Origin of the sequence: Pseudotabrizicola alkalilacus (genome assembly GCF_003443995.1) — a bacterium.
In the GTDB taxonomy this organism is placed as follows: Bacteria; Pseudomonadota; Alphaproteobacteria; order Rhodobacterales; family Rhodobacteraceae; genus Pseudotabrizicola; species Pseudotabrizicola alkalilacus.
In genome coordinates this window covers 1-54,964 of record NZ_QWEY01000004.1, presented here as the reverse complement: position 1 = coordinate 54,964, position 54,964 = coordinate 1, and the positions used below count along the sequence as shown (strand labels likewise).

General features: G+C 63.5%; 59 protein-coding genes, 1 tRNA gene and 1 riboswitch (1 of these 61 cut by a window edge). Of the genes, 28 read left to right on the top strand and 32 right to left on the bottom strand.

All coding sequences use genetic code 11. The features are described from left to right. Positions 1 to 3,779, top strand: the 3' portion of a protein-coding gene (gltB, locus tag D1012_RS09035; RefSeq protein WP_118151326.1) for a glutamate synthase large subunit. Its footprint begins 760 nt before the window's first position; only the last 3,779 of its 4,539 coding nucleotides appear in the window; its start codon lies off the left edge, out of view; the stop codon is at positions 3,777 to 3,779. A gap of 529 nt (positions 3,780 to 4,308) precedes the next feature. Then, a complete protein-coding gene (gene mtgA, locus D1012_RS09025) occupies positions 4,309 to 5,043 on the top strand; it encodes a monofunctional biosynthetic peptidoglycan transglycosylase (protein WP_118151322.1) in 735 nt (244 codons plus the stop codon). A 94-nt stretch (positions 5,044 to 5,137) separates the two neighbouring features. On the opposite strand, the gene D1012_RS09020 is transcribed toward mtgA, so the two are convergent. Next, positions 5,138 to 5,968, bottom strand: coding sequence for a 3-oxoadipate:acetyl-CoA acetyltransferase (locus tag D1012_RS09020; protein WP_118151800.1), 831 nt, complete (start codon positions 5,966 to 5,968; stop codon positions 5,138 to 5,140). 226 nt (positions 5,969 to 6,194) lie between these two features. Here D1012_RS09020 and rpe point away from each other — a divergent pair, with 226 nt between their 5' ends. The 3 genes from rpe to fzlA all read left to right on the top strand — a co-directional run bounded on the left by rpe (position 6,195) and on the right by fzlA (position 8,291). After that, complete coding sequence (gene rpe / locus D1012_RS09015; protein WP_118151320.1) at positions 6,195 to 6,884, top strand: ribulose-phosphate 3-epimerase; 690 nt, start codon at positions 6,195 to 6,197, stop codon at positions 6,882 to 6,884. Continuing rightward, entirely contained in the window at positions 6,881 to 7,540 is a 660-nt protein-coding gene (gene gph, locus D1012_RS09010; RefSeq protein ID WP_118151318.1) for a phosphoglycolate phosphatase, read from the top strand. The genes rpe and gph overlap by 4 nt, the downstream gene beginning before the upstream one ends. An 85-nt stretch (positions 7,541 to 7,625) precedes the next feature. After that, positions 7,626 to 8,291 carry an FtsZ-binding protein FzlA gene (gene fzlA, locus D1012_RS09005; protein WP_118151316.1) on the top strand — a complete coding sequence of 222 codons (666 nt, stop codon included), beginning with the start codon at positions 7,626 to 7,628 and terminating at the stop codon, positions 8,289 to 8,291. 92 nt (positions 8,292 to 8,383) lie between these two features. On the opposite strand, the gene dxs is transcribed toward fzlA, so the two are convergent. From dxs to D1012_RS08975, 6 genes are read right to left on the bottom strand one after another with little or no spacing between them, the layout of a single operon-like run. Next, the gene (gene dxs / locus D1012_RS09000; RefSeq protein WP_118151314.1) at positions 8,384 to 10,297 is read right to left on the bottom strand and encodes a 1-deoxy-D-xylulose-5-phosphate synthase; all 1,914 of its coding nucleotides are present in this window, start codon (positions 10,295 to 10,297) and stop codon (positions 8,384 to 8,386) included. 15 nt (positions 10,298 to 10,312) lie between these two features. After that, a complete protein-coding gene (locus tag D1012_RS08995; protein WP_435530911.1) occupies positions 10,313 to 11,182 on the bottom strand; it encodes a polyprenyl synthetase family protein in 870 nt (289 codons plus the stop codon). Next, complete coding sequence (locus D1012_RS08990) at positions 11,179 to 11,430, bottom strand: exodeoxyribonuclease VII small subunit (protein ID WP_118151312.1); 252 nt, start codon at positions 11,428 to 11,430, stop codon at positions 11,179 to 11,181. Before D1012_RS08990 ends, D1012_RS08995 begins: the two co-directional genes overlap by 4 nt. Continuing rightward, positions 11,427 to 12,344 carry a histone deacetylase family protein gene (locus D1012_RS08985; protein WP_118151310.1) on the bottom strand — a complete coding sequence of 306 codons (918 nt, stop codon included), beginning with the start codon at positions 12,342 to 12,344 and terminating at the stop codon, positions 11,427 to 11,429. Before D1012_RS08985 ends, D1012_RS08990 begins: the two co-directional genes overlap by 4 nt. Before the next feature lie 27 nt (positions 12,345 to 12,371). Continuing rightward, positions 12,372 to 12,641, bottom strand: a complete 270-nt coding sequence (locus tag D1012_RS08980; RefSeq protein ID WP_199489474.1) for a hypothetical protein — start codon at positions 12,639 to 12,641, stop codon at positions 12,372 to 12,374. Further along, positions 12,638 to 13,519 (bottom strand): SPFH domain-containing protein, encoded by an 882-nt coding sequence (locus D1012_RS08975; protein WP_118151306.1) that lies wholly within the window; start codon positions 13,517 to 13,519, stop codon positions 12,638 to 12,640. Before D1012_RS08975 ends, D1012_RS08980 begins: the two co-directional genes overlap by 4 nt. Before the next feature lie 226 nt (positions 13,520 to 13,745). Here D1012_RS08975 and D1012_RS08970 point away from each other — a divergent pair, with 226 nt between their 5' ends. Together D1012_RS08970 and D1012_RS08965 are read left to right on the top strand one after the other, a co-directional pair. Continuing rightward, positions 13,746 to 15,089, top strand: a complete 1,344-nt coding sequence (locus tag D1012_RS08970; protein WP_354002032.1) for a D-amino acid dehydrogenase — start codon at positions 13,746 to 13,748, stop codon at positions 15,087 to 15,089. A gap of 118 nt (positions 15,090 to 15,207) precedes the next feature. Then, on the top strand, positions 15,208 to 16,470 hold the full coding sequence (locus D1012_RS08965; RefSeq protein ID WP_118151304.1) for a DNA polymerase IV: 1,263 nt from the start codon (positions 15,208 to 15,210) through the stop codon (positions 16,468 to 16,470). Between the two features lie 4 nt (positions 16,471 to 16,474). On the opposite strand, the gene D1012_RS08960 is transcribed toward D1012_RS08965, so the two are convergent. Beyond that, positions 16,475 to 17,335, bottom strand: coding sequence for an N-formylglutamate amidohydrolase (locus D1012_RS08960; protein WP_118151793.1), 861 nt, complete (start codon positions 17,333 to 17,335; stop codon positions 16,475 to 16,477). 187 nt (positions 17,336 to 17,522) lie between these two features. Between D1012_RS08960 and D1012_RS08955 the strand changes: the two genes are divergently transcribed. From D1012_RS08955 to D1012_RS08945, 3 genes are all read left to right on the top strand, one after another. Then, positions 17,523 to 17,597, top strand: a tRNA-Val gene (locus D1012_RS08955). Between the two features lie 74 nt (positions 17,598 to 17,671). Continuing rightward, positions 17,672 to 17,797 carry a type B 50S ribosomal protein L36 gene (ykgO, locus tag D1012_RS08950; protein WP_023666132.1) on the top strand — a complete coding sequence of 42 codons (126 nt, stop codon included), beginning with the start codon at positions 17,672 to 17,674 and terminating at the stop codon, positions 17,795 to 17,797. A gap of 111 nt (positions 17,798 to 17,908) precedes the next feature. After that, entirely contained in the window at positions 17,909 to 18,331 is a 423-nt protein-coding gene (locus tag D1012_RS08945) for a hypothetical protein (RefSeq protein WP_118151302.1), read from the top strand. Here D1012_RS08945 and D1012_RS08940 read toward each other — a convergent pair. The 6 genes from D1012_RS08940 to D1012_RS08920 are packed head-to-tail and all read right to left on the bottom strand — an operon-like array spanning position 18,311 to position 21,978. Continuing rightward, on the bottom strand, positions 18,311 to 19,036 hold the full coding sequence (locus tag D1012_RS08940) for a caspase family protein (RefSeq protein ID WP_147335652.1): 726 nt from the start codon (positions 19,034 to 19,036) through the stop codon (positions 18,311 to 18,313). The two genes, D1012_RS08945 and D1012_RS08940, sit on opposite strands and share 21 nt — an antisense overlap. Then, positions 18,993 to 19,433: a caspase family protein gene (locus D1012_RS23160; RefSeq protein ID WP_118151298.1), complete on the bottom strand. Its 441-nt coding sequence runs from the start codon at positions 19,431 to 19,433 to the stop codon at positions 18,993 to 18,995. Before D1012_RS23160 ends, D1012_RS08940 begins: the two co-directional genes overlap by 44 nt. 32 nt (positions 19,434 to 19,465) lie before the next feature. Continuing rightward, a complete protein-coding gene (locus D1012_RS22645; RefSeq protein ID WP_158569282.1) occupies positions 19,466 to 19,636 on the bottom strand; it encodes a hypothetical protein in 171 nt (56 codons plus the stop codon). Continuing rightward, entirely contained in the window at positions 19,633 to 20,703 is a 1,071-nt protein-coding gene (locus D1012_RS08930; protein WP_158569279.1) for an LpqB family beta-propeller domain-containing protein, read from the bottom strand. Before D1012_RS08930 ends, D1012_RS22645 begins: the two co-directional genes overlap by 4 nt. Positions 20,704 to 20,748: 45 nt before the next feature. After that, on the bottom strand, positions 20,749 to 21,168 hold the full coding sequence (locus D1012_RS08925; RefSeq protein WP_118151294.1) for a WG repeat-containing protein: 420 nt from the start codon (positions 21,166 to 21,168) through the stop codon (positions 20,749 to 20,751). A 6-nt stretch (positions 21,169 to 21,174) separates the two neighbouring features. Next, positions 21,175 to 21,978 carry a WG repeat-containing protein gene (locus tag D1012_RS08920; RefSeq protein ID WP_118151292.1) on the bottom strand — a complete coding sequence of 268 codons (804 nt, stop codon included), beginning with the start codon at positions 21,976 to 21,978 and terminating at the stop codon, positions 21,175 to 21,177. A 91-nt stretch (positions 21,979 to 22,069) separates the two neighbouring features. On the opposite strand from D1012_RS08920, the gene D1012_RS08915 reads away from it, so the two are divergent. The 6 genes from D1012_RS08915 (at position 22,070) to D1012_RS08890 (ending at position 26,948) form a co-directional block, all read left to right on the top strand. Continuing rightward, a complete protein-coding gene (locus D1012_RS08915) occupies positions 22,070 to 22,711 on the top strand; it encodes an FMN-binding negative transcriptional regulator (RefSeq protein WP_118151290.1) in 642 nt (213 codons plus the stop codon). Positions 22,712 to 22,803: 92 nt separating this feature from the next. Then, positions 22,804 to 23,100, top strand: a complete 297-nt coding sequence (locus tag D1012_RS08910) for a hypothetical protein (RefSeq protein ID WP_118151288.1) — start codon at positions 22,804 to 22,806, stop codon at positions 23,098 to 23,100. After that, positions 23,097 to 23,702, top strand: a complete 606-nt coding sequence (locus tag D1012_RS08905) for a glutathione S-transferase (RefSeq protein ID WP_118151286.1) — start codon at positions 23,097 to 23,099, stop codon at positions 23,700 to 23,702. Before D1012_RS08910 ends, D1012_RS08905 begins: the two co-directional genes overlap by 4 nt. A gap of 467 nt (positions 23,703 to 24,169) precedes the next feature. Then, positions 24,170 to 24,733 (top strand): ubiquinol-cytochrome c reductase iron-sulfur subunit, encoded by a 564-nt coding sequence (gene petA, locus D1012_RS08900; protein ID WP_118151284.1) that lies wholly within the window; start codon positions 24,170 to 24,172, stop codon positions 24,731 to 24,733. 11 nt (positions 24,734 to 24,744) lie between these two features. Beyond that, positions 24,745 to 26,082 carry a cytochrome b gene (petB, locus tag D1012_RS08895; protein WP_118151282.1) on the top strand — a complete coding sequence of 446 codons (1,338 nt, stop codon included), beginning with the start codon at positions 24,745 to 24,747 and terminating at the stop codon, positions 26,080 to 26,082. 17 nt (positions 26,083 to 26,099) lie between these two features. After that, the gene (locus tag D1012_RS08890) at positions 26,100 to 26,948 is read left to right on the top strand and encodes a cytochrome c1 (RefSeq protein ID WP_118151280.1); all 849 of its coding nucleotides are present in this window, start codon (positions 26,100 to 26,102) and stop codon (positions 26,946 to 26,948) included. 207 nt (positions 26,949 to 27,155) lie between these two features. Here the strand turns inward: D1012_RS08890 and D1012_RS08885 are convergent, their stop codons facing one another. The 7 genes from D1012_RS08885 to D1012_RS08855 all read right to left on the bottom strand — a co-directional run bounded on the left by D1012_RS08885 (position 27,156) and on the right by D1012_RS08855 (position 33,329). After that, positions 27,156 to 27,848, bottom strand: coding sequence for a thiamine ABC transporter ATP-binding protein (locus tag D1012_RS08885; protein ID WP_118151278.1), 693 nt, complete (start codon positions 27,846 to 27,848; stop codon positions 27,156 to 27,158). Beyond that, positions 27,835 to 29,382, bottom strand: coding sequence for an ABC transporter permease subunit (locus D1012_RS08880; protein ID WP_118151276.1), 1,548 nt, complete (start codon positions 29,380 to 29,382; stop codon positions 27,835 to 27,837). The genes D1012_RS08885 and D1012_RS08880 overlap by 14 nt, the downstream gene beginning before the upstream one ends. Next, on the bottom strand, positions 29,358 to 30,338 hold the full coding sequence (thiB, locus tag D1012_RS08875) for a thiamine ABC transporter substrate binding subunit (RefSeq protein WP_118151274.1): 981 nt from the start codon (positions 30,336 to 30,338) through the stop codon (positions 29,358 to 29,360). The genes D1012_RS08880 and thiB overlap by 25 nt, the downstream gene beginning before the upstream one ends. A 38-nt stretch (positions 30,339 to 30,376) precedes the next feature. Continuing rightward, positions 30,377 to 30,486: riboswitch (TPP riboswitch) on the bottom strand. A gap of 178 nt (positions 30,487 to 30,664) precedes the next feature. Beyond that, positions 30,665 to 31,498, bottom strand: coding sequence for an SDR family oxidoreductase (locus D1012_RS08870; RefSeq protein ID WP_118151791.1), 834 nt, complete (start codon positions 31,496 to 31,498; stop codon positions 30,665 to 30,667). Positions 31,499 to 31,561: 63 nt separating this feature from the next. Further along, on the bottom strand, positions 31,562 to 32,059 hold the full coding sequence (locus D1012_RS08865; RefSeq protein ID WP_199489463.1) for a hypothetical protein: 498 nt from the start codon (positions 32,057 to 32,059) through the stop codon (positions 31,562 to 31,564). Positions 32,060 to 32,136: 77 nt separating this feature from the next. After that, positions 32,137 to 32,832 (bottom strand): response regulator, encoded by a 696-nt coding sequence (locus tag D1012_RS08860; RefSeq protein ID WP_118151272.1) that lies wholly within the window; start codon positions 32,830 to 32,832, stop codon positions 32,137 to 32,139. Continuing rightward, positions 32,829 to 33,329 (bottom strand): MarR family winged helix-turn-helix transcriptional regulator, encoded by a 501-nt coding sequence (locus D1012_RS08855; RefSeq protein ID WP_118151270.1) that lies wholly within the window; start codon positions 33,327 to 33,329, stop codon positions 32,829 to 32,831. The genes D1012_RS08860 and D1012_RS08855 overlap by 4 nt, the downstream gene beginning before the upstream one ends. Before the next feature lie 143 nt (positions 33,330 to 33,472). Between D1012_RS08855 and D1012_RS08850 the strand changes: the two genes are divergently transcribed. After that, positions 33,473 to 34,339, top strand: coding sequence for a branched-chain amino acid aminotransferase (locus tag D1012_RS08850; protein WP_118151789.1), 867 nt, complete (start codon positions 33,473 to 33,475; stop codon positions 34,337 to 34,339). Positions 34,340 to 34,423: 84 nt separating this feature from the next. On the opposite strand, the gene D1012_RS08845 is transcribed toward D1012_RS08850, so the two are convergent. After that, on the bottom strand, positions 34,424 to 34,606 hold the full coding sequence (locus D1012_RS08845) for a hypothetical protein (RefSeq protein WP_118151787.1): 183 nt from the start codon (positions 34,604 to 34,606) through the stop codon (positions 34,424 to 34,426). A 101-nt stretch (positions 34,607 to 34,707) separates the two neighbouring features. Further along, positions 34,708 to 35,136, bottom strand: a complete 429-nt coding sequence (locus tag D1012_RS08840; protein ID WP_118151267.1) for an organic hydroperoxide resistance protein — start codon at positions 35,134 to 35,136, stop codon at positions 34,708 to 34,710. Positions 35,137 to 35,242: 106 nt separating this feature from the next. Between D1012_RS08840 and D1012_RS08835 the strand changes: the two genes are divergently transcribed. Next, positions 35,243 to 35,668 (top strand): MarR family winged helix-turn-helix transcriptional regulator, encoded by a 426-nt coding sequence (locus tag D1012_RS08835; RefSeq protein ID WP_118151265.1) that lies wholly within the window; start codon positions 35,243 to 35,245, stop codon positions 35,666 to 35,668. On the opposite strand, the gene queG is transcribed toward D1012_RS08835, so the two are convergent. Further along, entirely contained in the window at positions 35,665 to 36,687 is a 1,023-nt protein-coding gene (gene queG / locus D1012_RS08830) for a tRNA epoxyqueuosine(34) reductase QueG (protein ID WP_118151785.1), read from the bottom strand. The genes D1012_RS08835 and queG overlap by 4 nt on opposite strands. Before the next feature lie 111 nt (positions 36,688 to 36,798). Here queG and D1012_RS08825 point away from each other — a divergent pair, with 111 nt between their 5' ends. Together D1012_RS08825 and aroC are read left to right on the top strand one after the other, a co-directional pair. After that, a complete protein-coding gene (locus D1012_RS08825) occupies positions 36,799 to 37,365 on the top strand; it encodes a L,D-transpeptidase family protein (protein ID WP_233517067.1) in 567 nt (188 codons plus the stop codon). Between the two features lie 237 nt (positions 37,366 to 37,602). Then, the gene (gene aroC, locus D1012_RS08820) at positions 37,603 to 38,703 is read left to right on the top strand and encodes a chorismate synthase (RefSeq protein ID WP_118151263.1); all 1,101 of its coding nucleotides are present in this window, start codon (positions 37,603 to 37,605) and stop codon (positions 38,701 to 38,703) included. A 179-nt stretch (positions 38,704 to 38,882) separates the two neighbouring features. Here the strand turns inward: aroC and D1012_RS08815 are convergent, their stop codons facing one another. The 4 genes from D1012_RS08815 to pyrF form a co-directional block, all read right to left on the bottom strand. Beyond that, complete coding sequence (locus D1012_RS08815; protein ID WP_158569277.1) at positions 38,883 to 39,767, bottom strand: class I SAM-dependent methyltransferase; 885 nt, start codon at positions 39,765 to 39,767, stop codon at positions 38,883 to 38,885. A gap of 220 nt (positions 39,768 to 39,987) precedes the next feature. Continuing rightward, positions 39,988 to 40,278 carry an HU family DNA-binding protein gene (locus tag D1012_RS08810; protein WP_118151259.1) on the bottom strand — a complete coding sequence of 97 codons (291 nt, stop codon included), beginning with the start codon at positions 40,276 to 40,278 and terminating at the stop codon, positions 39,988 to 39,990. Positions 40,279 to 40,418: 140 nt separating this feature from the next. After that, on the bottom strand, positions 40,419 to 41,894 hold the full coding sequence (locus D1012_RS08805; protein ID WP_118151257.1) for an AMP nucleosidase: 1,476 nt from the start codon (positions 41,892 to 41,894) through the stop codon (positions 40,419 to 40,421). A 200-nt stretch (positions 41,895 to 42,094) separates the two neighbouring features. Next, positions 42,095 to 42,790, bottom strand: a complete 696-nt coding sequence (gene pyrF, locus D1012_RS08800; RefSeq protein WP_118151255.1) for an orotidine-5'-phosphate decarboxylase — start codon at positions 42,788 to 42,790, stop codon at positions 42,095 to 42,097. A gap of 88 nt (positions 42,791 to 42,878) precedes the next feature. On the opposite strand from pyrF, the gene D1012_RS08795 reads away from it, so the two are divergent. The 4 genes from D1012_RS08795 (at position 42,879) to D1012_RS08780 (ending at position 46,168) form a co-directional block, all read left to right on the top strand. After that, positions 42,879 to 43,757, top strand: a complete 879-nt coding sequence (locus D1012_RS08795; protein WP_118151253.1) for an ROK family protein — start codon at positions 42,879 to 42,881, stop codon at positions 43,755 to 43,757. Continuing rightward, a complete protein-coding gene (locus tag D1012_RS08790; RefSeq protein ID WP_118151251.1) occupies positions 43,754 to 44,479 on the top strand; it encodes a copper homeostasis protein CutC in 726 nt (241 codons plus the stop codon). The genes D1012_RS08795 and D1012_RS08790 overlap by 4 nt, the downstream gene beginning before the upstream one ends. Before the next feature lie 88 nt (positions 44,480 to 44,567). Then, positions 44,568 to 45,341, top strand: a complete 774-nt coding sequence (locus D1012_RS08785) for a hypothetical protein (protein WP_118151781.1) — start codon at positions 44,568 to 44,570, stop codon at positions 45,339 to 45,341. Continuing rightward, positions 45,338 to 46,168: a TolB family protein gene (locus D1012_RS08780; protein ID WP_118151249.1), complete on the top strand. Its 831-nt coding sequence runs from the start codon at positions 45,338 to 45,340 to the stop codon at positions 46,166 to 46,168. Before D1012_RS08785 ends, D1012_RS08780 begins: the two co-directional genes overlap by 4 nt. A gap of 3 nt (positions 46,169 to 46,171) precedes the next feature. Here the strand turns inward: D1012_RS08780 and D1012_RS08775 are convergent, their stop codons facing one another. After that, entirely contained in the window at positions 46,172 to 46,591 is a 420-nt protein-coding gene (locus tag D1012_RS08775) for a hypothetical protein (RefSeq protein WP_118151247.1), read from the bottom strand. Positions 46,592 to 46,960: 369 nt separating this feature from the next. On the opposite strand from D1012_RS08775, the gene clpB reads away from it, so the two are divergent. Beyond that, positions 46,961 to 49,573 carry an ATP-dependent chaperone ClpB gene (clpB, locus tag D1012_RS08770; protein WP_118151245.1) on the top strand — a complete coding sequence of 871 codons (2,613 nt, stop codon included), beginning with the start codon at positions 46,961 to 46,963 and terminating at the stop codon, positions 49,571 to 49,573. Positions 49,574 to 49,837: 264 nt separating this feature from the next. Further along, positions 49,838 to 50,449: a hypothetical protein gene (locus D1012_RS22390; RefSeq protein WP_158569275.1), complete on the top strand. Its 612-nt coding sequence runs from the start codon at positions 49,838 to 49,840 to the stop codon at positions 50,447 to 50,449. Here the strand turns inward: D1012_RS22390 and D1012_RS08765 are convergent. The 3 genes from D1012_RS08765 to D1012_RS08755 all read right to left on the bottom strand — a co-directional run bounded on the left by D1012_RS08765 (position 50,422) and on the right by D1012_RS08755 (position 52,683). Beyond that, entirely contained in the window at positions 50,422 to 51,144 is a 723-nt protein-coding gene (locus tag D1012_RS08765; RefSeq protein WP_147335650.1) for a biosynthetic peptidoglycan transglycosylase, read from the bottom strand. The genes D1012_RS22390 and D1012_RS08765 overlap by 28 nt on opposite strands. A 122-nt stretch (positions 51,145 to 51,266) precedes the next feature. Then, positions 51,267 to 52,109, bottom strand: a complete 843-nt coding sequence (locus tag D1012_RS08760; protein ID WP_158569273.1) for a ParB/RepB/Spo0J family partition protein — start codon at positions 52,107 to 52,109, stop codon at positions 51,267 to 51,269. A gap of 91 nt (positions 52,110 to 52,200) precedes the next feature. Continuing rightward, positions 52,201 to 52,683 carry a fasciclin domain-containing protein gene (locus D1012_RS08755; RefSeq protein ID WP_118151237.1) on the bottom strand — a complete coding sequence of 161 codons (483 nt, stop codon included), beginning with the start codon at positions 52,681 to 52,683 and terminating at the stop codon, positions 52,201 to 52,203. Between the two features lie 279 nt (positions 52,684 to 52,962). Here D1012_RS08755 and msrP point away from each other — a divergent pair, with 279 nt between their 5' ends. Beyond that, positions 52,963 to 53,865 (top strand): protein-methionine-sulfoxide reductase catalytic subunit MsrP, encoded by a 903-nt coding sequence (msrP, locus tag D1012_RS08750; RefSeq protein WP_118151779.1) that lies wholly within the window; start codon positions 52,963 to 52,965, stop codon positions 53,863 to 53,865. Positions 53,866 to 53,878: 13 nt separating this feature from the next. Further along, on the top strand, positions 53,879 to 54,487 hold the full coding sequence (msrQ, locus tag D1012_RS08745) for a protein-methionine-sulfoxide reductase heme-binding subunit MsrQ (protein WP_118151235.1): 609 nt from the start codon (positions 53,879 to 53,881) through the stop codon (positions 54,485 to 54,487). Positions 54,488 to 54,964 lie beyond the last annotated feature (477 nt).

Genomic DNA, 54,964 nt, shown 5'->3' with positions numbered 1-54,964 from the left:
GGCTGGCCCAGCCCTTCCGCATGCTGGCCCATAACGGCGAGATCAACACGCTGAAGGGCAACGTCAACTGGATGAAGTCGCACGAAATCCGGATGGCCTCGAACAACTTTGGCGACGCCGCCGAAGACATCAAGCCGATCATCCCGTCGGGCACGTCCGACTCGGGCGCGCTGGATGCGGTGTTCGAGGTGATGGTGCGGTCGGGTCGCTCGGCCCCGATGGCAAAGACCATGCTGGTGCCGGAGGCGTGGAGCAAGACCACCACCGACATGCCCAAGGCATGGGCCGATATGTACGCCTATTGCAACGCCGTGATGGAGCCGTGGGACGGCCCGGCGGCGCTTGCCATGACCGATGGCCGTTGGGTCTGTGGCGGGCTGGACCGCAACGGCCTGCGCCCGATGCGTTATGTGGTGACGGGCGACGGGTTGCTGATCGCCGGGTCCGAGGCCGGGATGGTGCCGGTGGACGAGACCACTGTGCGCGAAAAGGGCGCGTTGGGGCCGGGTCAGATGATTGCCGTCGATATGAAGGACGGCAAGCTCTACCACGACGCGGCGATGAAGGACAAACTGGCCGCCTCGAACCCCTATGGCGACTGGATTGAAAAGGTCGTTGATCTGAACAGCCTGTTGCGCGATGTGCCGGAACGGGCCCAGTTCGACGGCGCCGATCTGCGCAAACGCCAGATCGCGGCTGGCTTTACCGTGGAAGAGCTGGAGCAGGTTCTGGCCCCGATGGCCGAAGACGGCAAGGAAATGATCGCCTCGATGGGCGATGATACCCCGGCTGCGGTGCTGTCATCGGTATATCGCCCGCTGTCGCATTTCTTCCGCCAGAATTTTTCTCAGGTCACCAACCCGCCCATCGACAGCTTGCGCGAAAGCCGGGTGATGAGCCTGAAAACCCGGTTCGGCAATCTAAAGAACGTGCTGGACGAAAGCTCCACTCAGACCGAGATTCTGGTGCTGGAAAGCCCGTTCATTGCCAATTCCGAATTCGACGTGATGTGCAGGCATTTCGGCGAACATGTCGCCTATATCGACTGCACCTTTCCGGTCACGCCGGGCCTTGATGATCTGCGGCAGGGGCTGGAGCGCATCCGGGCCGAGGCCGAAGATGCCGTGCGGTCGGGGGCCAGCCATCTGGTGCTGACCGATGAGCATCAGGGGCCGGACAAGGTGCCGATGCCGATGATCCTTGCGACCAGCGCGGTTCACAGCTGGCTGACGCGCAAGGGGCTGCGGACGTTCTGTTCGGTCAACGTGCGGTCGGCAGAGTGTATCGACCCGCATTACTTTGCCGTGCTGATCGGCTGCGGGGCCACCACGGTCAACGCTTATCTGGCACAGGACTCCATCGCCGACCGCATCAATCGGGGCCTGATCGAAGGCAGCCTGACCGACGCCATGCGCCGCTACCGCGACGCCATCAACGGCGGGCTTTTGAAGATCATGTCGAAGATGGGGATTTCGGTGATCTCCAGCTATCGCGGGGGGTTGAACTTCGAGGCGGTGGGTCTGTCGCGCGCCATGGTGGCCGAGTATTTCCCCGGCATGCACAGCCGCATTTCCGGCATCGGCCTGACTGGGATCGAGCAAAAGCTGGAAGAGGTTCATGCCAAGGGCTGGCTGGGCGGCGCCGATGTGCTGCCTATCGGCGGATTCTACAAGGCACGGCGCTCGGGTGAGAAACACGCCTGGGAAGCGCAGACGATGCACATGCTGCAAGCGGCCTGCGACCGCGCCAGCTATGACATCTGGAAGCAATACACCGCCGCGATGCGGGCCAACCCGCCGATCCACATTCGCGATTTGCTGGACATCAAGCCCTTGGGCAAGCCGGTGCCGATTGAAGAGGTCGAATCGATCACTAGCATCCGCAAGCGGTTCGTGACGCCGGGGATGAGCCTTGGGGCCTTGGGGCCAGAGGCGCACAAGACGCTGAACGTCGCGATGAACCGGATTGGCGCGAAGTCTGACAGCGGTGAAGGCGGCGAAGACCCGGCGCATTTCCTGCCCGAAGCCAATGGCGACAACCCCTCGGCCAAGATCAAGCAAGTTGCCTCCGGTCGCTTTGGCGTGACGGCGGAATACCTCAACGCCTGCGAAGAGCTGGAAATCAAGGTCGCCCAAGGGGCGAAACCGGGCGAGGGCGGGCAACTGCCGGGCATGAAAGTCACCGAGCTGATTGCACGTCTGCGCCACAGCACCAAAGGCGTGACGCTGATTTCACCGCCGCCGCATCATGACATTTACTCCATCGAAGACCTGGCGCAGCTGATCTATGACCTGAAACAGATCAACCCGCGCGCCAAGGTGACGGTGAAGCTGGTGTCGTCCAGCGGGGTGGGCACGATTGCGGCGGGCGTGGCCAAGGCCAAGGCCGATATCATCCTGATCTCGGGCCATAACGGCGGCACCGGGGCTTCCCCCGGCACCTCGATCAAATATGCGGGCCTGCCCTGGGAAATGGGCCTGACCGAGGCGCATCAGGTGCTGAGCATGAACAACCTGCGCGACCGGGTGACGCTGCGCACGGATGGCGGATTGCGGACGGGCCGCGATGTGGTGATGGCGGCGATGATGGGGGCCGAGGAATTCGGCATCGGCACCGCCGCGCTGATCGCCATGGGCTGCATCATGGTGCGTCAGTGCCAGTCCAACACCTGCCCGGTGGGCGTGTGTACCCAGAACGAAGAACTGCGCAAAAAGTTCACCGGCACGGCGGACAAGGTGGTGAACCTGATCACCTTCTACGCGCAAGAGGTGCGGGAACTTCTGGCTGGTATCGGTGCGCGGTCATTGGATGAGATCATCGGCCGTGCCGATCTGCTGACGCAGGTCAGCCGTGGTGCGGCACATCTGGATGATCTCGACCTCAACCCGCTGCTGATCACCGTCGATGGCGCGAACCGGATCACCTATGACCGCTCCAAACCGCGCAACGCGGTGCCGGATACGCTGGACGCGGAGATTATCCGTGATGGGGCGCGCTTCTTTGAGGAAGGCGAAAAGATGCAGCTGTCGTATGCGGTGCGCAACACACACCGCACCATCGGCACGCGGGCATCGAGCCATATCGTGCGCAAGTTCGGCATGCGCAACAGCCTGCAATCCGACCATCTGACGGTCAAGCTGAGCGGCAATGCCGGTCAGTCGCTCGGCGCCTTTGCTGCGCGTGGGCTGAAGCTGGAGGTGATGGGCGATGCCAACGACTATGTCGGCAAGGGCCTGTCGGGCGGTACCATCGTGGTGCGCCCGATGATGTCTTCGCCGCTGGATGCGTCGGAAAATACCATCATCGGCAACACCGTGCTGTACGGCGCAACCGATGGCTATCTCTATGCGTCAGGTCGCGCCGGAGAGCGGTTTGCCGTGCGTAACTCGGGTGCGAAAGTGGTGGTCGAAGGCTGCGGCTCGAACGGGTGTGAATACATGACCGGCGGTGTTGCCGTGATCCTGGGCCGGATCGGTGCCAACTTCGGGGCCGGGATGACCGGGGGCATGGCGTATCTCTATGACCCCGATGGTCTGGCCGAAGACTTCATGAACCTCGAATCGCTGGTGACCTGCGCTGTCAACCATCCGCATTGGGAGGCGCAGCTGCGCAGCCTGATCGAAGCCCATGCACGCGAAACCGGCAGCCGCAAGGCCGCGTCCATCCTGGCGAACTGGGAGGCAGAGCGCGCCAATTTCCTGCAGGTCTGCCCGCAGGAAATGCTGATCCACCTGCCCTATCCGCTGAGTGACGAGGCGGTAAAGGTTCCGGCGGAGTAAGGTTCAAACAAAGTTTAAGGCCCCGGAAAACTCCAGGGCCTTAAATTTAACGAGTGCTTATCTGGCACGCATTCTTGTGAGTCTTGCCAGTCAAAACATCTGCAACTCGACCCGGATTCACACCGAGTTTTGCGGCAATGATGTGTTGCTTGTCGCCTCGCTGGCGTAGACGCCACACGAGGATAGCTTCTTCGTGGGTCAAGCTTGTTCGATGAACCTTGATTGTGTTAAGCTCTACGTTGCCGCTATGGCTATTCATTCTGGCCTCCTATGCCTGAGTGTGGGAGCGGGATGGGTGCAACCATCCCGCTCCAATCAAAATACAGCTTGCATTGAACCGTGTGGAGTCAATTGAATCGTTAAGATTCAAGAGGTTCCCAGAGGGGAACACTTCGTAAAATGGTGACGACACAGTTTGTAGCGAGTCTTCTCAATAACTCGGCTATATATTGTACACCTCTTTGAGTGGTCTTTTGCTTCATATTGATATGCCCTTGACCGCGTGGTGCGGGTTTGGCCTAAGGGCGGCATGGCCACGACACCAAAGAAACCCCGCAAGGGCAAAGAACCAGCCCCGCTGCTGGCCCCCGTACGCTCTTTGCGGCGGCAAATCTTGCGCTGGACGGCCCGTGCTGTTCTGGCGATTGCCGGGGTGTTTGCTGCGCTGGTGTTGTTGTTTTCCTTTCTTAACCCGCCGGTCAATATCTACCAGCTGCAGGAATCCGCCCGGCTTGGCGCGGTGCAGCGGGAATGGGTCGCGTGGGAGGATATTGCGCCGGTGATGGGCCGCTCTGCCGTCGCCGCCGAGGATGCGAATTTCTGCCTGCACTGGGGATTCGACATGAACGCCATCCGCGCGGCGGTGGCGCAGGGCGGCAATCGTGGGGCCTCGACCATCAGCCAGCAGGTGGTGAAAAACGTCTTCCTCTGGCACGGCCGGTCATGGCTGCGCAAAGCGATGGAGGGGGTGCTGACCCCGGCTGTGGAGCTGATCTGGTCCAAGCAGCGGATTCTGGAGGTCTATCTCAACGTCGCTGAATTTGACGAAGGCGTGTTCGGGGTGCAGGCGGCCGCGCGGCACTACTTTAACGTCAACGCCCGCGACCTGAGCCCGCTGCAGGCCGCCCGGCTGGCGGCGATCCTGCCCGATCCAAAGGCGCGGTCCGCGTCAAACCCGTCGGATTTCGTGCGCAACCGGACGCGGTCGATCATCTCGGGGGCCGAAACCATCGGCGCCGATGGCCGCGACAGCTGTTTCCGCTAGTTGATCAGCCGGTCAGGCCGGCACGGGTATCCGGCGCTGCGACCTTATAGGGGCGAGCTTCCAAGGCTGTTTACGCCAAAGCAAAACCAAAGGCTCAGGCAGAAAGCCCGAGGATCTGGCGGGCCTGTTGCCAAGTGGCGACGGGGCGTTCGTATTTCTCGCACAGCTCTGCCGCCCGGCGGACGAGAGCTGCGTTCGACGGTGCAAGCGTGGATTTGTCCAGCCGCACGTTGTCTTCCAGCCCGGTGCGGGCGTGGCCACCAGAGGAAATCGCCCATTCATTCAGAACAATCTGGTTTGGCCCGATCCCCGCCGCGCACCACGGCGCATCGGGACCGAACAGGCGTTTCACAGTATGGATGTAGTAGTCGAACACATCGCGGTCGGCGGGCATCGCATTCTTGACGCCCATCACGAACTGTACATAGGGCGTGCCGGAAATCTGGCCGCGCTTTGCCATATCGGCGGCTTTCAGGATGTGGGACAGATCAAACGCCTCGACCTCGGGCTTGACGCCATAGGTCAGCATCTCGGCGGCCAGCCAGTCGACCAGATCCGGCGGATTTTCATAGACGCGGGTGGGAAAATTGTTCGACCCCACCGACAGGCTGGCCATATCCGGGCGCAACGGCAGCATGCCGCCACGGGTCAGGCCCGCCCCGGAACGCCCGCCGGTCGACAGCTGGATGATCATGCCGGGGCAATGCGCCTTGATCCCCTCCATCAGCCGGGCAAAACGGTCGGGGTCGGATGTTGGCTTGCCCTCATCATCGCGCACATGGGCATGAACGATCGTGGCCCCCGCCTCAAAGGCTGCGTGGGTCGACTCCACCTGTTCGGCAATGCTGACGGGAACCGCGGGATTGTCGGCCTTGGTCGGAAGCGATCCGGTGATGGCAACGCACAGAATGCAGGGTGTGGTCATGGGCAGCGATCCAGAAAATTCGGTTTCACCATTGTCTTGCCGCTGGATACCGCAAAGCCAATGGCCGGGAAAGCTCTGGCGCACCGAGCGGACGTTCAACGGGCCCAACAGGCGTATTTTGGCCCGGATGAACCGGACGGACCATTGACGCGGACGGGCTTTTCACGATTGAAGAGGGCGGGGCCAAAGCACAAAAGCGGCAGGCCGGGGCACAAAGGGGAAAGCCATGACCTTTAACCGCAGCATCAAGATCGCGCCGTCGATCCTGTCGGCAGATTTCGCCAATTTCGGGCTGGAATGCGAGGCGATCGAGGCGCAGGGCTGTGACTGGGTGCATGTCGATGTGATGGACGGGCATTTCGTGCCCAACATCACCTTTGGCCCCGCCACCTGTGCTGCCATCCGCCCGCATATCAAGGGGGTGATGGATGTTCACCTGATGATCGCCCCGGTCGATCCCTATATCGAGGCCTTTGCCCAGGCCGGGGCCGATGTGATCACCGCGCATCTGGAGGCAGGGCCGCATATTCACCGTACCTTGCAGGCCATTCGTGGGGCAGGGGCCAAGGCGGGGCTGGCGCTCAATCCGGGCACCGGGATCGAGGATGTGCATTATCTGCTGGATATGGTGGATCTGATCTGTGTGATGACGGTAAACCCCGGCTTTGGCGGGCAGAAGTTCATTCCGTCGCAGGTCGAAAAGGTGCGGCGCTTGCGCGCGATGATCGGCGACCGGCCGGTGCATATCGAGATTGATGGCGGGGTGACAGTAGAGACCGCGCCGCTGGTCGCCGCCGCCGGGGCCGATGTGCTGGTGGCCGGGTCGGCGGTGTTCCGCGGCGGATCGGTCAGCAACCCCGCGCCCTATGGCGAAAACATCCGCGCCATCAGGGCGGCGGCAGAGGCGGCGCTGTGAGACCCATCAATCTGGTCTTTGATCTTGACGGCACACTGGTCGATTCCGCGCCCGACATCCACGCCGCCGTGGCAGCGATGCTGGCGGGGGAGGGGCGGGATGCGCTGGACCTGGCGACGGTGATCTCTTTTATCGGGCTTGGCCTGCCCAATCTGGTGGAGCGGGTGATCCGGCATTGCGGAATGAACCTTGGCGATCATGCGCGGTTGGTGGGGGTGACGCTGGCCCAATACAATGCTGCCTCTTCGGCCCTGACACGGACCTATCCGGGGGTGGTGGCGGTGCTTTCGGCCCTGCAGCAGGCCGGGCATGCGATGGCGGTCTGCACCAACAAGCCCGAGGCCCCGGCCCGCGCCGTGCTGCGCGATCTGGGGCTGGCGCGGTTTTTTCAGGTGGTGATCGGGGGTGACACGCTGGCCGTCACCAAGCCCGACCCCGCTCCGCTGCACGCCTGCATTGCGGCGCTGGGTGGCGGGGCAACGCTGTATGTGGGCGACAGTGAGGTGGATGCGGCGACGGCACTGGCGGCAGGTGTGCCGTTTGCGCTGTTCACCGAAGGCTATCGCAAGACACCTGTGGCCGATCTGCCGCATGATGTGGCGTTTTCCACATTCGATGCCCTGCCCGCGCTGGTGGCGCAGATGCGCCCAGTCTGACCCGCCCACCGGGCCAGACGCGGTTGCGCATTGATCCCCCGCGCCATGGCCTGTATCACTCGCACAGTCCTAGCACGGGTGTTGCATGATCCGCCTCTATCATTTTCCGCTGTCTCCCTTTTGCCGCAAAGTGCGCCTGACGCTGGCGGAAAAGAAGCTGGAGGTGGAACTGGTGGAAGAGCGCTATTGGGAACCGACCCCCGATTTCCTGCGCCGCAACCCGGCCGGCAAGGTGCCGATCCTGAAGATGGACCAGAAGACGCTGAGTGAAAGTCAGGCGATCTGCGAATATCTGGATGAGACCTTTCCCACCCCGGCGCTGATGCCGCGCGACCCCGAAATGCGCTACGAGGTGCGCCGGATCTGCGCCTGGTTCGACGACAAGTTCCACGCGGATGTCACGTCAAAGCTGCTCTATGAGCGGGTGAACAAGAAGGTGATGAAGCTGGGCTACCCGGATTCAAAGAATGTGAAATTCGGGGCCGGGCGGATCAAGTTTCACCTGGATTACATGGCGTGGATTCTGGACCAGCGCCGCTGGCTGGCGGGCGATACCATGACACTGGCCGATTTCACCGCAGCGGCGCATCTGTCGTGTCTGGATTATATCAGCGATGTGGACTGGAACCGTTCGGCCACGGTGAAAGACTGGTACGCCAAGATCAAGTCACGACCCAGCTTCCGCACGCTGCTGGCCGATCAGGTGCCGGGCTTCCCGCCACCCGCGCATTATGCCGATCTGGATTTCTGAGGCACGATTTTTCTGCGAAAAATCGAGGAGCGATCTGACAGGGCAGCTTTTCGGGGCTGGCGCTGCAAGGTGAGTATTTGGAAAGCAGCAAATCAGGCGCGTTTCGAGAGCGACGCGATGTTGAGGGTTTGCAGCACCTTTGCCTCGATCTGAGCGGCGTCCATGCCGGCGGCGCGGTACATCGCCTCGGGGGAGGCGTGGTCGATGAATGTGTCGGGCAGCACCATGGAGCGGTACTTCAGGCCAGCGTCAAAGATGCCTTCGTCGGCCAGAAGTTGTGCGACGTGGGAGCCGAAGCCACCGATGGCACCCTCTTCGATGGTGATCAGCGCCTCGTGGTTGCGGGCGAGGTTGAGGATCATGTCGCGGTCGAGCGGTTTGGCAAAGCGGGCATCGACGATTGTCGGCATCAGGCCCTTTTGCGCCAGGCTTTCGGCGGCTTTCAGGGTTTCTGCCAACCTTGTGCCAAAGGACAGCAGGGCGACCCGGTTGCCGGACCGGATCAGCCGGGCGCGGCCGATCTCAATCGGGGCGCCACGGCTTGGCAGTTCGATGCCGACACCATCGCCGCGTGGAAAGCGAAAGGCGATGGGGCCATCGTCATGGGCGACGGCGGTGGCGACCATATGGGTCAGCTCCGCCTCATCACTTGCGGCCATCACCACCATGCCGGGCAGGTTGGCGAGGAAGGCCACGTCAAAGCTGCCGGCATGGGTGGCGCCATCGGCCCCGACCAGACCGGCGCGGTCGATGGCAAAGCGCACCGGCAGACGCTGGATGGCCACGTCATGCACCACCTGATCATAGCCACGCTGCAGAAAGGTGGAGTAGATGGCGCAGAACGGCTTCATGCCGCCCGCCGCCAGCCCGGCCGAGAAGGTGACGGCATGTTGCTCGGCGATGCCGACATCAAAGCAGCGGCGCGGGAAACGGTCGGCAAACAGGTTCAACCCGGTGCCGTCGGGCATGGCGGCGGTGACGGCGACAATCTTGTCGTCACGCTCGGCTTGCGCGATCAGGGATTGCGCGAACACCTTGGTGTAGCTGGGCGCGTTTGACGCCGCCTTTGCCTGTACCCCGGTCAACACATCGAATTTGCCGGTGGCATGGCCCCGGTCGCGCGCGGCCTCGGCCGGGGCGTAGCCTTTGCCCTTTTTGGTCAGCACATGCAGCAGGATCGGCCCGGTGGCTCGCGCCCGTGCCGTGCGCAGGATCGGCAGCAGCTGGTCAAGGTCGTGGCCGTCAATCGGACCGATGTAGGAAAACCCCAGTTCTTCGAACAGGGTGCCGCCCATCGCCATACCCTTGAGCATTTCCTTGGCTCGGCGCGCGCCTTCCTGAAACGGTGGCGGCAACAGGCCGAGCGCGCCTTTGGCGGCGGCCTTCAGATCCTGCAGCGGGGCTTCGGCATAAAGGCGGCTGAGATAGCTCGACAATGCGCCCACCGGCGGGGCGATGGACATCTCGTTGTCGTTGAGCACCACGAACAGCCGCTTTTTCAGATGGCCCGCGTTGTTCATCGCCTCGAACGCCATGCCGGCGCTCATGCTGCCGTCGCCGATCACCGCAACGGCATCACCGGGATCACCGCCCAGATCGGCGGCCATGGCAAAGCCGAGCGCGGCAGAGATCGAGGTTGAGGAATGTGCCGCACCGAACGGATCATAGGGGCTTTCCGACCGTTTGGTGAAGCCTGACAGCCCGCCCTCGGTCCGCAGCGTGCGGATGCGGTCGCGCCGCCCGGTCAGGATCTTGTGCGGATAGCACTGATGGCCAACATCCCAGATGATCTTGTCGCGCGGGGTGTCGAACACGGCATGCAGGGCCACGGTCAGTTCCACCACGCCCAGACCTGCGCCCAGATGGCCGCCGGTGACCGACACCGCAGAAATCGTCTCGGCGCGCAGCTCATCGGCCAGTTGCCGCAGCTCTCGGTCAGACAGCGCCTTCATATCCGAAGGCAGGGTCACGCGGTCAAGCAGCGGGGTCTTTGGTCGGTCGGTCATATCCTGCCTTTGGCCTTAGCTGTCGCGCGCAATGACGAAACGGGCGGCATCTATCAGGGTTTTCGCTGTGTCACCATAGGGGGCAAGGTGAGACTCTGCCTCTGCGACCAGATCGCACGCCCGTTGGCGCGCGCCCTCCAACCCCAGCAGCGAGACAAAGGTGGCTTTGCCCGCATCGGCATCTTTGTGCAACCGCTTGCCGGTCTGCGCCTCATCCCCGGTTTCGTCCAGAATGTCGTCGGCGATCTGAAACGCCAGACCCAGCGCGGTGGCATAGGCCCGCAGCGGGGCCGCGTCAGCCCCGGCGATCACCGCGCCCGCTTCGGCCGACCAGCGGATCAGCGCGCCGGTCTTGCCGGCCTGCAGCCGGGTGATCTGGTCGAGGGTCAGCGGCGCGCTGGCGGACTCAGCCGCAATATCAAGCGCCTGACCTAGCACCATGCCCTCGGCGCCTGACGCCACCGCCAGCCCGCGGACCAAAGCGATGCGCGTCTCGGCAGAGCCCAGATCCGGGTCACACAGCAGCTCGAACGCCAGTGTTTGCAGCGCGTCACCGGCCAGAACCGCCGTCGCCTCATCCCATTTCACATGCACCGTGGGCTGGCCCCGGCGCAGATCGTCGTCATCCATGCAAGGCAGGTCGTCATGCACAAGGCTGTAGGCGTGCAGACATTCCACCGCTGCTGCCGCGCTGATCGCCCGCTCGGGCGGCAGGCCGAACAGGGCCGCCGTTTCCAGCACCAGAAAGCCGCGCAGCCGTTTGCCACCTCCGACCGCATAGCGCATGGCGTGGATTACCGGCTCGTCGGCGTGACCGGCCAGCGCCAGATCCAGCCGCGTCCCGATCAGCCCGCCCGCGCGCGCCAGAGCGGCGGGAAAGCTCACATCCCCTCCACCGGCGTCGTGCCGATGGCACGGCCTTCGGCGGCGCGGATCAGCTCCACCTTTTCTTCGGCATCCTTCAGCTTGGCCTCGCAATGCGCCTTGAGTGCTGCACCACGTTCATAGAGCGCGATCGAGGCTTCAAGGGCCACGTCGCCGCGTTCCAGCTGGCCGACCACCTGTTCCAATGCGGCCATGGCCTCTTCAAAGCTCATCCCGGCCACAGGCTTTTCGACGGGTTTTTCGGTCATGCGGCTTGCCTTCCCAGTTCTGTCACATGCGCGGCCACGCTAGCGGCCAATGCGTCCAGATCATAACCGCCCTCCAGCGACGATACCACCCGGCCTGCGCAGCAATCGTCGGCCAGATCACAGATCGCCCGTGTCAGGCGCGCGAAATCCTGCGTGGTCCAGTTCAGCCCGGCGAGGGGGTCATCGCGATGCGCGTCAAATCCGGCACTGATCAGGATCAGTTCCGGCTGCCAGCGGCGCAGATCGTCCAGCACCGGTTGCCATGCCGCCCACATCTGCGCGCCGCCCGATCCTCCGGCCAGCGGCAGGTTGGTGATCTGGCCGTGTGCGCCGCGTTCATCGCGGTGGCCGGAGCCCGGATACAAAGGCATCTGGTGGCTTGAGACAAAGCGCACCCGTGCCTCATCCCACAACAGGTCTTGCGTGCCATTGCCGTGATGCACGTCGAAATCCAGCACTGCCACGCGGGACAGGCCATGCACCTCCAGCGCCCGCATCGCCCCGATCGCCACCGTGCCGAACAGGCAAAAGCCCATCGCGGTGTCCCGCTCCGCATGATGCCCCGGCGGGCGCGCAGCCACAAAGGCGCGGCCGCCATCGGTCATCACATGATCGACCGCCTGACAGATGCCGCCCACACCGCGCATCGCGGCATCAAAAGACCCCGGCGACAGGAACGTATCGCCATCCACCTGCGCCCAACCCTGATCCGGCACCGCCGCGCGAAGACGGTCGATATAGCGCTGCGGATGGCAGCGCAAAACATCGGCGAGGTCGCCCATGGGGGCGTCGCGCTGGTCCACCGGCAGGCCGCGCAATCCCCGCTCCACCGCCTCCAGCCGCGCCACCTGCTCCGGGTGACCGGGCGGGGTCACATGTGACAGGCAGTCGTCATGGGTCAGAACCAGAACCACCCGCGCCCCCCGACGGTCCGCCGCGCCTCAGTCATTGATGTCGCGGTCCCACAGCCGGACCTGCCCCTTGCGCACCCCCAGCACACGTCGCAGCACAATCCACGCCACCAGCGAGGCGACGGCAAAGACCAGCAGCAACACCGCCAGACTGCCGCCAAGCAGCCCAAGGCCCAGCCCGGCGCCGACCACAACCGCGCCGATGGCAAAGCCGACAAAGATATAGCCCGGTGCCAGCACCTCCAGCACGCCAAGCGCAAAGCCGCCGACGATCCAGACCCACCAGACCGACCACATCAGCCGCGCCCTTTCAGCATCTTGAACGCATCGGCAAAGGCATCCAGCGCCTGCGCCGGCACCAGAATCGTCTGCTTGCCCGTACCTTGTGCCACCTTGGCCAGCGCATCCACCTGCGCCAGAGCCAGCTGGTACTGCGCCGCCTCCAGACCAGATTCCTTGATCGCAATGGCGATGGCCGATGTGGCATAGGCCTCGGCATCCGCCGTTACCCGCTTGGCCTTGGCCTGCTGCTCGGCGGCGTAAAGATCGGCATCCGCCGCCAACTCGACCGAGCGTTTCTTGCCCTCGGCCTCCATCACCTGTGCCCGGCGCGCCCGTTCGGCGTTCAGCTGCTGCAACATCGCCGCCCGCGTCGCCTCGTCCAGATTGACATCCAGGATCTCGGCCCGCGTGACTTCCACCCCCCAGTCATCGACCATGGCCGTCACCTGCTCGCGCACCCGCTCGATCAGCTGCGCCCGGTTTGACTGCACCTGATCCAACTCGATCTTGCCGATCTCGCTGCGCACGATCCCGGCCACTGTGGTCGCAATTGCGCCATCGACATCGCGGATGCGGTAGACGGTCTTTTCCGGCTCGGTGATCCGGTAAAACACGCTGGTTTCCACTTTCACCAGCACGTTGTCAGCGGTGATGGCATCCTGACTGGCGGTCGGCAACTGGCGTTCCAGAATGGAAATCTTGTGCGCCACCCGGTCAAGGAACGGTACCACAAAATTGATCCCCGGCCCCAGCACCGACCGCAACCGGCCAAAGCGTTCGACCACGTGCTTTTCCGACTGCGGCACGATCCGCACGCCCAGAAAGATGCACAGGATGATGAACACGGCGACGGCCAGAAACACCGCATTGCCGCCCAGAAACTGGTCAAAAGTCATGAAAGAAGGCCCCGTCCAATGAATTGCTGCCAATAAGGATGGCGGCTTCCCCGGCCAGAGGCAAGGGTGGGGATAATCTTGCGCCACAGCATCTAGCGACCGTTCATTCTTCGCTTGATTCTTGATCGAACTAAACTTTCTCCCGTTCCAATTGAACTAAACGCAAAATTCTTCGAATGAACTGCAAAACCTTCGTCATCTTTGCCAGAAAATCCCCCTGCTTCTGATGCATGTTCTGCGAAATGCCCCTGTTGCGAAAGGTTTGCCCATGAAAATCGTCGTCCTCGGCTCTGGCGTCATTGGTGTAACTTCCGCCTGGTATCTGGCCCAAGCCGGGCATGAGGTGACGGTGATCGACCGACAGCCCGCCGCCGCTCTGGAAACCAGCTTTGCCAACGCGGGCGAAATCAGCCCCGGCTATTCCGCGCCCTGGGCTGCCCCCGGCATCCCGATGAAAGCGCTCAAGTGGATGTTCATGGAACATGCCCCGCTGATCGTGAACCCAAAGCCCGACCTGCAGAAAATCCGCTGGATGGCGCAGATGCTGGGCAACTGCACCTCTGCCGCCTATGCGGTGAACAAGGGCCGCATGGTCCGCCTTGCCGAATACTCCCGCGATTGCCTGACCGACCTGCGCGCGCAGACTGGCATTGCGTTTGACGAGCGTCAGCAGGGCACGCTGCAGCTGTTCCGCACCCAAAAGCAGGTCGATGCGGCGGGCAAGGATATCGATGTGCTGCGGCAGGGCGGTGTCCCGTTCGAAGTGCTCGATACCCAAGGTTGCCTCGCGGTCGAACCCGGTCTTGCCGATGCCGCCGGCAAGATCGCCGGTGGCCTCCGCCTGCCCAAGGATGAAACCGGCGACTGCTTCAAATTCACCCAAGGTCTGGCCGCCCGCGCCGCCGCAGCGGGGGTCACCTTCCGTCACGGCGTCAGCATCACCGGCCTGAATCGCATCGGCGACCGGATCACCAGCGTCACCACCTCCGAAGGTGACATCACCGCCGACTCTTTCGTGCTGGCGCTCGGCTCCTATTCGCCGAAACTGGTGGCCGATCTTGCCATCCGCCTGCCGGTTTACCCGGTCAAGGGCTACTCGATCACCGTCCCGGTCACCGACGCCAGCCGCGCGCCGGTTTCCACCGTGATGGACGAGACCCACAAGATCGCCATCACCCGGCTTGGCGACCGCATCCGGGTCGGCGGCATGGCCGAAATCGCGGGCTTTGATTTGTCGCTTTCTGACAAACGCAAACGCACCCTGCAACACTCGGTCGAAGATCTGTTCGGCGGCGCAGGCGACCAGTCTCAGGCCACGTTCTGGGCCGGCCTGCGCCCGATGACCCCCGATGGCACTCCCATCGTCGGTCGCTCGCCGGTGGCCAACCTGTTCCTCAACACCGGCCACGGCACGCTGGGTTGGACCATGGCCGCCGGATCGGGGCGGTTGCTGGCCGATATCGTGTCAAACCGCGCGACCGAAATCGAAAGCCGCGACCTGGGCTTTGACCGCTACCAAAAGCCTGCCAAAGCGGCCCGCCCCGCCCTGCACCCCGTCCCGGCGCGCTGACCCCCCCCTGCAGCATTGCTGCTTTCCAAATACTCCCGCCGGAGGCATCCCCCGATGCCCCCGGCGTTCCTGTTTTGCCCCTGTGCGCCGCGCCCGCAACCGGCTATGATCCGCCATCATGCCCGCCCTGTGCCGCGATTGCCTGACCACCTTTGACACGGCCCCCTTGCGGGGCCGCTGTCCGGCCTGCCGCAGCCCGCGCATCCTGTCCCACGCCGACCTGTTCACCCTGTCCATCGCCCATATGGATTGCGACGCGTTTTACGCCTCGGTCGAGAAGCGCGACGATCCCAGCCTTGCCGACAAACCCCTTATCGTCGGCGGCGGCACCCGTGGCGTGGTCTCGACCTGCTGCTACATCGCCCGCATCCACGGGGTGCGCTCGGCAATGCCGATGTTTCAGGCGCTGAAACTGTGCCCCGAGGCGGTGGTCGTCAAACCCCGCATCGCCCGCTATGTCGAGGTCAGCCGTCAGATCCGCGCCATGATGGAGGATCTGACCCCGGCCATCGAACCCCTGTCGCTGGACGAGGCCTTTCTTGACCTCACCGGCACCGCCCGCCTGCATGGGGCGCCCCCCGCCGTCCTGCTGGCCCGCCTGACCAAGCGGATGGAGGACGAACTGGGCGTCACCGGCTCCATCGGCCTCGCGCACAACAAGTTTCTGGCGAAGATCGCCTCCGACCTCGACAAGCCGCGCGGCTTCTCCGTGATCGGTCCGGCCGAGACCGAATCCTTCCTGCGCCCGAAGCCTGTGCGCATCATCTGGGGTGTCGGCACCGCGATGCAGGCATCGCTGGAGCAGGCGGGCATCCGCACCATTGCCGATCTGCTGCGCTGGGACCGTGCCGATCTGGCGGCGCGCTTTGGCCAGATGGGCGACCGGCTCTGGCATCTGGCGCGCGGGCAGGACAGCCGCCGCGTCAGCCCCGATGAAAAGCTGAAGTCGATTTCCAAGGAAACCACCTTTTTCGAGGATACTTCTGACCCTGATTTGCTCGACGGCCATCTCTGGCGCTTGTCTGAACAGGTGTCGGACCGGGCCAAGGCCAAGGCCCTGGCGGGGCGTACCGTCACGCTGAAGCTGAAAAAGGGCGATTTCCAGACCGTCACCCGCCGCCACGCCCTGTCGGACCCGACCCAGATCGCCGACCGCATCTACCGCACCGCCCGCGATCTGTTTGACCATTCCGGCATCAAGGGCCCGTTCCGCCTGATCGGCGTTGGCATTTCCGACCTCGCGCCAGAGGATCAGGCTGATCGCTCTGGCGATCTGCTCGACCCCGACGCCGGAAAGCGCGCATCGGCCGAGCGTGCAGCCGATGCGATTCGCGCCCGCTTTGGCAAAGAGGCGATTATCAAGGGCCGTGCCCTACGCTGACCGGCTATTCCGCCGCCAGCGGCAGCCGGATGCGGCCGATCTGGGTGATCTCTGCCACCACCCCGGCAATCAGCCCGCGAAACGCCTCGAAATCGGCCGAGGGTTCGATTCGCGCCTCATCCATGTACAGCGCACGGTCGATCTCGACCTGCACCACATGAAATCCGCGTGACGGGCGGCCATAGGTCTGGGCGATATAGGCTCCGGCAAAGGGCGTGTTGCGCGACACCCGCAGCCCGGCCCGCCGGAACGCCGCTTCGACCTGATCCATCACATCCCGCGCCGCCGCCGCGCCAAACCGGTCGCCCAACACCACCTCGGGCCGGGAAAAACCGGGGCGCGCATGTGATTCGATGGCCTCATGCGGCATCGAGTGGCAGTCAATCAGCACCGACTGGCCAAATTGGGTATGGCTGTCCTCGGTCAACTGGCGAAGTGCTGCGTGATAGGGCTGCCAATGGCTGCGAATCCGCCCTTCCGCCTCTTCCAGCGGCATTTTCCCGTGATAAATCGCCCGCCCACCCGATACCACGCGGGGAATCACCCCAAGGCCAGAGGCGACGCGCGGGTTATGCGGGCTGCGCGCCACGCCTTCGACCACGGAGGCATCCATCTCATCCGCTGCCCGGTTCAGGTCGATATAGGCGCGCGGCGCACAGGCGGCGATCAAGGGCGCACCGCAATCGGTGGCAGAGCGGAACAGATCATCGACAAACGCATCCTCGGACGACCGGATCACATGCGAATCCAGTACCGATCCGGCAAGAAACGCTGGCGGATAGACCCGGCCACTGTGCGGCGATGAGAAAATCACCGGCGTTTCGCGGCGTTTGGGCTGATAAAGGGTAAAGGCTTCGCTTTGCACTGCTGTCTCCCGCTCCCCGATGTTATAGCGGGCTTTGCCGAAATGCCAAAAGCCTTGATTGCCTGCAGGTCGCTGGTGGAAAGCCTCTTGCGGCCACAGACGCAACTGGCTATAGACCCCCGCACACCGACGCGGTTCTCCCCGCGTCCTTTTCTTTGGGGCTTTGGGAGAGTTGCGGCTGTAGCGTGGGCGGTTAGCTCAGCGGTAGAGCACTACGTTGACATCGTAGTGGCCACTGGTTCGATCCCAGTACCGCCCACCATTCACCGCCCCCATCTTGGGGGTCATTGTTTTCAACTGGCGCGTGATGCGCCGCGACCAAGGAAAGAGACGACCATGAAAGTCGCCAACTCGCTCCGTTCGCTGAAGACGCGTCACCGTGATTGCCAGGTCGTGCGCCGCAAAGGCCGCGTCTATGTGATCAACAAGACGCAAAAACGCTACAAGGCCCGTCAGGGCTGAGTGCGCTTGCAGCGACACAAGATAAAAAGGCCGCCACGGGCAACCGGGCGGCCTTTTTCTTTGCTGCACCTTTGCACTTGCCCCCGGCTTTGCTGCGGCTAACTCTGGCGCATGTTCACAGTCTCCCGCACCCGGCTATTCGCTACGCTCATCGCAGCGACCACCCTCGGGCTGGCGATGACGCTGGCCAATGGCATCCCGTCCGATACCGGGGCCTTTGTCCGCACATTGGGGCCGATGCTGTTTGGCGCAGGGTTGGCGCAATGGCTGCTGTTCCCGCTGTTCACCCGCATCGCCGGGGGCCGGGGCCTTTTGCTGGACGTGATCCTCTGGATCGCGCTCATCGCCCTTGCAGGCTTTTTTGCGGGCACCCTGATCATGCCCGGCGCGGGTACGGTTCTGGGGCCAATGGTCACGCTGTCTCTGCCGCTTCAGTCACCGCTGGCAGCTGCGATCTATGCCATGGGCGCAACCCTTGGCATCACCCTGATCCGGCGCGACAAGTCCCGTGCGCTATTGCAACCGCCCGAGTGAGGCGACAGGCACCCAGCCCAACTCGCTGCCATCCTTGGCCACCCGCGCATAGCCGTCGCGTTCTTCGATGACGAACACGCCAAAGAACGCCCCTGCATCAATCCTGCGCAGCGCCGTCCCGCCAGGCGCGTTCAGCACCCCGGTGCCGCCCGCCACCACATGGGTCAGCGTGGTCGGGAACCGCTCTGCCACACCTGCCAGCACCGTCTTTGGCGCGCCCAGCGCAAAATCCGATCCCTTGATCGACATCTGCGGCACCTGCCGATAGCCAAAGGCGGTCTGCGAAAGCTCTGGCACCTTTTCGTCGATGAACGCGGCCAGTTCGGTCACCTCGATCGTGTCATTGCCATTGGCATCGCCCGCTTGCAGCGCCGACAGCAGCGCGTAGGTCAGCACGCCATGGCCCTGATACCCCTCCAGCGCCGGGGCATCATCGGTCGAGGCCGACAGAATCGTCCGCCCCGTTGCCCGCGTCAGCCGCTCCACCGCCGCCGATTGCGACAACGCCGCCTCCAGCCCGCGCGTCGTGGTGGCCGATCCGCTTTCGCAGGTGTCGTAAATCATCACCGATTTGCGCGCCCTGATCCGCGCCATCCACTCCTGCCAGCGCGCCTGCGCGATGCCGCCCCGGCGGATCGGGTCTTCCCCGGAAAAACTGAAATCAGCGGGAATGAAGTGATACTCCCCCCTCCACCGTCTTGCCATGCCCGGCGAGGAAGAACACGAACACATCCGATGGCTGCACCGCCATGGCCATCTGGCCAAAGGCTGCATCCAGCCCGGCATCGGTCACCTGACCATCCAGCAGCGTCACCACATTCACTGATGAAAACAGCTCCGCCCCGGTTTTGGCCAGCGCCTCGCCCATCGCGCGGGCATCGGCGGCAGCATAGGTCAGCCGCAGCCGCCCGTCGGCATAGTCATTCACGCCCACCGCCAGCACATGCAGCGCTGGCACGCTCTGTGCGCCGCTGCCGTCCCACTCGATGACCACCGATTGCGGGGCCGAGGCGATCATCCCCGCCGCATTATAGGCCAGCACCTCGATCACATTGCGCCCCGGTTCCAGCGCCAGCCGCGTGCTGACCGTTGTATCCGCCACAGCCTCTGCCGCGCCAGTGCTGACAGCGGCGGTCAGCCCGCGTCAGTCAGTTCGATCGAGGCATCGACCATTTCCCCCGCCGCCCGCTGTCCCGGCAGCGGCAAGGCCAGCCGGACCTGTGGCACAGGGCCAGAGTCCAGCACCGCCGCCGCGACTACGCCCTCGGGGTCGCCCCCCAGCTTTGCCTGCACCAGATCGCTCACCACCGGGCGTTTGCCAAAGCCGTCAAGGATCGCGGTGTCATACAGAGCCCCGGCCCGAGACGGGTCCACCGCGGCCAGCGTGCCCAGCTCCAGCGCGGCCATCCGGGTCTCGTCATAGCCATCCAGCACGCCGAGCACCACGCCATCGGTGCCGACATAGGTGTCAAACCCCGATTCGACCCCGGTTTCCACCCGCTGCACCAGCCGCCCGGCGGCCATGTCCCAATCCAGCACCCGCCCGCCGCCACTGACCGCATAGACAGAACGGCGTCCGGCAGCGCAATCGCGCCCGCCACCTGCTCCAGTGGGGCACCATAAGTGGCAAAGCGTGCGCCAGTCTGCGGCACCACCTCGCGGATGTCGCCGCCCTCACCGCCGACCAGCACCAGCCGCCCCTCGGGCGTGAACCGCAGACGGTCCACCCAGCCAAAGCCCTGCTGCAACAACTCGCCGCCCAGCGTCGTGCCCGTGGCCAGATCCATCACGGTCCACTGCGCGGTGTAATCGTCCTCATTCGCTCCGGCAAAGGCGACCCGCGTCCCGTCCGTTGACAGATCCACCGTCAGCACATCGCGGAGCGTGTCAGGCAAGGCCACCACACGTGCGCCATCGGGTGTGGTCGGGTACAGCGTGTAGCGCTGGGCGAAAAATCCGTCCGGCTGCTGCTCCATCCGGTACGAGGTGCGCGCCAGCACGCCTTGCGCCGACAGCGCCATATCCGGGCGCAACCCGGTCATGATGCCGCCATAGGGCATCGCCTCGCCTGTCTCTCCCGCCAGATCCACCCGTTGCAGCCCGCCCGTCGCATCGCCCAGCCAGACCGACTGCCCGTCCTGTGCAAACGTCATCGTCTGCGCCTCGGCCCTGCGCGCCAGAACCGCATCACCATCCGCCAGCGCCCAGACCCGCAGCATCCCGACCCCCAGCGCCGCCAGATGCGCGCCATCTGGCGACAGCGCCAGCGCGCCCACCGCGCCGTCAAACAGGCGGGCCCGGTGCAGCACCGCGCCCAGATCATTGGCCGTGACCAGCACCGCAGCGCCCGGCACCAGCACTGCCTGCAACACGCCGTCAATCTTCAGCCTGCGGATCAGTTTGCGGCTTTCGCGGTCCTACAGCGCCACCTCGCCCGAGCCTTGCATCCCGTTGCTGGCCAGCACCGTCAGCATCACCTTGCCATCTGGCGAGATCACCACATCATGCCGCGACTGGATGTCCTGTCCCGAATAGAAATGCGGGGTCGAGGGCACGATCTGGATCGCGGCTTTCCGCTCCGCAACCGCCCCCCGTGCCTGCGCCAAAGGCAGATCAAACACCACATCCGGATCACTCGCGTCTGGCGCGATCACCCCCCAGCCGCCGCTGTCACGCACCGCCATCACGCCGCCGCCATGCCGCCAGAAATCCTGAAACTGCGGCGCGATCACCAAAGCCCCCGTGCGGTCTATCATGCCCCGCGCCTCGCCGACCCGCACCCCCGCGATGCCATCGGCATGGCCAAAGGCCGCGTCAAACTGCGGCGCGATCACCATCTCGCCCTACAGGTTGATATAGCCCCACTTGCCGCCTTCCACCTGCACCGGGGCCAGCCCTTCGGCAAAATCGCGCACGGCAAGGAATTGCGGCGCAATCGGCTCCACATGGTAGATCCCGTGCACGTCAAAGCCCCAAAGCCCACCGCGTTTCACCGCCGCCATGCCGGACGTCACCGCGCGGGCATCCTCCAGCGTCTCTGTCGTGTCACTGGTGTAAGGGTTGGAGCAATACAGCACGGCCACGCCGCCGCCGGGCAGCTTTGCCCGTAACATATCGCCCGCGGGCGCGCTTAGCCCCGCGACCGCATCCAGCACGGTCACCTTTGACTCGATGCCCCGCCACTCCACCACCGGCACGCCATTTGCCGTGCCGCTAAAACACGCCCCGTCATTGCCGGTCAGCGTGTCAAAGGCCAAGGCCGCGCCCGCCGTATGCCCGTCGCGGTCCAGCAACTGCCATTCACCACCCGACAGAACCGGGGTCAGCGCATCTGGTTTGCCAATCGCATCATGCGCGAACGGCACCACCACTTGCCCGCGCGCATCAACGACACCCCAGCGCCCCTGCATCTGTGCGGCAAACCGGTCCCCGGCCTGCGCGCCCAGAGCATCGAACTGCGGCGGTACGATCCAGCTTCCATCCCGCCCCGCCAGCCCCCACAAGCCACCCTGTAGCAGCGGCACCGCGCCATCCTGCGCGGCCCCGGCATCCTCGAACAGCGGGTCCACCACCCAGCGAAAGCCGTCTTGCGCCAGCGCGGGCAACGCGCATAGGGTCAGAACCGACAAGGCCAACGGCAGACGCATGGGAAAACTCCGGTGCCGAGGGTCAGGCTGATGCCACCTTGCGCAACCCGTGCCCCTGCGGCAACCGAGATTTCCTGTGAAGGTTCAGGCCATGCACCCAAACCCCACCTTTCGCACCACCGAACATGCCGCGATCCTCGCCTTTGCCCGGGCGCAGGGCTTTGGCATGCTCACCCTCAACGGCCCTGAAGGCCCGCTTGCCGCGCATGTGCCCTTTGTCCTGTCAGAGGGTGGCGCTGCGCTGGATCTGCATCTTGCCCGCTCAAACCCCATCGCCCGCGCCGCCTTGCCCGGCCCGGCTCTGCTCGCCGTGCAGGGGCCCGATGCCTATATCTCCCCCGACTGGTACGGCCCGCACAGTCAGGTGCCCGATCAGGTGCCGACATGGAATTACATCGCCGTCCACCTGCGCGGTACCCTGCACCCGCTGCCGCCCGAGGCGCTGGAGCCGCATCTCGACGCGATCAGCGCTGAACAAGAGGCGCGGCTGCTGCCGAAAAAGCCATGGACCAGCACCAAGATGTCAGACGATGCGATGCCCCGGATGATGCGGATGATCCTGCCGTTCCGGCTGCAGATCAGCGATCTGCAGGGCACATGGAAGCTGAACCAGAACAAATCGCCCGAGGTGCGGGCCCGCGCCGCCGCCGCCCTGCGCCAGCGCGGCGGCCAAAGCGATGCCGCACGCCTTGCCGATGAAATGGATCGTATTCCGCTGCCCGGTCCGGCATAAGGCGGCCAAGTAACCCTTGGGCCATGCAACCCTTGGGATGGACAGCGGCCCGCCCCCCGCCTAGGATTCGGAGCAACTGACCGGAGGTGACCATGCCGCTGCCCCTTGCCCCGCTGCTGCCCTTTGCGATCCGCCTTGGCGCGGTCGCCGCAGTCGGCTATCTCGCCCAACGCCTGCTCCGCCGCCATGGCCATGTGGGCCGCACCGATCAGCGCGCCGAAGAGGCGCTGGATGATCTCGATGAGGGTCTGGCCTCGCACCGGCCCCGCGATGCGGCAGGGCAGCGCAACACCGCGTTCCGCCTGCGCCGCACCTTCCGCATGGGTGGCAAGAGCTATGAATTTGACGCGGGTGCCATTGCCCGCTTTCGTCTGCGGGAAATCGAATGAACCTCACCCACTCTCCCACCTCGCCCTATGTCCGCAAGGTTCTGGTGCTGATCGCCGAAACCGGCCTGACCGGTATCACGCTGACCCCGGCCTCCGGCACCCCCATTGCCCCCGATGCCGGGGTGGTGGAGCGCAATCCGCTGGGCAAGATCCCGGCGCTGGACCGGCCCGACGGTCCTACGCTCTATGACAGCCGGGTGATCTGCCAGTATCTGAACGCGCAGGCCGGGGCAGGGCTCTACCCCGCCGCGCCCCGGTTGTGGGATACGCTGACGGTCGAGGCCACCGCCGACGGCATCCTCGATGCCGCCCTGCTGATGGTCTATGAGACCCGCATCCGGCCCGAGGAAATGCGCTTTGCGCCGTGGGTAGAGGGGCAGTGGTCCAAGATCGACCGCGCACTGGATGTGCTGGAAACCCGCTGGACCGACCACCTGAACGGGCCATTGGACATGGGCCAGATCGCAACCGCCTGCGCTCTCGGCTATCTGGACTTCCGCCACGCCGCCCGCCAGTGGCGCCAGTCCCGCCCGCACCTGGCCGCCTGGGACGCCACCTTTGCCGCCCGCCCGTCGATGCAGGCCACCCAGCCACAGGGCTAACGCCCCACTGGCAGGCGATGTCCCTGACGCCGGGGCCACCTCGGGGGGCATCGAGCCCCCGCTCGGTGGCGTTGCCACGGCGGGCTGACATGTCAGTGACTGGCGTTCGGGGCTGCGAGGCGGGGCGGTGGTTTTTGAGTATTTGGACCAAGATGAAAGGGCAAGGTGCGCAGTTCGCCCTCTCATCTTGGTCCAAATACGCATTCAGCAGCGGTCACTTGGCGCTACGTCTTGTCGCAGGGACTTGAAAGCCGACGGCCCTCAAGCACCCTTTGTCGGGTGTGAGCCGCGCCCTATCGGCCACAGGCAGGGAAATAACGGTTCAAACCGGGTCAGATGCGCCTTATTGTCCGCTGGACGCCGCGCCCTGGCTTGGCTAATAACCCGATCAGCAGGGTCGTGGGCAACCACCGCCCCGGAATCTTTATGGGTCGCTGTCAGGGCGGCCTTGAAAGGGAGAATATCTCGTGTCCCACGCAGAAGACCACGCAGGCACCCGCAGGGATTTCCTGTACTACGCAACCGCCGGGGCCGGGGCTGTTGCCACCGGGGCCGCCGTCTGGCCGCTTGTGAACCAGATGAACCCCTCGGCCGATGTTCAGGCCTTGTCGTCGATTTTCGTCGACATCTCAGGCGTCGCGGTCGGCACCCAGCTGACCGTCAAGTTTCTGGGCAAGCCGGTGTTTATCCGCCGCCGTTCACCGGAAGAGATCGAGGCCGCCCGTGCCACCACGCTGGACGAGCTGAGCATCGACAAGACAGCGCAGAACCCGAACAAGCCCGGCGCTGACGCCCTTGACCAGAACCGCACGCTGGATGACGCGGGCGAGTGGCTGGTGATGATCGGTGTCTGCACCCATCTGGGCTGCGTGCCGATCGGCGATGGCGCCGGGGAGTTCGGCGGCTGGTTCTGCCCCTGCCACGGTTCGCACTATGATGAGGCCGGTCGCATCCGCAAAGGCCCCGCACCGCGCAACCTCGACATTCCGCTCGCGTCCTTTGAGGACGACGCCACGATCAAGCTCGGATAAGGACAAAACTCATGGCCGGAATTCCGCACGACCATTACGAGCCCAAGACTGGTGGAGAGAAGTGGCTGCACAAGCGCCTTCCCATCGTCGGGCTGCTCTATGACACGCTGATGCTGCCGACCCCCAAGAACCTGAACTGGATGTGGATCTGGGGCATCATCCTGACCTTCTGTCTTGCCTTGCAGATCGTGACAGGCATCGTTCTGGTGATGCATTACACGCCGCATGTCGATCTGGCGTTCTCGTCGGTCGAACACATCATGCGCAACGTGAACGGCGGGCATATGCTGCGCTATCTGCACGCCAATGGCGCATCGCTGTTCTTTGTCGCCGTCTACCTGCACATCTTCCGCGGCCTGTACTACGGCAGCTACAAAGCCCCGCGTGAGGTGACGTGGATCATCGGCATGCTGATCTACCTGGCGATGATGGCCACCGCTTTCATGGGCTATGTTCTGCCCTGGGGCCAGATGTCGTTCTGGGGGGCCACCGTGATCACCGGCCTGTTCGGCGCGATTCCCGGCATCGGCGAGCCGATCCAGACCTGGCTGCTGGGCGGCCCGGCCGTCGACAATGCCACGCTGAACCGGTTCTTCTCACTGCATTACCTGCTGCCGTTTGTGATTGCGGCGCTGGTCGCTGTCCACATCTGGGCCTTCCACACCACCGGCAACAACAACCCCACCGGGGTTGAGGTGCGCCGCGGGTCCAAGGAAGAGGCCGCGCGCGACACCGTGCCGTTCTGGCCCTATTTCGTGATGAAGGATCTGTTCGCTCTGGCGGTCATTCTGGTGGTGTTCTTTGCCATCGTGGGCTTCATGCCGAACTATCTGGGCCACCCTGACAACTATCTGGAAGCGAACCCGCTTTCGACGCCTGCGCATATCGTGCCGGAATGGTACTTCCTGCCGTTCTACGCCATCCTGCGTGCCTTTACCGCCGATGTCTGGGTGGTGATCGCGGCGGAATGGATCACCTTTGGCATCGTGGACGCCAAGTTCTTTGGTGTGCTGGCCATGTTCGGCGCGATCGCCGTGATGGCTTTGGCCCCCTGGCTGGATACCTCATCGGTGCGGTCGGGCCGTTACCGCCCGATGTTCAAATGGTGGTTCGCGCTGCTGTGCGTCGACTTCATGGTGCTGATGTGGGTCGGCGCAATGCCCGCCGAAGAGCCCTATGCCACAATCTCGCTGATCGCATCGGCCTATTGGTTCGCCTATTTCCTGATCATCCTGCCGCTCTTGGGTGTGATCGAAAAACCGCTGCCACAGCCTGCGACCATCGAAGAAGACTTCAACGCCCATTACTCCCCGACGACCGGCGGCACCAAAACCGTCGCGGCCGAGTGAGAAAGGAACTGACTGACATGATCAGGAACATCGCACTCACCGCCACCACCGCCCTTGCCCTTTCGGCAGGGGTGGCTCTGGCCGCTGGTGGTCATTCAGAGATCACCGACATCGCCTTCGCCCACGAAGGCCCCTTCGGCAAATTCGACCAGAACCAGCTTCAACGCGGGCTTCAGGTCTATTCCGAGGTGTGCGCCGCCTGTCACGGGTTGAAATTCGTGCCGATCCGCAGCCTGTCGGATGCGGGCGGACCGCACATGCCCGAGGATCAGATCCGCGCCTATGCCGCGCAGTTCACCGTGACCGACCGCGAAACTGGCGAAGACCGCGCCGGTGTGCCGACCGACCATTTCCCGGTTTCGGGAATGGAAGGCGCACCGGACCTGTCGTTGATCACCAAGGCCCGCGCCGGGTTTCATGGCCCTTATGGCACCGGCATCAGCCAGTTCTTCAAAGGCATCGGCGGGGCCGAGTACACCTACTCGATCCTGACCCATTACGAAGAAGAGCCGGCCTGCGCCCCCGATGGTGTTGACGGGTTCTACTACAACTCCGCCTTCCCCAACGGCGGTGTGCCCGACAGCTGCAAGGACAGTCACGGCGTTTCGACCGTGCCCGGCAGCTGGATCGCCATGCCCAACCCGCTGGGCGATGACATGGTGACCTATGCCGACGGCACCCCGGCGACCGTGGCCAATATGGCCGAGGATGTGACCTCGTTCCTGGTCTGGGCGGCAGAGCCAAAGATGATGGCGCGCAAGGAAACCGGCTTCAAAGCCGTGATCTTCCTGATCGTGCTGTCAACGCTGCTCTACCTGACCAACAAGAAGATCTGGGCCAATGTCAAAGGCAAGAAACTGGTCTGATCGCTGTCATTTCAAGGCATCAAAAGCCCCGCTTCGGCGGGGCTTTTTCGTAACCTGCGCAGAGATCCGGCCCGTGCCTGATGGCCATGCCTTGCGCCGGTTGCAGTAGAGGGACGCCTCCGGCGGGAGTATTTGAAAAGCAGCAATGCAAAGAGCGCCCTTGTCCGGATTGCTGCTTTCCAAATACTCCCGCGCGGAGCGCATTTCTTACCCCAGATAGGCCCGCAGCGCCGGTGGTGGGTTGGCAAACAGTGCCTCGGTCGGTGCGGGCGCATGCGCCAGCCCGTCGGCGACCAGCACGGTCAGCGCGGCAAAGGCTTTTGCGTCGGCCGGGTCATGCGTCACCATCATCACCAGCGCGCCGGTCTCATCCGCCACCTCGGCCACCAAGGCCAGCATCTCGGCCTTCAGCGCCGGGCCGAGGGCAGCAAACGGCTCGTCCAGCAGCAGGACCGGCCGCGCCCGCAACAGGGCGCGCGCCAGCGACGCCCGCCCGATCTGCCCGCCCGACAGCTGCGCCGGTTTGCGTGCGCCCATGCCGCCCAGCCCGACGCGCTCCAGCACCGTATCAATCTGGGTTCGCTGCGCTGCCGACAGCCGCAGATCGGGGCGCAGGCCAAGGCCAAGGTTCTGGGCCAGCGTCAGATGCGGAAACAGGTTCTGGTCCTGAAACAGGATCGTCACCGGGCGCGCGCCGGGATCCAGCGGCCCCAGATCGGCACCCTGCCACAGCACCCGCCCCGATTGCGGCGCAAAGAACCCCGCCACAGCGGCAAGCAGGGTCGATTTCCCCGCACCGGACGGCCCGATCACCGCCACACGCGCGCCTGCGGGCAGTTCCCAGTCGACCGACAGGCGGAACTCCTCCTGCGCCAGCACCACCCTGTCAAACCGCAGCATAGCGACGCCCCCCGTAGTCAAACACCCAGAACAGCGCAAAGCTGACCCCGACCAGCAGCAGTGCCGCCCCCGCCGCCGCCTCCAGCCGGTAGGCGCCCATCAGCCGCTGCACCACCAGCGGCAGGGTCGCGCTCTGTTCGGTGGCAAACAGCGCGATCACGCCCAGATCACCCATCGACAGCGCCGCCGCGAGCCCCGCGCCAAAGCCCAAGGGCCGCGCCAGCCGGGGCAAGACCAACCAGCGCAGCCGCGCCCAGCCGCGCAGACCCAGACTGTCGGCCAGCCGCCCGTAATCGGAGAGCAACACCCGAGCCTCGGGCAGCAGCAGCCGGTACACAAACGGCAGCGTCAGCGCCGCATTCACCGCAACCGTCACCGGCAGCGCCAGCCGCGCGGGCGAGACAAATGGCTGCACCATCAGAAACAGCCCCACGCCCAGCACCAGCCCGGATGTCGCCAGCGGCAGCGCCGCCGCCGCATCTATCGCGCCCGCGCCACGCCCGCCGCGCGCCACGGCCAGCGCAAGCACCAGCGCCGCCGCCACTGTCACCGCCGTCGAGGTCAGCGCCACCAGCACAGACCGCCCCGCCGCCGCCCAGACATGCGCAGGCAGTTCGTCCAAGCCCGGCAGACCGCGCAGCACCACCGCCCCCAGCGGCAGCAGCAAAAACGCCGCCGCCAGCCCGATCGCCAACGCATCGCCGCCCCGCCGCCAGCCCCCCGGCGGGCGCAGCAGCGCCTGCCGCCCCAGTCCCGCCCCAAAGGCGGCGGGAGTCACCAGGAGCCAGCCCAGCACCGCAACCACGGCGCACAGCGCAAACTGAACCGCCGCCAGCAGCGCCGCCCGGCCAAGATTGAACTCGAATCGCACCGCTTGGAAAATCGCCAGCTCCACCGTCGTCGCCCCCGGCCCGCCACCCAGCGTCAGCGCCACGGCAAAACTGGTCAGGCAGATCACGAAGATCACCAGAAACGCACCGGGCGCCACGCTGCGCAGCATCGGCCACTCCAGATGCCGCGCCATCTGAGCCGGGCCAAAGCCCAGCGATTCGGCCAGCCGGAACCGCTCGGACGGAATCGCCTGCCAGCCCTGCAACAGCATCCGCACCGCCAGCGGCAGGTTCAGAAACACATGCGCCAGCACCACCCCATGCGCGCCATAGACCGAGATCGGCCCCATGCCAAACAGCCCCAACCCTTGATTGACCACGCCCGCCCGGCCAAACACCGCGACCAGCGCCAGCACCGCCACAATCGTCGGCAATAAAAACGGAGCGCCCATCAGGGTGATCAGCGCCCCGCGCCCCGCAAAGCTGCGCCGCGCCAGCGCCCGCGCCACCGGCACCGCCAGCGTGACCGATACCAAGGCCGAGACAAAGGCCTGCGCTGCGGTAAACCGCACCGCCGCCCAATCGGCAGGGCCAAGCGCAAACCCGGTCGCCCGCGCCGCCACCGCCAGCACGGGGGCCAGCACGAACAGCGCCAGCGCCCCCGCCAGAAGCGCGGGGATCAGCGCGCCAATGCGGCTTGCCATTCGGCCAAAGCCTCTGCCCGTACCGTCATCGCCTCTTCACTGCTCATGAGCAGTGAGATTTCAGGCCGCAGCGATTCGAACCCCTCTGGCAAACCTGCCGCCGGGGTCACCGCCGGATACATCCAGTTGGTGGTGGGGATCACCGACTGGAACGGCTCCGTCAGCATGAAAGCCAGAAACCGGTCTGCCAGCTCCGGCTGTTGCGACCCGGCCAGTTTGCCCGCCACCTCGACCTGCAGGTAGTGCCCCTCGGCAAAGGCCGCCGCCGCCTTGCTGTCATCCTGTTCGGCAATCAGGTGATAGGCCGGGCTGGTGGTGTAGGACAGAACCATGTCCGCCTCCCCCTCCAGAAACAGGCCGTAAGCCTCGGACCAGCCGGGGGTGACCGTTACGATGTTATCGGCCAGCCCCGTCCAGATCTCGCCTGCCCGTGCGCCGTAGGCCGCTTTTACCCACATCAACAACCCCAGTCCGGGGGTCGAGGATCGCGGGTCCTGGATCACGATCTTTACGTCAGATGCCGCCAGTTCTTCGAACGACTTCGGCGGATCGGGCAGTTTGGCCTTGTCATGGACAAAGGCGAACCAGCCCCAGTCGAATGGCAGGAACAGCGGGTCGTCAAACGCCACGGGAAGCGTGGGGGACGTCATCCCATGCGGGGCAAACAGCCCGGTTGCCGCCGCCTGCGCGGTCAGGCTGGTATCCAGCCCCAGTACCACATCGGCCGTGCCCGATGCCCCCTCCAGCTGTACCCGCGCCAGCAGGGCGGCGCCGTCGCTCGCGCCGACAAAGCGCAGATCGCAGCCGCAGTCGGCCTCGAACGCGGCCTCCACCGCCGGGCCGGGGCCCCATTCGGTCACAAAACTGTCGTAGGTCAGCACCGTGAGGACAGGCGTCTCTGCCGCCGCCGCAAGGGCGATGCAGGACAGGCCGGTCGCAAGGATCGAAGTCTTCATGTCTTCCTCCAACTGCGACGGAACAGGTCGGGCTTGGAGGTCATCCTTCGCACCTTCCCTCCGCCGGTATGATCCGGGTCAGGTTCAACGGGTCCGCTTGCGCATCTCAGCCCACCAGATCAACCGCTGGGCACCCCGAGGTATCAACAAGGATACGACCCTTGCAGGCAGGCGCAAGGGGCAATCGCAGGCCGCTCGCCCGGCGTGGTGCGCCCTTTGAACCCGCAGGATCATGAGTATTTTTGCCAAGATGAAAGGCAGGCGCTGTCCCATGGCTTTCATCCTGGTCTTGACTGCTCACATCCAGACCTCAATCACGCAGAGCCTCAGTCAGCCGAGCGCAGCGCGGCCAGTCCCTCGCGATAGGTGGGATACAGCAGCCGAACGCCCAGCTGTTCCTTGATCCGGTCGTTGCGCACGCGTTTCGACTCGGAATAAAAGCTGCGTGCCATCGGGGTCATGTCGGCCTGATCAAAGGGAACTGCGGGCGGCTCGGGCAGGCCGAGCAGGGCTGCGGCATAGGACAGCACGTCTTCGGGTGGGGCCGGTTCATCATCGCAGACGTTATAGGCCGCGTGCGGATTGGGGCGGGCGATGCTGGCGGCCAGCACCTGTGCGATGTCATCCACATGGGTCCGGCTGAAGAACTGGCCGGGCTTGATGATCCGCCGGGCGCTGCCGTCACGCACCTTTTCAAACGGGCCGCGACCGGGACCATAAATCCCCGCAAGCCGGAAGATATGCAGTGGCAAGCCGGTCTGCCGCCATTGCGACTCTGCCAGAACCCGTTGCGCCCCGCGCGGGCTGTCGGGAGTCAGCGGCGTGGTTTCATCCACCCAGCCGCCCTGATGGTCGCCATACACCCCGGTGGTGGACAGATAGCCAACCCATTCCGGCTGTGCGTCGGCGAGTGCGGGCCATGCCTGCAAAAACGGATCACCCGCCGCATCCGGGGCAGCAGAGGCGAGGATATGGGTCGCCCGTGACAATGCCGGGCCAAGGTCGCCGGGCCAGAGCAGCGGCGTGATGCCATCAGCCTTCATCCGTGCGGCCTTGGCCGGGCGCCGGGTGGTGCCGATAACGGACCAGCCCTGCGGGATCAGCAGGCGGGCCAGGGCATCGGCGCTGTAGCCATGCCCGAGAGAGAGCAGCGTTTTCATGCCCGCCACTATGGCGCGCATCGCGGCGGCTGCAACCACTTGATTGCAGCCGCGCTGACAGTCTCAGCCCTGTGCTTCCTGACACGCGATTGCTGATTCCAGCGCGCGCAGGGTGTCGGTCAGGTCGATCGACATGATCTCGCCCGCCTCGGTTGACAGGGTCAGGGTCTGTTTCGTCGCCACATCCAGCAGAAAGTCGGCACTGTCGAATTCGATGTCCACGCCGGGCAGGTTGTCGATGTGAATGCCCTTGCCTTCACCCTCATAAACCGAACCGTCGACATCCATCGACACCGGATACATTACATCGTCTTCCACACCTTCCCAGCCGTCATTCAGCGCCAGAATATAGCCATAGCCGGTATCGGGGGCAAAGCCGATGCGCACATCGGACCCGTCTTCAAACTCGGCATTGATCAGGCAGCCATTGCCGATGGTCGGATCAACCAGCACATCCCAGACCCCGACCGTATCATAGGTCATCAGAGTCTGGGCCGTCGCCATTGCCGAAAAGCCGGCCAAGGCCATTGTGGCGGCCAAAGAGATGCAAGCAGATTTCAATTCATACCCCTGAAGACTGTCATGAGCTGCATATTGCGCTCATCGGACAGCCCTCAGTATCAGGTCGGCAAAACCTTTCAATCGGGTTGCAGCATGTAGCCTTCGCCCCGCACCGTCTGCAGATAGCGCGGCTGCTTGGGGTCATCCTCGATCTTGCGGCGCAACCGGGTGATCTGCACATCCACCGCACGTTCCTGCGCGGCATCATCGCGGCCCAGATCGGCCACCAGCTTCTCGCGGCTGATCGCATGGCCCGGATGCGCCGAAAACAGCCGCATCAACGCCGCCTCGGTCGCGGTCAGCCGCACCGGATCGGGCCCGCGCCACAGCTCGCCCCGGTCCATGTCATAGCGCACCGGGCCCAGATGCAGCACCTTGGGCACCGTTTCGGTCCGCACCACCGGCACCCGGCGCAGAATCGCGTTGATCCGCAGCAGCAGCTCCTTTGGCTCGAACGGCTTGCCAAGGTAGTCATCCGCCCCGGCCTCGAACCCCTCGATCCGGCTTGCCGTCTCGCCCCGCGCGGTCAGCAACAGGATCGGCGTCTGCATCCGCTGCCGCAGCTCGCGGGTCAGGCTGATGCCGTCCATCCCCGGCATCATCACATCCAGCACGATCATGTCAAATTCCAGCCCTGCCAACAGCTTGCGGGCCTGCGCGCCATCGCGCGCGACTGTGACCAGAAACCCGTTGCGGATCAGGAACTTCTGCAACAGCCCCCGGATACGCTCGTCATCATCGACAACCAGCAGATGCGCGTCACCTTGGGTCATGCGCCGCTCTCCTTCAATCCTTGGTATTGCCGGCGCAATTCCGGGTCCATCATCGCCTCCAGCACTTGCCGGAACCCGGCCACTGCCTGCGGCCCCGCCGCCCGGTACGCCGCCCGCATCCGCGCGCGCTGTGCATCCGACAACTCCCGCTCCAGCTCCTGACCCTTTGGCGTCAGGTGCAGATGCCGCTCGCGCTTGTCGCGCCGTCCGACCCGCGCTTCGACCAGACCATCCTCGACCAGCGTCCGCAACACCCGGTTCAGAGATTGCTTTGTCACGCCCAGAATGGTCAGCAGGTTTGACACCGTGGTGCCCGGACTGCGATGAATGAAATGGATCGCCCGGTGATGCGCGCGGCCATAATCCATGCCTTCCAGAATGCGGTCGGGATCAGCGGTAAAGCCGCGATAGGCGAAAAACATCGCCTCGATGCCTTTGCGCAGCTGCTCATCTGTCAGAAACAGCAGGCTTTCGCCGCTGGGGGTCTGATCTGCCATGAATGCCTCCCTGCCTGACGGCGAAGTTACGTCAGCCTTGTTGACTTTCCAAGGACCAACTGATAGCTCGCCATCGGTTTTGCGCAATATTGTATCCGAAACGGACCAAATTCGCGCAACATTGTGAAAAGGCAGGGGGCATCATGGCTGGCTATGACGATCGTGACGGGTTCATCTGGATGGATGGCAAATTGGTAAACTGGCGCGATGCCAATGTCCATGTCCTGACCCATGCCATGCATTACGCCTCTGCGGTGTTCGAGGGCGAGCGTTGCTACAACGGCAAGATCTTCAAAAGCCGCGCGCATTCCGAGCGGCTGCGCAAATCCGGTGAACTGCTGGATATGGAACTGCCGTGGTCGGTCGATGAGATCGAGGCCGCAAAAGACGCGGTGCTGAAAGCCAACAACCTGACCGACGCTTATGTGCGCGCTCTGGCTTGGCGCGGCGCGGGTGAGGATATGGGCGTAGCCGCCAAGCGCAACCCGATCCGCATGGCGGTCGCGGTCTGGTCCTGGGGCAACTACTACGGCGACGCCAAGTTCAAAGGCGCGAAACTTGACATCGCCAAATGGAAACGCCCGTCGCCCGACACCACCCCGCACGCGGCCAAGGCTGCCGGCCTCTATATGATCTGCACCATGTCGAAACACGCGGCCGAGGCCAAAGGCTGCTCGGATGCGATGATGTTCGATTATCGCGGCTATGTGGCCGAAGCGACCGGGGCCAATATCTTTTTCGTCAAGGATGGCCAGGTTCATACCCCGATCCCCGACGCGATCCTCAACGGCATCACCCGCCAAACCGTGATCGGCATGCTGGAGGGGATGGGTATCCCGGTGGTCGAGCGCCGGATCGAGGCGTCAGAGCTGGAAAGCTTTGAGCAATGCTTCCTCACCGGCACCGCCGCCGAGGTCACCCCGGTCGGCCAGATCGGCGACTATAATTTTGAGGTCGGCGCGCTGTGCAAACAGGTCTCGCTGGATTACGAAAAGCTGGTCCGCGCCTGATACCGGGCAGCCACGATATCGAAAAGGGCGCCTCCGGGGCGCCCTTTTTGCATCTGCTCTGTCCGTCTGGCAGACGTCGCCTGCTCAGGCCGTCCGCCCCCGCGCGATGCGCAGGAATTGCGTCAGCCGGGTGGCGCTTACGGGCGCGTGGGTGGCGTGGAATGCGTCCCGCTTGGGGCGGGCCAGCCGCAGGAAATGTGCGGTCTTGCTGCCGGTGCTGGGGGCGCGGGTGTCGGCCAGATGGCGGCCCTTGGGGTCACGGTGCATGCTGTCCTCCAAAACTGTTGCGGGCGACCATCCTACCCCAGAATCAGCAGAACGCCAAACGCCCGCGCAACTGCGCGGGCGTGGCTCCGGCGTAAACCGGCTCAGGCCAGTTCGGTTTCAACTTCGATATTGCCCTTGGTCGCGTTGGAATAGGGGCAGATGAAATGGCCACGCTCGACCATCTTCTCGGCCACCGATTTCTCGACGCCCGGCAGCTTGACCACCAGCTTGACCTTCAGCCCAAAGCCGCCGTCGCTGCGCGGGCCGATGCCGACATGCGCGTTGACGGTTGCATCATCGGGCACCGTGCCCAGCTTTTCACTGCTGGCGGCAAAGCGCATCGCGCCCAGATAGCAGGCGGCATAGCCAATCGCGAACAGCTCTTCCGGGTTGTGCCCCGCGCCGTTGCCGCCCAGCTCTTTCGGGCTGGTCATTGTGACCGTCAGTTTGCCATCGGCCAGCTTGGCCAGACCATTGCGGCCACCGCCGGTGGCCTGTGCTTCGGTCCAGTACTTCGGATCTACAGACATCTGATTTCCCTTCGTTTGCGATTTAATCGTATGCGATTGATATAGCCGGGTCGCTCGCCCCAGTCAACCCGCTTGCGATTTAATCGCGCGCGACTATATTGCCTGCATGACACTCGCCCTGCCTGACATGATCTGTTTTGCGCTGTATTCGGCGACCCATGCCATGCAGCATGTCTACAAACCCCTGCTCGACGATCTGGGCCTGACCTATCCGCAATACCTCGTGCTCACAGCATTATGGACGCAGGACGGGCAGACCGTCGGCGCTCTGGGCCGTCAGGTGCAGCTCGAATCGAACACGCTCACCCCGCTTCTGAAACGGCTGGAAGAGCGTGGGCTGATCACCCGCACCCGCAGCGAGACCGACGAGCGACAGGTCAATATCACCCTGACCGACCCCGGCCGCACGCTGAAAGCCCGCGCCGCGCATATCCCCGCCTGCGTGCTGGAAAAATCCGGCCTGTCGCTTGATGATCTGACGCGGTTGCGCGACCAGATCACGACCCTGCGTGATCATTTGCGCGCGGGTTAAAGCCGCGTCACCGCCCAACGCGCGGCATCGGCCACCGCCACATCGGCATCGTCACACAGCCCCTGCGCCACGGCTTTCAACGCAAGCTCACCCGAATTGCCAATCGCATACAGCACGTTGCGCACAAACCGCCCACGCCCGATCCGCTTGATCGGGCTACCCACAAACCGTGCCCGGAAGGCCGCGTCATCCAACACCGCCAGCTCCGCCAAAGGCGGCGCGCCATGCCGGGGCGCATAGCCGATGTCGCTTGCGGCCTTGGCAAACTTGTTCCACGGACAGACCGCCAGACAGTCATCGCAGCCGTAAATCCGGTTGCCCATCAACCCGCGCAACGCCTCATCCACCGGGCCGGAATGCTCGATTGTCAGATAAGAGATACAGCGCCGTGCATCCAGCTGATAGGGCGCAGGGAAAGCCCCGGTCGGGCAGATCGTGAGGCAAGCGGTGCAAGACCCGCAATGGCTGACCTCTGCCGCGTCCTTTGCCAGATCGAGCGTGGTAAAGATCGCGCCCAGAAAAAACCAGTTGCCCAGATCGCGGCTTAACAGATTGGTATGCTTGCCCTGCCAGCCCAAACCCGCCGCTTCGGCCAATGGCTTTTCCATCACCGGGGCGGTGTCGACGAACACCTTGATCTGACACTCTGCCTGATCAATCAGCCAACGCCCCAGCCGTTTCAGCCGCCGCTTGACCAGATCGTGGTAATCCTTGCCCTGCGCATAGACCGAGATCACGCCCCGGTCGCGCTGCTCCAGCAGCGGCAGCGGGTTCTCCTCCGGTGCATAGCTTTCGGCCAACATGATCACCGACCGCGCCTCGGGCCACAGCGCGCTGGGGTCGCCGCGCCAGGCCATCCGCTCGGCCATCCAGCCCATTTGCCCGTGCCGGCCCTGCGCCACAAACTCCGCCAGCCGCGCGGCCACCTGCGGCACGGCACCCGGCGCGGTCACCCGCATCGCCGAAAACCCTTCCCCAAGGGCGCGGGCGTGCAATCGTGATTTCAGATCATCGGTCATGGTCAGCAGCATAGCGCCGCACGGTGCCAAGGGCCACGCCCCCCGTGCCTTGAACTTCCCGCCCCGCCCTGAAACACTGACCAGCCTGAACCACATGCCGGAGCCTGCGTCTTGCGAACCCGTCCGTTTCTCCTTGCCGCCGCTGCGCTGGTTGTCCTTGCTGTCGGCGTCTTTGGCTATACCAAGGCCATGGCGCGCATCGCCTCTGGCACACCCCCGGCCTATGCCGCGGCCGAGCAACAGGCCGACAGCATCGCCGTCTCCAAGTCCGACCGCAAAATGTACCTGCTGCGGGGCGACACTGTGCTGAAAACCTATGACATCGCCATGGGGTCCGCCTGGGATCAGGGCCACAAGCAACGCGAAGGCGATATGCGCACGCCCGAGGGCAGCTATGTGATCGACTGGCGCAACCCCAGCTCCATCGCCCATCTCAGCCTGCACATCTCCTACCCCGACACCACCGACAGCGCCGCTGCCGCACAGGCCGGATACAGCCCCGGCGGCAATATCATGATCCACGGCCTGCCCAACGGCTGGGGTGCCTTTGGCCGCCTGCATACGCTGCTGAACTGGACCGACGGATGCATCGCCGTCACCAACGCCGAGATGCAGGAAATCTGGTCCCTGACCCCGACCGGCACCCCGATCACCATTCATGCCAGCTGGGTGCCGTAGGTGTGGCAACGCTCTGTGGAGTTTCCACGCAGCGCGCGTGCTGGTGAAAGACGCCAGACCTGCCTACCCCCGGACAGAATCAGTTGGCTTCAGGCGGTCAATCGTTAACAACACCTTAATTTCAGTGAGTTAAGGTGTTGAATTACTTATATAAATTATCCTGTAACACAGTGGGAACCCACCCCCTTCATTCCCCGCCCGTTTTCCCCTAAACCAGCAGCAATAGGGGAGACCGCCATGAGCCTGAACACCTTCGGCCACCTGTTCCGTGTGACCACCTGGGGCGAAAGCCACGGCCCGGCCATCGGCTGCACCGTCGACGGCTGCCCCCCCGGCATCCCCCTGACCGAGGCCGATATCCAGCCTTGGCTGGACAAGCGCAAGCCGGGGCAGAACAAGTTTACCACCCAGCGCAAAGAACCCGACGAGGTCCGCATCCTGTCCGGCGTGTTCGAGGGCCGCACCACCGGCACCGCCATCCAGCTGATGATTGAAAACACCGACCAGCGGTCAAAGGATTATGGCGACATCGCTCAGGCTTTCCGCCCCGGCCATGCCGACATCACCTATCACCAGAAATACGGCCACCGCGACTATCGTGGCGGCGGGCGGTCTTCGGCCCGCGAAACCGCCTCCCGCGTGGCCGCAGGCGGCATCGCCCGCGCCGCCCTTGCGGCGCTGATGCCGGGGCTGCAGATCACCGGCTACATGGTCCAGATGGGCCCCCGCGCCATCGACCGCAGTCGCGTCGATCTGGCCGAGGTGGCAAACAACCCGTTCTGGTGCCCCGATCCCGTGGCCGCGACCGACTGGGCAGCCTATCTGGATGAGCTGCGCCTGTCGCACAACTCGGTCGGCGCGGTGATCGAGGTGATCGCCACAGGTGTGCCCGCCGGTCTTGGCGCGCCACTGTATGCGAAGCTCGACAGCGATCTGGCCTCTGCGATGATGAGCATCAACGCGGTCAAAGCGGTGGAGATCGGCGACGGCATGGCCGCCGCAACGCTGACCGGCGTGGACAACGCCGACGAGATCCGCATGGGTCCGGACGGGCCGGAGTTTCTGTCAAACCACGCGGGCGGCATTCTGGGCGGCATCTCGACCGGACAGCCGGTCATCTGCCGCTTTGCCGTCAAGCCGACCTCAAGCATCCTGACCCCGCGCCAGACCATCAACCAGCGCGGCGAAGAGATTGACCTGATCACCAAGGGCCGCCACGACCCCTGTGTGGGCATCCGCGCGGTGCCGGTGGGCGAGGCGATGATGGCTTGCGTGCTGCTGGACCATCTGCTGCTGGATCGCGGCCAGACCGGCGGCCAGCGTGGCGTGATCGGCTAGGGCCGCGCCCCGACAGGCGGCAGGCTCACCGGCTTTGGCAGAGTGACTGGCGCAATCAGGCGCTTCAGATCTGACAGTCGCATGGCATCTCTCCCTCTGAGGATGCCCGCAGAATGCCGTGGTGCCCGATCACAGGCCAGCAAAGCTTGCGTGAAGATTGTTTCAGACCGGGCGACGGATCACCGCCCGCTGATGCGGCGCAGAATGCGGCGTGGCAAGCTGCCCACGCGTGGGAGGGGAGGGCTTTCGACGGGCGTCGAATACCGCCGTACCCCCTCTGCCCAGGCCTGCCCGACATAGGGGCCATAATGTTCCTCAAGGAAGGTCGAAAATCGCATGGCAAAGTCTGATGGGACCAGCTGATACGATTGCTTGTCCCATCCGAAGTAAAACCCCTCGCACAGCTGGGCGGCAAAGGCGCGGCGGGTTTCGGGCACGCGCAGCGCAAAGATATTGTGGCTGATCTTGCGCGACTTCATCACCTCGCGCCCGCGGGCCTGACTGGCATCATCGGGATAGATCCGGGTGGCTGGCGGTGCGAGCGCAAGTACCATCTTTGGCCCGTTGGCATAGGCATTGCCCTGCGCGGTGCGGAACATCTGAAGGTCGTGGTGAATGATGATGCCGCCCGGCTTCATCAGAGGCAGCACGCCCAGCGTATCAATCAAGGGCCATGGGTGCTTGTGGGCGGCATCAATGAAACACAGGTCGATCTGCCCGTCGATTTGGCCTGCCACGTCCAGACAGGTCTTGCCCCGGTTTACCGTCACGCTGACACCGGGATGCGGCGGCGCTTCGGCCAGCAGATAGCCCACCGGCTTTTCGGGGTTCACATAGTAGTGCTCCATCAGGTCAAAGCTGTTGAGCGTGCCACCCCCGGCTGACGACATCAAAGCGGCGAGAATGCAGCTGGACATGCCGCTGGCGCAGCCGATTTCAACCACGTTCCGGGGCCGGTGCTGTGCGATCAGATCCGCGATAAAGGCGACATCCTGCCCGTCGATTGCGCCCATTTCGCCAAACCAGCGGGCATTGAACCATTCGGCAAGCTCGGTTGAAATCATACTGCACCCCTGATCATACCGCACCATAACCCAACCGGCACTTTGCATTCACCCATTATCGCCAGTCTGACATTGGCAAAGCCAGACTGTCGTGCCACGATACCCCCCGATGCAACAAGCGGTTTGTCGTACGCCGAGCGCATCTGGTTGCCGGTCGCATGGAAAAGGGGCGCCCGATGGGCGCCCCTGCGTAACCGACTTGCGGAAACGACTGAAAATATCAGGCGTTGACGCTGTCTTTGAGGGCCTTGGCGATGGCGAATTTCACTTGCTTGTCAGCGGGCTTGGTCATGGTTTCGCCGGTGGCAGGGTTGCGGACTTGACGCTCGGGGCGGGCCTTGCAGGCCATTTTTCCCAGACCCGGCAGGGTGACTGCGCCGCCAGCAGCGACTTCACGGGTCACTACGTCGATGATGGCATCCAGTGCCGAACCAGCGGTTTTCTTGTCGGCGCCCATGGTCTCGGCGATTGCTGCCACGAGTTGGGTTTTTGTCATCGGTTTCGTCGTCATGTTCTTCTTCCTTATTGCAGGCCGCCGCCATTGGACGGGCCGGAGATGTTGGTTGGCCGTTACCGGCGACGGGTTCCGCTACACAGGTTTTTTCTGCACAGATCAAGCCCAAACCGTGCGGCGGGGTTGAAAATGAGCGGTTATAGGAAGGCGGTTTCCTCAAAGCTGCGCAACTTGCGGCTGTGGATGCGCTCAATCGGCATCAACCGCAGGCGTTCCATTGCACGGATGCCGATCTGCAGATGGCGGCTGACCTGAGTCTTGTAAAAATCGCTGGCCATGCCGGGCAGCTTCAGCTCGCCATGCAGCGGCTTATCCGAAACGCACAGCAGGGTGCCGTAGGGCACCCGGAACCGGAAGCCGTTTGCTGCAATCGTGGCGCTTTCCATATCCAGCGCAATCGCGCGCGATTGGGACAGGCGTTTGACCGGGCCGGACTGATCGCGCAGCTCCCAGTTGCGGTTGTCGATAGTGGCCACGGTGCCGGTGCGCATGATGCGTTTGAGCTCATACCCCTCCAGCTGGGTCACCTCGGCCACGGCTTCCTGCAGCGCGATCTGGATCTCGGCCAGCGCCGGGATCGGCACCCAGACCGGCAGATCGTCGTCCAGCACATGGTCTTCGCGCAGATAGGCATGGGCCAGCACGAAATCACCCATCGACTGGCTGTTGCGCAGTCCTGCGCAATGGCCGACCATCAGCCAGGCATGCGGGCGCAGCACGGCGATGTGGTCGGTGGCGGTCTTGGCATTGGACGGGCCGACGCCGATGTTGACCAGCGTGATGCCCTGCCCGTCGGCGCGTTTCAGGTGATAGGTCGGCATCTGCGGCAGCTTGGCGACCGGGTTCAGCACGCCATCGGCGGTGGTGATGATCTGGTTTCCGGTGGCGACAAAAGCGGAGTAGCCCAGCGCCGGATCGGCCAGTACCTGCCTTGCGTAAGCCTCGAATTCATCGACATAAAACTGATAGTTGGTGAACAGCACATGGTTCTGGAAATGCTGCGGATCGGTGGCGGTGTAATGCGCCAGCCGTGCCAGCGAATAATCCACCCGCTGCGCGGTGAACGGGGCCAACGGCATCGAGCCGTCGGGGTTTTCGGTGCGCATGCCGTTGACGATATCATCATTGGTGGTCGCCAGATCCGGCACGTCAAACACATCGCGCAGGCTGAATTCCAGCACACCCTCTTGCGGGACCGACACGGCGGGATTTCCTGCAACCGCGAAATGCACCGGAATCGGGGTTTCGGACGGGCCGATCTGAACCGGAACGCCGTGGTTTTCCATCAGCAGGGTCAGCTGCTGGATCAGGTAATTGCGGAACAGGTCGGGGCGGGTGACCGTGGTGGCATAGGTGCCGGGGCTGGCAACATGGCCAAAGGCCAGACGCGAGTCGGCCTTGGTGTGGCTGGTCACCCGCAGGCGGATTTCCGGGTAGAAGGCGCGAATGCGGGTGTCGGGCTTGCCCTTGGTGACCGTGGCGCTGAAATGATCCGCCAGATAGGCGGTGGCTGCGGCGTAAAGCTCTTCAAGCCGGTCAACGGCGGCGGCGGCGTCGGTAAAATCCTGCGCGGCGGGCAGGTCTGGCGTCTGTGGGGCGGTTCCGTCTTGCATAACATCTCTCGTCAAATGATCCGGCATATAAGCCGAAACGAGGGGAGTCGCGCAAGTGAAGCCTTGATGAAGGCCGGGAAACCGGGTGAAACCGCGCGTTTGCCGGTCTGGCGCGGGTATGATCGGTGTATGGATTACGTATGGCAAACGTCATGACGTTTGTGCGGGGCTTGCGGGGGCGGGTTTTTCGCCTCCACGCATTACCGCAGCGGCAGTTCCGCCACCACACGCCGCGCGGCCTCTGCCGGGTCTTTGGCCTGCCAGACCGGACGCCCGACGACGATGTGATCGGCCCCGTCCGCAATCGCCTGCGCCGGGGTGGCGATGCGTTTCTGGTCGCCGCTGTCGCTGCCAGCGGGGCGGATGCCGGGAGTGACGATCAGCTTGCCCGCCGCTTCGGGCAGGGCGCGGATCAGCGCGGCCTCTTGCGGGCTGGCGATCACACCATCGGCTCCGGCGGCCAGCGCGCGGGCGGCGCGTTCCAGCGTGATGGCGTGAATGTCGCCCGGCTTGATGCAGTTGTCATCCAGATCGCGGCGGTCGAGTGAGGTGAGGATGGTCACCGCCAGAATCTTGAGCCCGGTGCCCCCTTTGCCCTCTTGCGCGGCGCGGACCACCTGCGGGTCGCCGTGCACGGTCAGGAAATCGAGGTCATATTGCGCGATGCCCCGCACCGCGGCCTCGACCGTGGCGCCGATGTCGAACAGCTTCATGTCCAGAAAGATGCGCTTGCCGTGTTCCTGCTTCAGCTCGTTGGCCAGCGCAAAGCCACCGCCGGTCAGCATGCCAAGGCCGATCTTGTAAAAGCTGGCGGCCTTGCCGATGCGGGCGGCCAGTTCCAGCCCCTGCACCACATTGGGCACATCAAGCGCCACGATCAGGCGATCATCGGACATGGGCAAGTCTCCTGTGCTGGGTGCAACGCGTCTTGCGGTCACAGGCAAGTGGTGTCAAGCCATAGCCGGACGGAACAAGGGGCGTGCGATGATCCTGTGCTTTGACATCGGTGGTTCGCGGATCAAGGCGGCACTGGCGACAGCGGGGCGGATCACGCCATTGGGCGATTGTCCGACGCCGGGGGCGGATTTCGATGCGTTTCTCGCAGCCTTGGACGGGTATGCCGGTGGTTCTGCGTTGCAGGGCGTGGCGATTTCCATCGCCGGTGTGGTCGCGCCGGAAACCGGGCGGATCAAGGTGGCGAATATCCCTTGCGCTGATGGCCGGGTATTGTCGGATGAGATTTCCGCCGCGCTGGGCCTGCCGGTTCTGGTGCTGAACGACGCCGATTGCTTTGCGCTGGCCGAACAGCGGCAGGGGGCAGGGCGCGGGCACCGCACGGTGTTTGGCGTGATTCTGGGCACCGGCGTGGGCGGTGGTCTGGTGATCGACGGGCGGCTGGTGCAGGGCGCGGGCGGTTTTGCCGGGGAATGGGGGCATGGCGCGGTGGTGGCGGCACCCTGGAACCTGCAATGCGGCTGCGGTTTGCGCGGCTGTGTCGATGCGGTCTGCGGGGCGCGGGGGCTGGAAAAGCTGCACCATGGTTTGCATGGTGAGGCAGCGGCCTCGACCACGATTCTTGCCGATTGGCAGGCGGGGGACGCACGGGCCGGGCAGACCGTGGCGCTGTGGCTGGATCTGATCACGCCGCCGTTGGCTTTGGTTCTGAATGTGGTCGGTGCGTCGGTGGTGCCAGTCGGCGGCGGGTTGTCGAATGTGCCAGCGCTGTTGGAAGCGCTGGATCAGCGGCTGCGCGCGGCGATCCTGCGGCAGACCGATGCGCCGCTGGTCGTGCCCGCGCTGTGCCGCCCCGAGCCGGGGCTGATCGGCGCTGCGGAAGCCGGGCGGGAGGCCTTTGCGACATGACGGTGTTGATTGAAGTCTGCGTGGATACCACCGAAGGGCTGGCCGAGGCGATCCGGGCCGGGGCCGGGCGGATCGAGCTGTGTTCGGCGCTGGATATTGGCGGGCTGACACCTTCGGTCGGGATGATGCGGCGAGCGGCGGGGGCAGGGGTGCCGATTTACGCGATGATCCGGCCACGGTCTGGCCATTTCGTCTGGTCGCCGGATGAAATCGCGGTGATGGAAGCCGATATCGAGGCGGCTTATGCCGCCGGGATGCAGGGCGTGGTGCTGGGGGCCAGCAGGCCGGACGGGCGGCTGGATACCGATGTGCTGGGCCTCTTGATCGCGCGGGCAAAAGGTATGGGGCTGACGCTGCATCGCTGCTTTGATCTGGTGCCCGACTTTTCCGCAGCGCTGGAAGAGGCGATCGAACTGGGCTTTCATCGCATCCTGACCAGCGGCGGCGCGCGCACCGCTGCCGAAGGGGCGGATCGTCTGGCCAGCCTGATGGCACAGGCGCGGGGGCGGATCATCATCATGCCCGGCGCTGGTATATCTGCCGAGACCCTTGCGCCGTTGCGCAGCCTGCCGCTGCGCGAGGTTCATGCCTCGTGCTCGGCGCCGCTGATCGACTCGGGGCCGGTGGTGGATTTTGGCTTTGCCGCGCGGGTGGGGCGGCGCACCGATGGCGGGCGGCTGCGTGATCTGCGGGCGGCGTTGGCCGAGCCTGCGGCGCGATAGCGCATGGCTTGACGCAACCGCGCGAAACGCAGAGTCTTTTGTAAAAGACAAGGGTTGCGGCAAAAGACAAGGGTTGAGCGAGGCAGGTATGGATTTCACAGTTACATTTGACCGTCCGGCAGAGGGTCCGAAATCCGGCCCGCTGACCGTGGGCTGGTTTCTGACATCGGACAAAGGCGCGGTGATGTATGACCCGCCCGAGCGGATTATGTTTCGCCAGACCAACAAGGCCCATGCCAAGAGCGCCAGCCGCTGCCCGGCGGTGATTCAACTGGAAAGCCGGTATTTCATGGTGAAATGCCCGTTTGACCTGCACATCGGCTTCAAGCGCGACGACAAGGGCAAGCCGATGCTGGTCAACCGTGCCGGCACCGCCAGCCCGGTACGGGGCAACAAGCTGGGCGATCTGCTGACATTGGTGAACGAGGCCGAGTGGCGCTATCCCGACCGGCCCACGGTGCAGCTGATGCTGCCTTACTGCTTCATCGCCGACGAGATGTGCTACATCACCCAGCTTGGCACTTTCGCGCATTACCGCAAAGACCCGCTGCCCGGCACGATCTTTGGCGGGCGGTTTCCGCTGAATGTCTGGCCGCGCCCCTTGATGTGGGCGTTTGAATGGCACGAGCCGGAAAAGGATATCATCGTGAAACGCGGCGAGCCGCTGTTCTATTGCCAGTTCGAAGGCGATGATCCCAGCCGCGCGGTGCAGGTGGTGGAGGCCGAGCGCACGCCGGAGCTGGAGGCCTATATGGAAAAGATCGGCGGGGTGGTGAATTACGTCAACCAGACCTTTGGCCTGTTCAAGGCGGCCGAGGCGATGCGCCCGGCCCGGCTGCTGAAGCCAAAGACCCGCGAATGAGATCTTCGCTGGAGATCTGGGATCTGGCGCGGGGGGAGCCTCGGGTGGTGTTGCAGACCGACCGCCATATCGAGGCCCCGAACTGGTCGCCCTGTGGCCGCTATCTGCTGGTCAATGGCGAGGGCGGGTTGTTCCGCGTGCCGCTGGAGGCGCCCGCCTTGCAGGCGATTGATCTGGATGGCGTCGGGCGGCTGAACAACGACCACGGCATCTCGCCCGATGGCAAGACCTGGGTGATCTCCAGCCATCATCGCGGTTTCGGGTCAGAGATCTGGCTGGTGGCGGCGGGCGGTGGCGTGCCGTGCCGGGTGTCGCCTGACGCGCCAAGCTGGTGGCATGGCTGGTCGCCCGTTGGCGCAACGCTGGTGTATGTGGCGGCGCGGGGTGGTCGCCTTATCGACGTGTATACCCTGCCGGTCGCGGGCGGCCCGGAAACCCGGCTGACGAAGGGCGAAGGGCATTGCGACGGCCCGGATTATAGCCCGGATGGCCGCCAGATCTATTACAACTGTGACCGCGACGGTCATGCGCAGATTTGGGTCATGGCGGCGGATGGCAGCGGTCAGCGCAAGCTGTTTGCCGATGATCATGTCAACTGGTTCCCGCATCCGTCACCCTGCGGGCGGCATGTGATCTATCTGGCCTATCCGCCCGGCACCCTTGGCCACCCTGCCGATCTGCCGGTGGCGATCTGCCGGATGGACCCGGAGGGCGGCAACCGGCAACGGCTGGTCGAGATCAACGGCGGGCAGGGCACCATGAACGTGCCGAACTGGGCCCCGGATGGCAGCGCCTTTGCCTATGTGCGCTATGCGCTGCCGGGGTAGGGGTCAGGTGACTGGCCCTTCGGACTTCAGCGGCGGCGGGGTTGATACCGTGCCGTCATGCGCCCAGACCGCAATATGCTTTGGGTCGCCCCAGACCGAGACATGAACCTCGGGGCCAAAGCCCGGTGCGGTCAGATGTTCTGGCGTCAGGCCGACAATGCGCACCCGCAACAACTCGCCCCGTTCCACCGCTGGTGCGATCAGGGCACTGGCCTGCGGCCCCAGAACGCCGATCAGCAGCGTCACCTGTCGCGGGATGAACCCCAGAAAGCGGCGGCTCAGCCGGGCAAAGACGCCAACGCGCCCATCGGGCAACGGGTGAAGTTCGGCCTCGCTGCCGATCGACAGGCCGGTGCGCGCGACATGCACCGAGATGTCATGCACGGCAGCCTTGTGAATCAGGGGTTGTAACAGATCATACATAGAGCGCCCTTTCGCGGCAGAAGCGATCCGGCTGCTCGTCCGTTCGCCCGTTCTTTGCCGCAAGTGTCTGCACCCCGGCGCGCTGGTGCAACCCATGGTGCGGTTTCGCGGGCAGATCCGACCTATTCCCGCCGATCCGGCCCCGCGTTATCGGCGGATTTGTTCCACCTGCAGCGGGTCAACCCCTCGCGTCCCGCCAATGTCGTTGACGCCCGACACCTGAGACAATCGGGCGCGGGAGAATCTGTGCCGCCGGTCTGTGGCAATCTTGCATCAAGCCCTGTGGCATCCCATGTCTGATCCGAGGCCGAAGTTCCATGTGCCAGTGTTGGGCGTGGGCGAGCGGTGCCAGCAAAAGGAGAATGACCGATGAACCTGGAAAAGTTCACGGAACGGTCGCGCGGCTTCCTTCAGGCCGCGCAAACCATTGCAATGCGGGAAAGCCATCAGCGCCTGACGGCCGAGCATTTGCTGAAAGCGATCATGGATGACGATCAGGGCATGGCCGCCAACCTGATCCGCCGCGCCGGGGGCGAACCCGCGCGGGTGATCGACGCGGTCGATGCCGCACTGAAAAAGCTGCCGCGCGTGTCCGGCGATGCGCAGCCATTCACCGATTCCTCTCTGGTCAAGGTACTGGACGAGGCGGAAAAGCTGGCGAAAAAGGCCGGTGACAGCTTTGTGCCGGTCGAACGCATTCTGATGGCTTTTGCCATGGTGCCGGGCGCGGCCAAGACCTGCCTTGATGCCGGGGCGGTCACGCCGCAAAAGCTGAACGCCGCGATCAATGACATTCGCAAAGGCCGCACCGCCGATACGGCGAGTGCCGAACAGGGCTATGATGCGCTGAAGAAATATGCGCGCGATCTGACCGAGGCTGCGGCAGAGGGCAAGATCGACCCGATCATCGGCCGGGATGAGGAAATCCGCCGCACCATGCAGGTGCTGTCGCGGCGCACCAAGAACAACCCGGTGTTGATCGGTGAACCCGGTGTCGGCAAAACCGCGATTGCCGAAGGGCTTGCCCTGCGCATCATCGACGGCGACGTGCCGGAGTCGTTGCGCAACAAGAAGCTGATGGCGCTGGACATGGGTGCGCTGATCGCCGGGGCCAAATATCGCGGCGAGTTTGAGGAGCGGCTGAAAGCCGTGCTGAACGAAGTGACTTCGGCTGATGGTGAGATCATCCTGTTCATCGATGAGATGCACACGCTGGTCGGCGCGGGCAAATCCGATGGTGCGATGGATGCGGCCAACCTGATCAAACCCGCCCTGGCGCGGGGGGAGTTGCATTGCGTCGGCGCCACCACGCTGGATGAATACCGCAAATATGTCGAGAAAGACGCGGCCCTCGCCCGCCGGTTCCAGCCGGTGATGGTGAATGAGCCGACGGTCGAGGACACGATTTCTATCCTGCGCGGCATCAAGGAGAAGTACGAGCTGCACCACGGCGTGCGGATCTCCGACTCCGCGCTGGTGGCGGCGGCCACCCTGTCGCACCGCTACATCACCGACCGCTTCCTGCCCGACAAGGCGATCGACCTGGTGGACGAAGCCGCCAGCCGGTTGCGGATGGAAGTGGATTCCAAGCCCGAGGAACTCGACCAACTCGACCGGCAGATCCTGCAATTGCAGATCGAATCCGAGGCGTTGAAGAAAGAAGATGACGCCGCCAGCCGGGATCGTCTGGAAAAGCTGGAGCGTGAACTGGCCGATCTGAAAGAACAATCCGACTCGATGACCGCCAAATGGCAGTCGGAGCGCGACTCGCTGGAGGCCGCGCGGGATCTGAAAGAGCACCTCGAGCGCGCCCGCGCCGAGCTGGAACAGGCCAAGCGCGAGGGCGATTTCGCCAAGGCGGGTGAACTGCAATACGGCACCATTCCGGGGCTGGAGAAAGCGCTGACCGAGGCCGAGGCGCGGGAGGGCGATGCGCTGGTTTCCGAAGCGGTGCGGCCCGAGCAGATCGCCGAGGTGGTGGAGCGCTGGACCGGCATTCCGACCACCAAGATGCTGGAAGGTGAGCGGGAAAAGCTGCTGCGGATGGAGGAAGAGCTGGGCAAGCGGGTCGTTGGCCAGCACGCGGCGCTTGTCGCGGTGGCCAATGCTGTGCGCCGGGCGCGGGCGGGGTTGAATGACGAGAACCGTCCGCTGGGCTCGTTCCTGTTCCTTGGCCCCACGGGCGTGGGGAAAACCGAGCTGACCAAGGCGGTGGCGGAGTATCTGTTTGACGATGACTCGGCCATGGTCCGCATCGACATGTCGGAGTTCATGGAGAAGCACGCGGTCAGTCGGCTGATCGGCGCTCCGCCCGGCTATGTCGGCTACGATGAAGGCGGGGTGCTGACCGAGGCTGTGCGGCGCAGGCCGTATCAGGTGGTGCTGTTCGATGAGGTCGAAAAGGCGCACCCGGATGTGTTCAACGTGCTGTTGCAGGTGCTGGACGATGGGGTGCTGACCGATGGGCAGGGGCGGACGGTGGACTTCAAGCAGACGCTGATCATCCTGACCTCCAACCTTGGGGCGCGGGCCTTGTCGGAGTTGCCGGAAGGGGCGGATCAGGCGCTGGCACGGGCGGAGGTGATGGAGGCGGTGCGGCAGCACTTCCGGCCGGAGTTTCTGAACCGGCTGGACGAGCAGGTTATCTTTGACCGCCTGAACCGCGCCGATATGGCGGGGATCGTGCTGATCCAGATGAAGCGGCTGGAGAAACGGCTGGCGGCGCGCAAGATCACGCTGGAGCTGGATGATGCCGCGCGGGCCTGGCTGGCGGATGAGGGATACGACCCGGTGTTCGGGGCGCGGCCGCTGAAGCGGGTGATCCAGCGGCACCTGCAAGACCCTCTGGCCGAGATGATCCTGTCGGGCGACGTGCTGGACGGGGCGACGGTGGTGGTCGGGGCCGGGCCGGAGGGGCTGACCATCGGCGACCGGGTCTCGGCCAGCCGCCGGGTGCGTCCGGTGGAGGCTGTGGTGCACTGATTGGTGGGGGACTGACCTCTGCCCGCACCTTCCCCCTGTGTTACAGGGGGAAGGTGTTTTTGTTTTCAAGGGGTTAGGGGTGTGGAATTAGGGAGTTGTTAAGGTTTGGGGTGTGGGGTGGTGGGTGAATCACCCACCCTACGCGTCTGAAACCTCTCTACGGTTGCTGATGAGATTCGTAGATTAAGAAAGGTGGAAAGATGCTCGAAGCAATGGTAGTTTGGATGGATGCCTCAGACTGTTGTAATGGAGAATAGAAGTTCGATGATCCCTCAAACAGTACTCATTGGCCTTGTAGTTGCTGTTGTGGGCTACTTCTTGCAGCAAAGATCTTGGCGAAATAGTAAGCGTGAGGAAATCCGACAGAAAGAGTTCGAAGAATGCATCAAACTCATAGAGGCATTGGCACGTGTGTTTGATAAAAGGATTGCGGCAACTTCTGAATTTCTTGGGTTGGTAGATTCTGATAAAGTCAAAAAGGAGGATTATGATAAGTATAAAAGTTGCGTGTTTGATTGGATGCACGAGTTCTCAACATTCAAGTCAAAGATTTTTCATTACTTTGGTAGGTCGAAGATGGCTGACTTTGAATACGTGGTTCATGATTCTTTGAGGGAGGTTAGTGATGTTATATTGAGGACTCATAAATATGGAAAGTCACAACTTAGTTCTGCTCATAAACTGGAGCACGACGAAGTCCGTGAAAAAATGAATATATCGCGCCATAGGGCATTTAGATTTCTGAGAGAGTTAAATGATATGGTTTCGAATGAAGAGATCGGACGAACTGCCCTATACAATAACATCAATACTGGAAGTTTGGAATTTACTTCCAAAATCTACTTGCTTCAGAGGCTTTTTGGTTTAAAAGCTTGAGCTTTTGCGGCGACCTTCATTCTGAAACGAACTCGACCTGCCCACCGCGGCGCAATTTTTTGGCCAATATCAAGAATTAAATCGGGATCTCTGCTGGGATAATGCGGGGAGTTATAATATTCTTCCCAGACAGATTTTGGAAATGGAAGTGGGAAGAGACAAGCAATGAAAGAAGATTGATGCGAATCTAGGTGTGTTGCTGGCAGAAGAAAACATTTTTGCGATGCAATTTCACAGCCTTCCATGTGGTGTCCCAGATAAGCGTTATGAATATAGTAACTAAGTATTTCTCGTTTTGACTTATGATAATTTATAAGATACGCTAAAATTAGCTCTTTAAGTTTTCTGGAGAAAGTCCGGTCTGATCGACGCGTCGAAATTCTAACAATTTGTTGATCAATTGTACTAATTCCGCCGATCGCACCCTTTTTAATAAATCTTTTTGCGCCACGCGCCAAAGCCCGGAGCTCAATGCCGCTATGCGAGAAAAATCTACGATCTTCAAGATAGAGAATCGTCAGCTCGAGTCTTGTTAGCTCGGTGTGGTATGTATCAATTGAATGAGAAAATCCGAGATCAGAATTTATTGATATATTATGTTTAAGTTGGTCAAGGTCTCGGTTTAAGCCAAGAAGAAACCGCTTAATACTTATGGAGGCTCTCGGTGCGAATTTATTCCGATCACTTATTCTCATGAACTGCTCACATATCTCTTTGCTAGAGTACACTGTACAACTAATACAAAATAATCAAGCGGAACTAGGTCAATTCATGGTACTAGAAGGCAGCACGCCTTGAGGTTTCCTCTCTCCCCCCCTCACTCACTCTGAAACCACCGTTCTACATAATCCATCACGTCATCCATCATCCCGCCCTTGCGCGCCTCTGGTCCTGAAAACCGCAGCAAATACCCGTGGGGGGTGAGTTCGCGGCGGATGGTGAGGCCTTTTTTCAGGTGCAGCAGGCGGCGGGGGCGGGGGGTGTCTCCGGTGGTTTTGGCGGTGGTGCTTTCGGTCAGGATCGGCAGGATGGCCTGCCACTGGGTGTCGAGGCTGGGCGCGCGCAGCGGCTCCAGCGCGGCGAGCAGCAGGTTTTCCCAGCCGTTGCGCACGGCGATGGCGATGCGGTCGAGCTGGCGGCTGGAGAGCTGTTCGGGCGTCTTGAGGGTGCCGCCGAGCGCCTCGATCACGTCGACATGGCTGCGCATGCGGTAGTGCGACTGGCGCGAGAGCATGGGGAAGAGGGCGGCGATGGCGGCGTCGGGGGTGGGGTAGTAGAAGCCCTGTACCGCGGTCATGACGAGGCGGGCCTTTTCCCACGGGCTGATCTGGACACGGATCTCATTCTCGCCGACCATTTCGGCAAAGGCCTGATCATAGGTCTCCGGTGTGCGCACGAAGGCGGGCACAGTGGTGTGCCCAAGGCGGGTGACCGCGGTGAGGCGGCGAAAGCCCGAGATGAGGCCGTAGAGGAACGGGGGTTTCGGGCTGGATTGGGCAAAGACCTCGATCGGCTGGCGCAGGCCGCTGTCGCGGATCGAGTCTTGCAGGGTGGTGATGTCGGCTTCGGCCATCACGCGGCGGTCGCGGGGGAGGGCGTTGGCGTCGATCTGAGCAATCGGGATCAGGCGGAGGTCAGCGTTGGCGCGGGGGGTGGTCATGCGGCGGCTCCTGTCGGTGAGGGCTGCAAGCATGACGCGGGGTGGTTACCGCAGGGTTCGGGGGGCGCACGGTGCGCCCCCCAAGGGCCGGTTACATCGGGGGCATGATGACGGTGTCGATCACGTGGATCACACCATTGGAAGCCTCAATATCAGCGGTGGTGATGGTGGCGCCGTTGACCTTGGCACCGCCGTCGAGCGTGATGGTGACATCGGCGCCGTTGACGGTGGCAGCGGTCTGGCCTTCGGTCAGGTCGGTGGACATGACTTTGCCCGGCACGACGTGATAGGTCAGGATCGCGGTCAGCTGATCCTTGTTTTCCGGCAGCAGGAGGGTGTCGACGGTGCCTGCGGGCAGGGCGGCGAACGCCTCATCCGTGGGGGCGAAGACGGTGAAGGGGCCCTCGCCCTTGAGCGTCTCGACCAGACCGGCTGCGGTGAGCGCTGCGGCGAGGGTGGTGAAGGTGCCGGCCTCGACTGCGGTGTCAACGATGTCCTTGCTGTGGTTGTCAGCAAAGGCAGGGGCCGCGAAGGCAAGGGCGGTTGTCATGGCAAGAAAGGTTCTGCGGATCATTGGTGTCACTCCCGTTTGATCATCGCCTGGATTGGCCTGCCGTATATGGCGCAGATGGGCGGTCCGATCAGGGCAACATTCGGGTGAGTGCGGCTTGCCTGACGGGGCGCGGGCGCTAAGCCGGGGGTTGTGGCGGTTTCCAGTCAAAAACCTGTGACGCGGGGTGATCGGGCGTGAGCGCGATGTTACAACGCCATCCCGCAGCTGTGAGCAGGTTTGCTTTGATTTTTGCGCTCGGGCAGTCATTCTGGCGCAAAAGCCAGGGGAGTTATGGTCATGGTGCGTGGGTTGAGCTGGTCGGATGTGACGCCAAAGCCGCAATGGCTGAACCGGCGGCAGCTGATGGCGGGGGGGGCTGCGCTGCTGGCGACTCCGGCATTGGCAAAGATCGAGGCGGCGAAAAGCCGGTTTTCCACCGATGCCGCACCGAACACGCTGTCCGAGATCACCACCTATAACAACTTTTACGAGTTCGGGTGGGACAAGGGCGACCCGGCCCGCAACGCCCGTCTGCTAACCACCGACCCCTGGGCGGTGGAGATCAGCGGTCTGGTCGACCGCCCCGGCAGCTACGGTCTGGACGACATTCTGAAGGATGCGCCGCTGGAGGAACGGATCTACCGCTTCCGCTGTGTTGAGGCCTGGTCGATGGTGATTCCGTGGATCGGGTTCGAGCTGGCGCATCTGCTGAACAAGGCCGGGGTGCAGCCCGGTGCGAAGTATGTCGCGTTCGAGACGCTGGTGCGCCCCGAAGAAATGCCGGGCCAAACCACCCGCAGCCTTGACTGGCCGTACCGCGAAGGTTTGCGGCTGGATGAGGCGATGCATCCGCTGACGATTCTGGCGACCGGTCTTTATGGCGAGGCGATGCCAAACCAGAACGGCGCGCCGATCCGGCTGGTGGTGCCGTGGAAATATGGCTTCAAGTCGATCAAGTCGATTGTCAGCATCCGCCTGACCGATACCCAGCCGGAAACCACCTGGAACATGCAGAACGCTCGCGAATACGGCTTCTATAGCAATGTGAACCCCGAGGTGAGCCATCCGCGCTGGTCTCAGGCCAGCGAACGGCGGGTCGGGGCCGGCATCTTTGCCGGGCGCGAGGATACAGTGATGTTCAACGGGTATGGTGCAGAGGTGGCCGGGCTCTATGCCGGGATGGACCTGAGCAAAGACTATTGATGGCGCTGAGCTGATGGCTGCTGTGACCGACCGCATCAACGGGCTTGCCCGCCGCATCCCGACCGGGGTGGTCTGGGCCGGGGCCACGATCCCCTTTGTCTGGCTGGTCTGGGCTGCGGCCACCAACCAGTTGGGCGCGGACCCGGTCAAGGCGATCGAGCTGAAGCTGGGTCTGTGGGGGCTGCAGTTTCTGCTGGCCTCGCTGTGCATCACGCCGTTGCGGCGGCTGGGGCTGAACCTTTTGCGATTCCGCCGTGCGCTGGGGGTGATGGCCTTCTTCTATATTGCGATGCACTTTCTGGCATGGGTGGTGCTGGATATGGGCCTGCGCTGGGACGAGATCCTGCGCGATCTCTATAAGCGGCCCTATATCATCCTCGGGATGGTGGGGCTCCTGGCGATGCTGCCGCTGGCCGTGACCTCGACCAATCCCGCGATCCGGCGATTGGGACCGGCCCGATGGCGGCGTCTGCACCGGCTGGCCTATGTGGCCGCAATGGCGGGGGCCGCGCATTTCGTGATTCTGGTAAAGGGCTGGCCGGCCGAGCCATTGCTGTATGCGGGGGCTGTCGCGGCGGTTTTGCTGGTGCGGGTGCGACTGCCCCGGCCGCTGCGGGCCTGAGTCTGTGGATAACTGGTCCTGCGGGGAAAACGGCGATGCTGCAGGCGCAAGAAAGTTGCCGCAATGCAGGATCACTTGTGTCCAAAATTACTCCAACCCCTAGATTTTGAGCGTTTTTTGGGCTTTGTGAAAAAAATGCGACTGCCTGCGATTTTTGCTCTTGCGGGTTCCGCGCGCTCTCCGTAAATACCGCCTCACCGAAGCGAAACAGCGACGGTGACGGACGGAAGCGAAGACGACGGAACGCGGAAACGCAGACCAGATAGCGGAGCGGAAGGCCGGAAATTCTGAAGATACGGCGGTTCGGGAAACGCTAAGAGATTAGCGCCTCGATTTTGTTTTGTCTTCATGCTCTTTGAAAATTGAATGTGATGAAGGGATATGTGGGCGGTTTGGGCGCATCGGCGTCTGACACGTAGCATATCTGCCCGGCAGGGGAGAGACCGAGAGGTTTCCGACCGATGACCCGGGGAAAGC

Excerpts from the sequence above, each read along its gene's own strand:
- thiB (WP_118151274.1), bottom strand. The coding sequence starts at position 30,338 with ATGAAGACTTCGATCCTTGCGACCGGCCTGTCCTGCATCGCCCTTGCG.
- mtgA (WP_118151322.1), top strand. The coding sequence starts at position 4,309 with ATGGCCACGACACCAAAGAAACCCCGCAAGGGCAAAGAACCAGCCCCG.
- D1012_RS08905 (WP_118151286.1), top strand. The coding sequence starts at position 23,097 with ATGAACCTCACCCACTCTCCCACCTCGCCCTATGTCCGCAAGGTTCTG.
- D1012_RS09020 (WP_118151800.1), bottom strand. The coding sequence starts at position 5,968 with ATGACCACACCCTGCATTCTGTGCGTTGCCATCACCGGATCGCTTCCG.
- pyrF (WP_118151255.1), bottom strand. The coding sequence starts at position 42,790 with ATGTCCGATGATCGCCTGATCGTGGCGCTTGATGTGCCCAATGTGGTG.
- D1012_RS22390 (WP_158569275.1), top strand. The coding sequence starts at position 49,838 with ATGATCCCTCAAACAGTACTCATTGGCCTTGTAGTTGCTGTTGTGGGC.
- D1012_RS08795 (WP_118151253.1), top strand. The coding sequence starts at position 42,879 with ATGATCCTGTGCTTTGACATCGGTGGTTCGCGGATCAAGGCGGCACTG.
- D1012_RS08780 (WP_118151249.1), top strand. The coding sequence starts at position 45,338 with ATGAGATCTTCGCTGGAGATCTGGGATCTGGCGCGGGGGGAGCCTCGG.
- D1012_RS08760 (WP_158569273.1), bottom strand. The coding sequence starts at position 52,109 with ATGACCACCCCCCGCGCCAACGCTGACCTCCGCCTGATCCCGATTGCT.
- D1012_RS08805 (WP_118151257.1), bottom strand. The coding sequence starts at position 41,894 with ATGCAAGACGGAACCGCCCCACAGACGCCAGACCTGCCCGCCGCGCAG.
- D1012_RS08860 (WP_118151272.1), bottom strand. The coding sequence starts at position 32,832 with ATGACCCAAGGTGACGCGCATCTGCTGGTTGTCGATGATGACGAGCGT.
- D1012_RS08915 (WP_118151290.1), top strand. The coding sequence starts at position 22,070 with ATGCACCCAAACCCCACCTTTCGCACCACCGAACATGCCGCGATCCTC.
- msrQ (WP_118151235.1), top strand. The coding sequence starts at position 53,879 with ATGGCTGCTGTGACCGACCGCATCAACGGGCTTGCCCGCCGCATCCCG.
- petB (WP_118151282.1), top strand. The coding sequence starts at position 24,745 with ATGGCCGGAATTCCGCACGACCATTACGAGCCCAAGACTGGTGGAGAG.
- D1012_RS08790 (WP_118151251.1), top strand. The coding sequence starts at position 43,754 with ATGACGGTGTTGATTGAAGTCTGCGTGGATACCACCGAAGGGCTGGCC.
- D1012_RS08850 (WP_118151789.1), top strand. The coding sequence starts at position 33,473 with ATGGCTGGCTATGACGATCGTGACGGGTTCATCTGGATGGATGGCAAA.
- D1012_RS08775 (WP_118151247.1), bottom strand. The coding sequence starts at position 46,591 with ATGTATGATCTGTTACAACCCCTGATTCACAAGGCTGCCGTGCATGAC.
- D1012_RS08880 (WP_118151276.1), bottom strand. The coding sequence starts at position 29,382 with ATGGCAAGCCGCATTGGCGCGCTGATCCCCGCGCTTCTGGCGGGGGCG.
- aroC (WP_118151263.1), top strand. The coding sequence starts at position 37,603 with ATGAGCCTGAACACCTTCGGCCACCTGTTCCGTGTGACCACCTGGGGC.
- queG (WP_118151785.1), bottom strand. The coding sequence starts at position 36,687 with ATGACCGATGATCTGAAATCACGATTGCACGCCCGCGCCCTTGGGGAA.
- fzlA (WP_118151316.1), top strand. The coding sequence starts at position 7,626 with ATGATCCGCCTCTATCATTTTCCGCTGTCTCCCTTTTGCCGCAAAGTG.
- D1012_RS08840 (WP_118151267.1), bottom strand. The coding sequence starts at position 35,136 with ATGTCTGTAGATCCGAAGTACTGGACCGAAGCACAGGCCACCGGCGGT.
- D1012_RS08925 (WP_118151294.1), bottom strand. The coding sequence starts at position 21,168 with ATGGTGATCGCGCCGCAGTTTGACGCGGCCTTTGGCCATGCCGATGGC.
- D1012_RS08810 (WP_118151259.1), bottom strand. The coding sequence starts at position 40,278 with ATGACGACGAAACCGATGACAAAAACCCAACTCGTGGCAGCAATCGCC.
- D1012_RS08965 (WP_118151304.1), top strand. The coding sequence starts at position 15,208 with ATGCCCGCCCTGTGCCGCGATTGCCTGACCACCTTTGACACGGCCCCC.
- D1012_RS08990 (WP_118151312.1), bottom strand. The coding sequence starts at position 11,430 with ATGACCGAAAAACCCGTCGAAAAGCCTGTGGCCGGGATGAGCTTTGAA.
- D1012_RS08765 (WP_147335650.1), bottom strand. The coding sequence starts at position 51,144 with ATGAGAATAAGTGATCGGAATAAATTCGCACCGAGAGCCTCCATAAGT.
- D1012_RS08940 (WP_147335652.1), bottom strand. The coding sequence starts at position 19,036 with ATGGCAAGACGGTGGAGGGGGGAGTATCACTTCATTCCCGCTGATTTC.
- D1012_RS08910 (WP_118151288.1), top strand. The coding sequence starts at position 22,804 with ATGCCGCTGCCCCTTGCCCCGCTGCTGCCCTTTGCGATCCGCCTTGGC.
- D1012_RS08970 (WP_354002032.1), top strand. The coding sequence starts at position 13,746 with ATGCATGTTCTGCGAAATGCCCCTGTTGCGAAAGGTTTGCCCATGAAA.
- clpB (WP_118151245.1), top strand. The coding sequence starts at position 46,961 with ATGAACCTGGAAAAGTTCACGGAACGGTCGCGCGGCTTCCTTCAGGCC.
- D1012_RS08785 (WP_118151781.1), top strand. The coding sequence starts at position 44,568 with ATGGATTTCACAGTTACATTTGACCGTCCGGCAGAGGGTCCGAAATCC.
- D1012_RS08835 (WP_118151265.1), top strand. The coding sequence starts at position 35,243 with ATGACACTCGCCCTGCCTGACATGATCTGTTTTGCGCTGTATTCGGCG.
- rpe (WP_118151320.1), top strand. The coding sequence starts at position 6,195 with ATGACCTTTAACCGCAGCATCAAGATCGCGCCGTCGATCCTGTCGGCA.
- D1012_RS08885 (WP_118151278.1), bottom strand. The coding sequence starts at position 27,848 with ATGCTGCGGTTTGACAGGGTGGTGCTGGCGCAGGAGGAGTTCCGCCTG.
- D1012_RS08845 (WP_118151787.1), bottom strand. The coding sequence starts at position 34,606 with ATGCACCGTGACCCCAAGGGCCGCCATCTGGCCGACACCCGCGCCCCC.
- dxs (WP_118151314.1), bottom strand. The coding sequence starts at position 10,297 with ATGACCGACCGACCAAAGACCCCGCTGCTTGACCGCGTGACCCTGCCT.
- D1012_RS08855 (WP_118151270.1), bottom strand. The coding sequence starts at position 33,329 with ATGGCAGATCAGACCCCCAGCGGCGAAAGCCTGCTGTTTCTGACAGAT.
- ykgO (WP_023666132.1), top strand. The coding sequence starts at position 17,672 with ATGAAAGTCGCCAACTCGCTCCGTTCGCTGAAGACGCGTCACCGTGAT.
- D1012_RS08815 (WP_158569277.1), bottom strand. The coding sequence starts at position 39,767 with ATGATTTCAACCGAGCTTGCCGAATGGTTCAATGCCCGCTGGTTTGGC.
- D1012_RS08920 (WP_118151292.1), bottom strand. The coding sequence starts at position 21,978 with ATGCGTCTGCCGTTGGCCTTGTCGGTTCTGACCCTATGCGCGTTGCCC.
- D1012_RS08975 (WP_118151306.1), bottom strand. The coding sequence starts at position 13,519 with ATGACTTTTGACCAGTTTCTGGGCGGCAATGCGGTGTTTCTGGCCGTC.
- D1012_RS08890 (WP_118151280.1), top strand. The coding sequence starts at position 26,100 with ATGATCAGGAACATCGCACTCACCGCCACCACCGCCCTTGCCCTTTCG.
- D1012_RS08755 (WP_118151237.1), bottom strand. The coding sequence starts at position 52,683 with ATGATCCGCAGAACCTTTCTTGCCATGACAACCGCCCTTGCCTTCGCG.
- D1012_RS08945 (WP_118151302.1), top strand. The coding sequence starts at position 17,909 with ATGTTCACAGTCTCCCGCACCCGGCTATTCGCTACGCTCATCGCAGCG.
- D1012_RS08870 (WP_118151791.1), bottom strand. The coding sequence starts at position 31,498 with ATGAAAACGCTGCTCTCTCTCGGGCATGGCTACAGCGCCGATGCCCTG.